Source organism: Pantoea sp. SJZ147 (genome assembly GCF_007828605.1).
In the GTDB taxonomy this organism is placed as follows: domain Bacteria; phylum Pseudomonadota; class Gammaproteobacteria; order Enterobacterales; family Enterobacteriaceae; genus Pantoea; species Pantoea allii.
Map to the genome: position 1 here is coordinate 173,015 of NZ_VIVB01000011.1, position 57,671 is coordinate 230,685.

Consider the following 57,671-nt stretch of genomic DNA (forward strand, 5'->3'; position numbering starts at 1 on the left):
GTGGACCAGAAGGCGCTGAAGCTCACAGAGAGCAGCCCCTGAGCCAGCGCGGCACGTCGCAGGGTTTGATGTTCACGCCACAGCTGCACCAGCGATAAAAGCAGACGCGGATAGCTCACTGATGTGCCGGGCGTAAAGCGTGGCAGCACGCGCCACAAGGTCAGGCTGATCAGCAATACGGCCATGGCCGCTATCATGTACATCGTGCGCCAGCCAAAATACTCCGCCACCACGCCGCTCACGACCCGGGATAATAAAATCCCCACCAGTAACCCCGTCATTACCGTGCCAACGATTTTACCCCGACGTTGTGCCGGAGCCAGCGCGGCCGAGGCCGGAACAATGTCCTGCGCCACGGTCGCCGTCAGCCCGGTCACAAAGCTGGCGATGAGCAGCGCGCTGATGCCGCCGGAGAACCCACATAACAGCAGCGCCATCACCAGCAGCAATCCCTTAACTAAAATGATGGTGCGCCGATCGTGGCGATCGCCAAGCGGGGCCAGCAACAGAATGCCTAAGGCATAACCGGCCTGCGTTAACATCGGCACCATGCCAACAGTACCAACGCTGATCTGGAACTGCTTACTGATGATATCCAGCATCGGCTGGCTGTAGTAAATCGAGGCGACGCTCAGGCCCGCGCCGGCAGCCAGCGTAAAGACCAGGGGCGCGGGCAGACGTTCGGTGGCAGGTGGAGTGATATTGTTTACCGCTGACATGGTGGCATCCTCAAAAAATAGTGTGACAAGTAAAGCCTGTTTTTGACATACGCGGTAGACTCATAAAAGACAAAACGGTTATACGTGGGACGCATGAGCAATTTCAATAACAGCGATCGTATCGAATTGATGCACACTTTTATTCGCATTGTCGAGAGCGGCAGTTTGACCGCAGCCGCGTTACAACTGGGCATTACGCAACCGACAATCAGCCGCCGCTTGCAGTCTCTTGAGCAGGGGCTTGGGCTGAAGCTGATACTGCGCACCACGCATGCGCTGAAGCTCACCGATGATGGGGAACGTTGCTATGCTCAGGCCCGGCAGCTCATGGCGACCTGGCACGCGCTGGAGGATGAACTGACCGGCGCGGGCAGTGATCCGGTCGGGATATTGCGAGTGCGGGCGCCTCATGCATTCGGTCAGGATCAACTGGTCGCACCGCTGGTGACTTTTATGCGCCGCTATCCCCGTTTACGCATTGAATGGATGCTGAACGACAGGACGCCGGACTTCGTCGCCGAGAACGTGGACTGTGCGATTCAGGTTGGCGCACCGACCGATCCTTCTGTGGTGGCTGTGCTGCTGGCTGAAGTGCCACGCATTGTCGTTGCCGCGCCCGCGCTACTCTTGCAGCATCCGCCGGTCAGGCAGGTGGAACAGCTGGGGGATTTGCCCTGGCTGGCGTTGACCAGCTTCTACCGTAACGAGATAGCGTTACAGAATCAGGACAGGGATGAACCGGTGAATCTGCCCATCGTTCCCGTGCTCAGCAGCGACAGCCTGTATGCCGTGCGCAAGGCCGCCCTGGCGGGCCTGGGTGCGGCTATTATGTCGACATGGGTCATACAGGAGGATTTGGCGCAGGGCAATCTGGTTCAGTTGATGCCGGAATGGCAGGCTCCCCCGTTGCCGGTGTGGCTGACCTATCCCTGGGCGAGCTACTATCCTGCCAGGCTGACCGCGTTTTTTGCCATGATCAAAGCGGTATTTCCGCACCTGACGGGCGCGCGCCCCGCGTCAGGCTGAACCGGGCTTCCCCCACAAGGGAAGCCGTATAAGCGGACGGCGTTCGGCGATGTTGCGGTTGGTCAGACGTTTTTCTTTTCCGCTCGCGACATGTTGTCCAGCCAGCCCATCACGAAGGCCGACAGGACAAAGGTCAGATGGATGATGACGTACCACATCAGCTTGTCGTTTTCGACATTGCGCGCATCCATAAATACCCGCAGCAGGTGGATGGAGGAAATCGCCACAATCGAGGCCGCGACTTTATTTTTCAGCGAGCCGGAATCCATTTTACCCAGCCAGCTCAGCTTCTCTTTGCCCTCGTCAATGTCGAGTTTGGACACAAAGTTTTCATAGCCTGACAGCATGACCATCACCAGCAGCCCGCCCACCAGCGTCATATCCACCAGCGACAGCAGCAGCAAAATCAGATCGTTTTCTGCGATGCTAAAAATGTTGGGCAACAGGTGAAAAATTTCCTGGAAAAATTTGACGGTGAGCGCCAGCAATCCCAGCGAAAGTCCAATGTAAACCGGAGCCAACAACCAGCGCGATGCATACATCAGGTTTTCGGTAAAACGTTCCATAATTTCCCAATCATAATCAGTAAGGTCGCGCATTATAACCGATCATCTGTGAAGTTATTTCAAGCCTTCAGGAGAAATTTCAGGAACCGGTGGCAGCGGTAAAGAGAGACGGAAGCAGGCACCGCCTTCCGGGCGATTTTCCGCCCAGATCTGGCCGCCATGGCTCTCGATAATCGTTTTACAGATCGCCAGCCCCAGGCCGACGCCCGGTACCGCCGATTCTTTATCCCCGCGCGAAAATTTGTCGAAAATTCGCGTCAGGTCATTGTCGGCTATGCCTGGGCCACCATCCCAGATGGCGATTTCCAGCCGCGTATTTTCACACCAGGCCCGAATGCCACGAGGCGCGCAGTTGCCTGCGTACTTCAGGCTGTTTTCAATCAGGTTGGTAAATACCCGCTCCAGGAGCGTGCTGTCGCCTTTAATCAAAACGATATCCGTAGGCAGATCGAGCTCAACCTCCCGTCCCTTAAGCGACGGAGCCATGCTGCTGAGCGCGCCGCCAATCACCTCTTCCAGCGCCAGCCACTCTTCGCGCAAATTCAGACCACCCGACTGGATACGCGCCATATCCAGCATGTTACTGACCAGGCGAATGGTACTCAGGGTTTGTTCACGAATCTGACTGGCCTGCGGTACATACTTTGAGTCATCACTGGCCAGGTCCAGCATCAGCATTTCGGCCTGACCAAACAGCACCGTCAGCGGCGTGCGTAAATCATGGGACAGGGCTGACAACAAGGCATTGCGCAGCTGTTCCCGTTCCGCAGACAGTCGCGAAGCCGCCTCACTTTGCGACAGCGCCATCCGCTCCAGGGCGTTGGCAATCAGCACGGTGAAGGTTTCCAGCAGCCGCTGCTGTTCCGGCACCATCAGCTGACGCACATTTTGCGGTTCAACGACCAGCAATCCGCGACACAGATCGCCCACTTTCAACGGAAGAATTTGGTAGGGCACCGCCGGTAAGGTATCCGTGCCTGCACCAGCAGGCTGGCCCTTACTGAAGCTCCATTTCGCAATTGCCCGATCCGGTTCATTGCCCGGCAGCGCATTGCCCAGGGTTTGCAGTTCACCCTGTTCATCGGGCAACAGCAGCAGGCAGCGCGCCTGTAACGTCGCCTCCAGCACCCGCTGGCTGGTTGCGGCGATATCTTCGGGCGTCAGGCCGCTTCCCAGTGACTTAGCCATTTCGTACAGATGCCGCGTGCGCTGCTCACGGTAACGGGCAACCCGCGCCTGATAGCGGACACCGGCCGTCAGATTACCCACAATCACCCCCACCGCCAGCATGACGCCAAAGGTCACTAAATATTGCAGATCCGACACCGCGACCGTGCCGGTTGGCGCGACGAAAAACAGGTCAAAGGCAATGATGTTCATCACCGTGGCAATGACCGACGGCCAGCGCCCATAGCGCAACGCGACGATCACCACCGCCAGCAGGTAGATCATCACACAGTTGGCCGGATCGAAGCTGATCAGCACCGACTGCCCTGCGGCGGTGACCAGAATACACAGCACCAGCGCCATCAGAACGCCGCGCAGCTGCAGCCGCCATTTATCGCTGTTAACCCGATCCTCGGCTAACGGATGGAGTGCATCCTGAATCGGCTCATTCAGCGCCACCACCAGCAGATCCAGATCGGGCCCCAGTTGCCCCAGACGTTCAGCAAAGCTGTCACGCCGCCAGCGCCGCACCGGGCGTCGCCCCGTCACGATCTTACCGAGGTTGTGTTCACGTGCGTAACGCAGGACCGCCTGCGCCTCATCCGGGTCGGAGAGCGTCGCGGTTTCGGCCCCCATATCCTGCGCCAGCTTCAGCGTGCGTAAAATAGCCCGACGCCGCGCTTCCGGCAGCCGGTTGAGGCGAGGCGTTTCCACGTAAACCGCATGCCATTCACTGCCCAGTCTGGCGGCCAGCCGTGCCGCCGTCCGCACCAGTTTTTCACTGCCGGTGTCATCACCAATACACAGCAGAATGGCATCACGCGTATGCCAGACACGATCCCGTCCCTGGCTGTCGCGCCAGGCGCGCATCTGGTCATCCACCCGATCGGCCGTGCGGCGCAGCGCCAGCTCACGCAGGGCAAACAGATTGCCTTTACGAAAGAAATTTTCGATGGCCCGTTCGGCGCGATCGCCAATGTACACCTTGCCCTCTTTCAGGCGTTGGCGGAGGTCGTCGGGGGGAAGGTCGACCAGCACCACTTCGTCGGCACCGTCGAAAAAGGGATCGGGTACGGTTTCGCGTACCTGAATGCCGGTGACGCCACCGACAACATCATTCAGGCTTTCCAGATGCTGAACGTTCACTGTAGTCAGGACATCAATGCCGGCCTCCAGCAGTTCTTCAATGTCCTGCCAGCGTTTGGGATGACGTGATCCTTTCACGTTGGTGTGCGCCAGCTCATCCATCAGAATGACCGCCGGATGGCGTGCCAGCGCGGCATCAAGGTCGAACTCTGCGTGCCGCGAACGGCCAGTGGCGCGGCGCGGCAACAGCACCAGTCCATTAAGAAGCTGGGCCGTTTCCGGGCGGTCGTGCGTTTCCACCACGCCCACCAGCACATCCAGTCCCTGGGCACGCAGCCGCTGCGCTTCCTGCAACATGGCATAGGTTTTCCCTACGCCCGCACAGGCACCAAAATAGATTTTCAGTTTGCCGCGATGGCTGTCACTGCTGGCCTGCAGCAGGGCATCCGGATCGGGGCGCAGCGGTTCGTGGTTCATAGCTTCCTTAGACTTATTTGAGGTCATTCAGCGCCAGGTTAAGCTGCAGCACGTTCACAGTAGGTTCACCGATGAAGGGCAACAGCGGACGCTGCGTCATGCTGTCTACCAGTGCGTCAACTTTCGCCAGCGGTAACTGACGTGCTGCCGCAATGCGCGGGGCCTGCCACAGCGCGGCTTCAGGCGAAATCTCCGGGTCCAGCCCACTGGCGGATGTGGTAACCAGTTCCACGGGTACCGCGCCGTTGGCCTGCGGATTCGCCGCCCGTAACGCCGCTACGCGTTCTGCCACCGCTTTATCCAGCGCCGGATTGCTGGCGGCCAGATTACTGCCGCTGGATGCCAGCGGATTGTAAGGTTTATCACCGGTTGCAGAAGGCCGCCCCCAGAAATTACCGGGTTGGCTAAAATTCTGACCAATCAGCGCAGAACCCCGTTCTTCGCCATCCACTTTTAACAACGACCCGTTGGCCTGCCAGGGAAACAGCCACTGCGACAGGCCAGTGGTGAGCAAAGGATAAACCACGCCGCACACAATCGTTAGCAACAAAAGCAGGAAAACCGCCGGACGTAACTGACTCATTTTATTCTCCTCAGGCCATACCAGACAGCACGAGCAACATATCAATCGCCTTGATGCCCACAAACGGCACCAGCAGCCCACCTAATCCATAAATCAGTAAATTACGGCGCAACAGCGACGCGGCACTCAAGGGGCGATAGCTGACACCTTTAAGCGCTAAAGGGATCAGGAACACAATCACCAGGGCGTTAAAGATAACGGCCGACAGGATGGCTGATGCGGGTGAGTGCAGATGCATCACATTGAGCATATTTAACTGTGGATAGGTCGCCGCAAACGCCGCCGGGATGATGGCGAAATATTTGGCGACGTCATTGGCGATACTGAAGGTGGTCAGAGAACCGCGCGTCATCAGCATCTGTTTACCAATGTGTACCACTTCCAGCAGTTTGGTGGGGTTCGAGTCCAGATCGACCATGTTCCCCGCTTCTTTTGCTGCCTGAGTACCGGAGTTCATGGCAACCGCCACATCCGCCTGTGCCAGTGCCGGGGCATCATTGGTGCCGTCGCCGGTCATCGCGACCAGGCGCCCTTCCGCCTGATACTGACGAATCAGCGCCAGCTTGGCTTCCGGCGTCGCTTCTGACAAAAAGTCATCCACGCCCGCCTCTGCCGCAATCGCGGCCGCCGTTAGTGGGTTATCACCGGTGATCATCACGGTTTTAATGCCCATCTTGCGCAGTTCTGCGAAACGCTCTTTGATACCGCCTTTCACAATGTCTTTCAGCGCAACCACGCCCAGCACTTTTGCGCCCTCGGCCACCACCAGCGGTGTGCCACCGGCCCGCGCCACCTCTTCAACCCGGGCGTTTACTTCTGCCGGAAAGGCACCGTGGCTGGCTTCAATATGACGACGCACCGCATCGACCGCACCTTTACGGATCAGACGGTCCTGTACGTTGACGCCGCTCATGCGGGTTTGGGCAGAGAAGGGAATAAAGCTGGCGCCCATGCTGCTCAGATCGCGTTCACGCAGGTTAAACTTTTGCTTTGCCAGTACCACAATACTGCGCCCTTCCGGGGTTTCATCCGCCAGTGACGCCAGTTGCGCAGCATCTGCCAGCTGCTCTTCCGTTACGCCGGGTGCCGGTAAAAACTGCGTTGCCTGACGGTTACCCAGGGTGATGGTGCCGGTTTTATCCAGCATCAGCACATCTACGTCCCCTGCGGCTTCGACTGCCCGGCCACTGGTGGCAATCACGTTAGCGCCCAGCATACGGCTCATCCCGGCCACACCGATGGCGGACAGCAGGCCGCCAATGGTGGTTGGGATCAGGCACACCAGCAACGCCACCAGCACCGTGATGGTAACCGGCGTGCCGCCCCAGGCTGAAAAAGGCCACAGCGTGACAGTGGCTAACAGAAACACGATGGTGAGCGACACCAGCAGAATAGTCAGGGCAATCTCGTTCGGGGTTTTACGGCGCTGCGCGCCTTCAACCATGGCGATCATCCGGTCCAGGAAGGTTTCCCCTGGGTTGGCGCTACAGGTGATGACCAGCCAGTCTGACAGAATGCGTGTCCCGCCAGTCACAGAGGCAAAATCCCCCCCCGACTCACGGATCACCGGTGCCGATTCGCCGGTGATCGCGCTTTCGTCCACCGATGCGCCCCCTTCAACGACCTCGCCATCACAGGGGATGACATCACCGGCTTCCACCAGCACCGCGTCACCTTTGCGCAGTTGGTCAGCCGCAACCTGCTGCCATTTTGCGCCGTAGTGCGCAGCCGACAGTTTTTTGGCGAAGCTGGTTTTTTTAACCCCTTTCAGGCTGTTTGCCTGGGCTTTACTGCGCCCTTCCGCCAGCGCTTCTGCCATGTTGGCAAACAGTACGGTGAACCATAACCACAGGGCAATGGCACCGGTAAAACTGGCGCTGCCGCTCTGGTGTCCGGTAAACATCAGTAAGGCCAGAATCGTAGTCAGGATGCTGCCCAGGTAAACCACAAACATGACCGGATTGCGAAACTGCACGCGGGGATCGAGTTTTTTTACAGCATCGATCGCTGAGGCACGTAACAGCGCTGCGTCAAACACCTGTTGTTGACGACTCATGATGATTGTCCCTGAATAAGTTGCAGATGCTCGGCCACCGGACCCAGCGCCAGAGCAGGAATAAAGGTCAGCGCGCCGACCAGCAAGACGGTACCGATTAACAGGGCGATAAACAGAGGACCGTGCGTAGGCAGCGTACCGTTACCGACCGGTTGCACTTTTTTCACCGCCATGGCACCGGCAATTGCCATGACCGGAATGATGATGCCGAAGCGTCCCAGCAGCATGCACACCGCCAGCAGCAGGTTCCAGAACGGCGTATTGGCGCTCAGGCCCGCAAAGGCGCTACCGTTGTTATTGGCAGCCGACGAGACGGCGTACAGCACTTCACTAAAGCCATGCGTTCCCGGGTTTGCCATGCCGGCGCGTCCCGCATCGGTCATCATAGCGATCGCCGTGCCAATCAGCACCAGCGCGGGGGTGACCAGAATCGCCAGGGCGGTCATTTTCATTTCCCACACGTCGATTTTCTTGCCGAGAAACTCTGGCGTGCGGCCAATCATCAACCCGGCAATAAACACCGCCAGCAAGACAAACAGCAGCATGCCGTACAGACCGGCACCGACTCCGCCAAACACCACTTCGCCCAGTTGCATCAGCAACATGGGCACCATGCCGCCCAGTGCGGTAAACGAGTCGTGCATGGCGTTCACTGCGCCACAGGAAGCCGCCGTCGTAATCACCGCATACAGGCTGGAGTTAAGGATGCCGAAGCGCGTCTCTTTGCCTTCCATATTGATAGCGCTGTCAGCGCCGAGCGTCAGGAAGTGCGGATTACCATGCAGTTCGGCCCACATCACCAGCGCCGCGGCCACCACGAACATCAGCGTCATTGACCACAGCAACATATTTCCCTGACGACGGTCTTTGACGCTTTCGCCAAAGGCAAAGCAGAGAGCCGCCGGAATCAGGAAGATACTTAACATCTGGACAAAATTGGTGAGTGCGGTGGGATTCTCAAACGGATGGGCGGAGTTGACGTTGAAGAAACCGCCGCCGTTGGTCCCCAGCATTTTGATTGCTTCCTGAGAGGCAACAGGCCCCATTGCCAGCGTTTGCTGTGCCCCTTCCAGACTGGTGAGGTTGTGATAAGGCAGGAAGTTCTGGATGCTGCCCTGGCTGACAAAAAACAGCGCCATCAGCAGGCTAATCGGCAGCAGAACGTAGAGCGTCACGCGCGTCAAATCACGCCAGGCGTTGCCCAGCGTGGCGATAGATCGATTCGCAAAACCGCGAATCAATGCAAACGCGATGGCAATACCGGTGGCAGCGGACACGAAGTTCTGCACCGTCAGTCCGACCATCTGACTGAAATAGCTTAAGGTGCTTTCGCCCGCATAAGACTGCCAGTTGGTGTTGGTGACAAAACTGATGGACGTATTCAGCGCCAGATCCCAGCTCAGTCCGGGCAGATGCTGCGGATTAAGGGGCAACTGTCCCTGAAACATCAGCATGGCCAACAGCACAGCCATACCCAGCAGATTGAACACCAGGATCGCCAGCAAGTATTGCTGCCAGCGCATATCGCCTTGTTGGGTTCCTGATATGCGCCACAGAAAGGCTTCTGCACGCGTAAACAGAGGCTTGTCCGCGACTAACGCGGCCAGCCCGCGCCCCAGCGGCTGCGCCATCACCATCAGTAACAGCAGATAAACCGCTATCAGTAAAAACGCATTGGCCGCCATCAGAAGGCCTCCGCATTTAACAGGGCATAAATCAGATAGCCCAGTAACAACACCACCAGCACAATGCCGGTTATTACGCCTGCGCTCACAGCAACCTCCAGAGGTTTGGATTTGCTGAGTAGCTTGCGCCTGGGCACATAAAGAAAGGGTTAAAAAGCGGGTCGGGGATATAAAAAATGTATAAAAATAGCCGTAATATCAGGCGGCTTCCAACTGCCAGATGCGGCTCAGATCCACGCCGTCCCAGCCACCGTTATCTTCGGCACAGACAATACTGTCAGTACAGAAACTGTCGCCCAGATCCAGTACCTCAGGTTTAATTTCCCGCTGCGCATGCAGTGACCAGAAAACATGCACCTTGGGTCGCTGTAATGACTTATCGCCGCCCTTCACCACCAACGCGATGCGGCCTGATGCCAGGCGGACCAGCGAACCGACAGGATACAGACCGATGGTACTGACAAAAGCGTGCAGTAAGGTGGTGTCAAAATGCCCCTGCCAGCTCAACATCATCTGCAGCGTTTTGGCGGGCGTCCAGCCTTTACGGTAGGGCCGCGTTGAGGTCAGCGCATCGTAAACGTCGCAGATGGTCGTCATGCGGGAATACACGCTAATCTCATGGCCCTTCAGGCCATAGGGATAGCCAGTGCCGTCATATTTTTCATGATGATGCAGCGCTATATCGACCAGATCGTCGCCCGCATGGGCATCCATCAGCATCTGCGCACCGGCAATCGGATGTTCACACATCACCTGAAACTCATCGTCGCTGAGCTTATCGGGTTTATTGAGAATAGAGAGCGGCACCGCCGCCTTACCCAAATCATGCAGTAATCCGCCCATGCCGACCCGTTGCAGTTGCTGAGCATCCAGCCCCAGCTTTTTACCCAAGGCGATCATGAGCCCACATACCGCCATAGAGTGCAGATAGGTGTAATTGTCATGATCTTTAAGCTGCGCCACACGTAACAGCGCCGAAGGCTCACGTTCGATGGAACCGGCAATCTGATCGACAATCGCAATCATATCGCTGAGATTCAGGCCATAGCCCAGGCGTGCCTCGTTGAACATGGCCAGCACCTTTGGCTTGCCCTGTTCAAAGATATGCTGTGCCTGCTCCATTTCCTGAGAGAACGGCGCGCGGATGCCTGAATCGACTTTTTTCGGCGCAGATGGCGTCAATGAAATCGATTTCTCCATATCGATCCATAAACGCGTTATGCCTTCATGACGAAACATCAAAACCTGACGTTGATCGGTGATCAACATCTGGTTGCGAATGCGTTTGTCTTTAAACCACCAGACTTCGAGTTTGTGGACGAACATACCCGGTTTCAGTTCGTCGATTGTTATGAGTTTAATCACAATCTCCCTCCAGAGTATCAGCGGGTGATATCGTGATATCGGCAGGCACTCGGTTTTATGCAGGTCATTTTGTGCGAACTGTGGTGCAGCACAAATTTTAGACGCCAGAGGGAGAGTTTTCCCGTTCACCGGTAAAAGAAAACGGGCGTGGTTACGCTTTCTCAGTGAGCAATATTGCCATCATCACCACATCGTGAAGTTTACCTTCACGCAGCGATGCCTGACGACGGACGCCCTCACGCTCAAAGCCCAGTCGTTCATAGAGCGCTAACGCCCGATGATTATCGTGGAACACTTCCAGCTCCATGCGGGTGATGCCCAGCCAGTTACGGGCATAATCCATGGCGTTACGAATTAAATGCGCGCCGACGCCGCGACCGGAAAAGGCAGGATTGACGCCAATACCGAAACTGATGCAGTGCCGGGTACGCGGATTATGATGAGTGAACAGCGTGAGTTCGCCCACCATTTCACCGTCAACTTCGGCGATAAAATTGATAAAGCCTTCCGCATCCATCTTTGCAAACTTCTTCTCCCAGGTGGCTACGCTGGGAAAAGGCAACTGTAGCGTCCAGGGATAAACGTCCGGATGACCGTAAAGACGTTGATAAGCCGCCGCATCGTGCGGCTCACGGCCGCGCAGAGTGATATCCATATTTAATCCTTTTTAATCGGGCCTACACATGCACTAAGCTGTAACTCTTATCGAACGGAAAGAGTGACTCTATGTTGTATCGTCGTTTCGAACGTTTTATCAATATTTTTCAGGATGCACCGACCGACATGCCGCCCTCGCGGGTTTGGCCGTTTTATTTTTACTATCTGCGCCAGGTATGGCCGAGCTTTGCCGCGTTGCTGGTGGTGGGATTAATCGGCGCGCTGATTGAGGTAGCGCTGTTCAGTTATCTGAGCCGCATTATTGATTTGGTGAACCACTCTACGCCGGCCACGTTGTTCCGGGATAACTGGCAAACATTGTTGTGGATGGGCTGTGTTGCGCTGATACTGCGGCCGGTTTTTATTGCGCTGCACGATATGCTGGTTCATCAGAGCATCAACCCCGGCATGACCAGTATGATCCGCTGGCAGCATCATAATTATGTCCTGCGGCAGAGCATGAACTTTTTTCAAAACGACTTTGCCGGGCGGATTGCGCAACGTATTTTGCAAACCGGTAACTCGCTGCGCGACTCTGCGGTGCAACTTGTGGATGCGATCTGGCATGTGCTGATCTATGCCGCAACGGCGCTGGTACTGTTTGCAGAAGCCGACTGGCGCCTGATGATTCCATTGATTATCTGGATTGTGGCCTACGTTGCCGCGCTGCGCTATTTCGTGCCACGGGTTAAATCCCGTTCGGTGGTGTCGTCAGAGGCCCGCTCGAAGCTGATGGGCACCATTGTTGACGGCTATACCAACATCGCCACCATTAAGCTGTTCGCGCACAGCGATCTGGAACGTCAGTATGCCCGCGAAGCGATTCAGGAGCAGACAGATAAGACGCAGCAGGCTAACCGGATGGTGACCAGCATGGATCTGACGCTGTCGACGCTGAACGGGATGTTGATTGTCTCAACCTCTGGCCTGGCACTGTGGCTGTGGAGCGAATCGCTGATTAGCGTAGGGGCGATTGCCCTGGCAACCGGCCTGGTGATCCGCCTGGTCAACATGTCCGGCTGGGTGATGTGGGTCGTCAACGGTATTTTTGAAAACATCGGCATGGTGCAGGACGGACTCAACACCATTTCACAGCCGCTCAGCGTGCAGGACGCTCCCAAAGCAACCCAGCTAAAGGTGGCGCAAGGTGAGATTCGTTTTCAAGACATCCGTTTTGACTACGGTGGGGGCCGTCCGGTCATTGATGGCCTGAATCTGACCATCAAACCCGGTGAAAAGATTGGCCTGATTGGGCCTTCCGGTGCGGGTAAATCCACCCTGGTGAACCTGTTGCTGCGCCTGTACGACCTCAACGGCGGTCGTATCCTGATTGACGGTCAGAATATTGCTGAGGTGACGCAGGAGAGCCTGCGCCGCCAGATCGGGATGATCACCCAGGATACCTCACTGCTGCACCGTTCCATCCGCGAAAACCTGCTGTACGGACGACCAAATGCCAGTGAAGAGGCGCTTCAGTTAGCCATCCAGCGCGCCCGCGCCGATGAGTTTATCCCGTTGCTGTCCGATTCACAGGGCCGTTTTGGCCTGGATGCCCATGTGGGCGAACGCGGCGTGAAACTGTCAGGCGGTCAGCGCCAGCGCGTGGCCATCGCCCGTGTGCTGCTGAAAGATGCGCCGATCCTGATTATGGATGAAGCGACGTCCGCGCTCGACTCGGAAGTGGAAGCCGCGATTCAGGAAAGCCTGGAATCCTTGATGAAGGGTAAAACCGTGATTGCCATTGCTCACCGTCTGTCCACCATCGCCAAAATGGATCGTCTGGTGGTGCTGGAAAAAGGCCAGATTGTGGAAATCGGTAGCCATCATGCGCTACTGGCACAAAACGGCCTTTATGCCCGTCTGTGGCAGCACCAGACGGGGGGATTTGTGGGCGCAGATTAGTCGCCGCGTCGATAGGGCAAGGCGTCACGGGCTTCATCGGCCCACAGGTGGACGCCTTGCCGCTCCTGCTGCAAAAAATCCTCTACGGCGGCGCGCAGGCCGGGATGGCACAGATAGTGCCAGGAGTGGGTAATCTGGGGTTCAAAACCCCGCACCAGCTTGTGCTCGCCCTGCGCGCCAGCATCAAAGCGTTGCAGCCCTTCCGCTATGGCGAAATCCATCCCCTGATAAAAGCAGGTTTCAAAGTGGAGCCGGTCAAATTCCGCCAGGCATCCCCAGTAGCGGCCATACAGGCTTTCGCCATCTTTAAGATAGAAGGCCATCGCCGCAGGTTGCTGCTGTAAACGGGCGATCACGACGCGAATATTGTCCGGCATCCTCTCAGCCAGCAGGCTGAAGAAGGCACGGGTCAGATAGGGGCGCTGACCGCGCACCGCATACGTATTGGCATAGCAGGTATAGACAAAATCCCACTGATCCTCACGCAGTTGATCGCCGCGATACCAGTCAAATGCAAAACCGCTCTGTACGACCTGCTCGCGCTCTTTACGCAACTGTTTGCGTTTACGCGACATCAGCGTATCCAGAAAGTCCTGAAAGTCGCGATAGCCCCGATTGTGCCAGTGATACTGGCAGCCCAGTCGTGCCAGCCAGTCAGGTTGCGCCGCCAGCAAGGCGTTCGCTTGCGGATCGGTGAAGTTGATATGCGCACCACTTAACCCCTGCTCCGCCAGCGCGTCCGGTAACGCAGCAAGAAGCCGGGCGGCGGCATCCGGTGCGCCGAGCACGCGAGCACCAGTGACCGGGCTAAAAGGAATCGCGCCCAGCCATTTTGGGTAGTAAGGAATACCGGCACGCTGGCAGGCATCGGCCCAGGCGTGATCGAACACGTATTCACCCTGAGAATGGAATTTTTGATAGCCGGGAAGGACGGCGCGAAGCTCGCCTGCCTCACGCCAGAGGAGATGATCGGACTGCCAGCCCCTTTCTGGCCTGACGCTGCCGCTTTCCTCCAGGCTCAGTAAAAATGCGTGACGTAAAAAGGGCTGTTGATCGGTCAACAGGGCATCCCATTCAGCGGCAGGAATGTCTGAAAGCGAATTCAGGTGAAACAACGACATGCATAACTCCAGACGGCAACCGGTGACACAGTAGTCAAGCAGGTTTTAGGTTTCAGGGAAAGAAGGAGGGCACGGAATGCTTCATGCAGACCCCGCTCAGGCGCACGCGCTACCTGAAGCGTAGTTTGGTTTTGACGTTAATCCCGTCACCTGTTCAAATGCCTGCAGAATCTGACAAAAAACAGCGAAGGAACGGGCATGGCTAAAGCATTGGTGATCTTTCTACACGGCGTGGGCAGTAACGGAGACGATCTGGCCCCGATTGGCGACTACTGGACCACCCTGCTCCCGGATGTCGCCTTTGCGTCACCGGATGCGCCTTACGCCTTTGAACATGGCGCGGGCTATCAGTGGTTCAGCCTGGCCGATATTACGCCAGAAAATCGTCCGGGTCGGGTGCGTGACGCCCGCGAGGCCTTTGACAGCGTTATCCGTAATCTGATGTCTCAGAACGGGATGGCAGACCGCTGGGAAAACGTCATCCTGGTGGGCTTTTCCCAGGGGTCAATTATGGCGCTGGACCTGCTGGCTTCCGGGCGTTATCCCCTGGCGGGCGTGGTGGCGTTTTCGGGGCGACTGGCCTTTGACGGCCCGATCACGCCACAGGCTCACACGCCAGCCCTGTTGATTCACGGCCGGGCTGATACGGTGATACCGGCCAGTGAAAGTGAGTCGGCGGCGACTCGCCTGAAAGCGGTGGGCGTCCCGGTCGAAGCGGTGTTTGAACCTCAGACCGGCCACACCATCTCAGCCCAGGGCGCAATGCATGCCGCCGGGTTTATTGCCCAGTGCTTACAGGACTAAACACGCTTTCGCCACCGCAGGCACGCCGGTTTCGCCGCTGCGTTAGCTCAACAGGTTAACGAGCGCAAAACCGGCAAAGCACATCAGCAATGAGCCAATGACATGAATCAGCGCACTGCTCATTGCCCACAGATATTTGCCAGACTGCAACAATGTCATTAACTCCGCCGAAAACGTCGAGAACGTGGTGAGCCCGCCACATAAGCCGGTGGTAATTAATAATTTCCAGGCTGGGTCGAGCTGGGGATGCCTGACGAACCAGGCCATGGCACCGCCAATCACAAATCCACCAATCAGGTTCACTAACAGCGTGCCCGGCGGCAGATTGGGAAATAACGCGTTAAACCGCATGGCGAACCACCAGCGCAACACACAGCCAATACTGCCGCCCAGAATCACAGCGAATAGCGGTTTTAACATCACAGACTCCATTTCAGGATTGGCGCAGAAGACGGTGGAGGGCAAGAAAAAAGCATACACCTGACACACCGACTCCCGCGAAAGGATTAAGGATAATGTCAGGCGTCATCAGCCGCAGGTTACGCCTGCAGGCGGTTGGGAAAGGTGGAACGCCATCACCTTATGCGGGCCATCATACGATGCCTTTTTCTGGCTGGCAACCGTGGTTGAGCGGAGAGAATCGTTACGTGAACTGACGTCAGCGCAGCACCTTGTGCCGCCGCAAAGCAGAAGGTCCAGGCGGGCATGATTCAGGTTTCCCCGGTTGCCGTTTTGCGCTTAAATGTTTATCCGGCAGCGGCGTTGTAGAGCCGTTAAATGCCTTTCGCCAGCGGCGAAGGGGTAAAACTCTCTTCTGGAGCGGCCTGTGCGAACTGTCATTTTTGATACTGATATCGGCGTAGACGATGCCTTTGCCCTGGCTTATGCCGCCCGCACCCAACATTTGCTGGGCATAACCACCGTATTTGGCAACGTTGCCGTCGGACAGGCCGTGAGAAACGCCAGGCTGTTTTGCCAGAAAATGGCGATTGATGTGCCGGTTTACCGTGGCTGTTCCCGTCCGCTGGCCGAGGCACCCAGTGCGCCCGCCCGACTGCACGGCGAAGATGGCCTGGGCGATGCCTTTGATAATCCCTTCAGCGACAAGGCACCCGGTGCGGTGCAGTTTATTATCGACAGCGTGCGGGCCAACCCAGGTGCGGTCACCCTTGTCGCCATTGGTCCGCTGACCAATATCGCCAGCGCAATCAATCAGGCACCCGATATCATTCCGTTGGTAAAAGAGTTAGTCGTGATGGGCGGCGCATTTGGCACGGACGGGCACTGCGGAAATGTGACGCCCTTTAGCGAATTTAATATCTGGAAAGATCCGCACGCCGCCGATCAGGTTTTTTCCTCCGCCTTACCGATCGTGCTGATCCCGCTTGATGTGACCCATAAAGTATTGATCCACAGTGAAGAGGTGGATCGGCTTAATCAGCCGGTGCTGCGTGCCATCTGTCGCCCTTATCTGGCCTACAGTCTTGAGAAAGAAGGATTTTCTGGCATGGCGCTGCATGACACGCTGACCCTCTCCTGGCTCTGCCTGCCAGAGGCGTTCACGCTGGTGGAAAGCCCGCTTCGGGTTATTACGGAAGGCATTGCCCGCGGTCAGACGGTGCGTCAACAGAGTACGCTGGCTTCCCGGCATAATCCCTTCCGCGATCTTCCCCGGCAGCGCATCGCATTAGGCGTCGACGCGGAGGCGGTGCGACAACACTTTTTTCAGGTACTCAGTCGATAAACCTGGCGGCCACCGTTAGCGATCAAAATCGATAACGCCTTTAATCAACTCACGATTGTTAATGACCGCTTCCTCAAACTGCTCTGCCAGCGTCGAGAAGGCGAAACGCTGGTTGAGCATCATTTCTGCACGCAGTTTCCCTGCGGCCATGAGTTCACGCACCCGGTCAAAATCTTCGCGCGTGGCATTCCGGCTGCCCATTAGCGTGCTCTCTTTTTTGTGGAATTCGCTGTCGGGGATGACCAAATCGCCTTTATGCAGGCCCACATAAACCACCGTGCCGCCGTGGCGAATCAGGCTAACCGCCGCGTTCATCGCCGCCGGATTTCCCGTGGCATCGATCACGGTTAACGCCAGTTGCCCGTTAAACCCGGCACGCAGTGCAGCAATAAAATCAGCTTCCGCCGGATTCAGCGCAAGGAGGCCGAGTTGCTGACTGACGTGCTGGCGACGGTAATCACTGGTGTCGGCCACGATCACCTGCGCGCCATCGGCTGCGGCGATAGCCGCCGCACCCAAGCCAATGGGACCGGCACCCACCACCAGCACCTGATCGCCCTGTGCCACCGCCGCACGCCGTACCGCATGGGCGCTGATCGCAAAGGGTTCGATCAATGCCGCCGCCTCGGGTGCCAACTCATCCACCGCCAGCAGGTTTGCGGCGGGCACGCTGAGATAGTCGCAAAAGCCGCCATCCTGATGCACGCCAATCACCGAAATGTTTTCACAGCAGTTGGTTTTACCGCTTTGGCAGGCATCGCACTCATAGCAGGAGAGGTAAGGAATCAGCGCCACCCGCTGACCGACGGCAAAACCCTGCACGGCGCTGCCCGTTTCAACAATGTCTGCACAGAGTTCATGCCCGAGTACGCGTGGATAGCTAAAAAAAGGTTGGTTTCCTGCCCAGGCGTGGATATCGGTGCCGCAGATGCCGGCACTGACGAGTTTAATCAGCGCCTCCGCAGGCGCAGGACGGGGGACGTCGCGCGTGGTCCAGACCATGTTGCGTGGTTCGGTGATGACTAGTGCTTTCATTGTTGTCATGGTAATTCTCCCGTTAGCGTTAGCGCAGTTATGGCGAATCTTGCCGCAATAACGGTTTTCCTTTGCTCAATCTGTGAAGCGTGACGGTTTTTTTGGGACTTCAATGGTTTTTAATGCTTAAAAAACCGGAGCCGCTCATGAGCCGTAGCCAGAATTTACGCCATAACGTGATTAACCATATGCTGGAGAGCATTGCCCAGGGCCACATCCAGTCGCCACTTCCGCCCCAGGCCGCGCTGGCTGAGATGTTCAACATCAGCCGTACCACGGTGCGCCATGCTTTGCGCTATCTGCATGAACGTGGCGTTCTGGAAACAGTGAATGAGAGCTGGGTTATCGTACGCGAGCCTGAAGCAGAAGACGGCCTCAGCGCCGTTGCCCCCGCCATTGAGCAGCAGGCCAGCCAGGTGGAAAAACGCTTTTTTGATATGATCAATCAGCGACTGCTGCAGCCCGGCGATACCTTCAGTGAATTACAGCTGGCCAGGCAGGCCAACGTCAGCCCGGTGGCGGTTCGCGAATTCCTGCTGCATTTTATGCGCTATAACCTGCTGGAGCCGGTAAAACGCGGTCACTGGCAGATGAAAAAGTTTTCGCAAGAGTACGCTGAAAAGTTATTTGAACTGCGTGAAATGCTGGAAACCCATGCGCTTACCCGCTTCCTGAATTTGCCCAGGGAGGATGAGCGCTGGATTCAGGCGCGAGATCTGCTGGATCGGCACCGATCGATGCGCGAAACCATCGCCAGCAACTATCGCCATTTTGCTGCACTGGATAAAGAGCTGCACTGGCTGATTCTGTCGGCCGCCAATAACCCCTTCTTTAATCAGTCGCTGGAGATTATTTCGGTGATTTTCCATTCGCATTATCAGTGGGATGAAAGCGATCTTAAGCAGCGAAATATCGTCGCGCTGGAAGAGCATATGGCGATTCTGTCTGCTTTGATTGGCCGCCGGGATGTGGATGCGCTGTGCGCGTTGCATAACCATCTGGCGACCGCCAAGCGTTCAATGGTGCGGAGCATTAATCAGTACAATTAAAACCCGATTAAAAACCACAAAGCATTAGCTCCCGCACGATTTTGAAACAACTTTACAACATCTCGCTTTTATTCCCCTTACTCTCAGCGCAACGCACCGACGGCCCTGTGCCGTTGGGCGACATTGCTACTCATCATAATGATAAATCGCCTGTCCAGGGAGATTGCCATGGAACACAGATCGGTTGTTGATCACGCGAATCCGCCCGACACCTCGCCCGGCGAGGCGTTTGTGCCGTTGCGCAGTGATATCGTGCGCTCGCCGCGCATTCGTAAAGTCCAGATTACCGCCATGCTGCTACTGCTGTTTGCTGCCATCATTAACTACCTGGATCGCAGCTCACTGTCTGTGGCCAACATGACCATTCGGGGTGAAATGGGACTCAACGCCACCGAGATCGGCGTGCTGCTGTCGGCGTTCTCGCTGGCTTATGGACTGGCGCAGTTGCCCGCAGGTGCCCTGCTGGATCGTAAAGGGCCGCGCATTATGCTGGCCCTGGGAATGTTTATCTGGTCCCTGTTCCAGGCCGCGTCCGGTCTGGTGCATAACTTTACCCAGTTTGTGCTGGTGCGTATTGGGCTGGGCATTGGTGAAGCCCCCATGAATCCTTGTGGGGTAAAGGTCATCAACGACTGGTTTAACATTAAAGATCGCGGTATGCCGATGGGGATGTTTAACGCCGCCTCCATGATTGGCTTGTCCATCGCGCCGCCCATTCTGGCTGCCATGATGCTGGTTCTGGGCTGGCGCGGCATGTTTGTCACCATCGGTATTCTGGGTGTGTTTCTTGCCCTCGGCTGGTACCTGGTTTACCGCGATCGCGATAACAAACAGCTAAGCGCTGAAGAGATCCACTACCTGCAGGCAGGCAGCGTGGCATCGCGTAAAGAGCCGATCAGTTTTCGTGAATGGCGCGGACTGTTTAAACAGCGCACCATGTGGGGCATGATGATTGGCTTCAGCGGTATTAACTATACCGCCTGGCTGTACATTGCCTGGCTGCCGGGCTATCTGCAATCGACGTATCATCTTGATTTGAAAAGCACCGGTTTACTGGCGGCGATTCCTTTCCTGTTTGGTGCTGCAGGCATGTTGCTAAACGGCTATGTGGTTGATGCGCTGGTCAGACGCGGTTGGGATGCGGTAAAAACCCGTAAAGCCTGCATTGTGAGCGGCATGATCCTGTCGGCAGGTTTTACCGCCATCGTGACGCGCGCCACCGACACCACCAGCGCTGTGACGCTGATCGGTATGGCGCTGTTTTGTATCCACTTTGCCGGCACCTCCTGCTGGGGCTTGATCCATGCCAACGTCACCGCCCGCATGACGGCGTCCGTGGGCAGCATTCAAAACTTTGCCAGCTTTATCTTTGCCTCTTTTGCGCCAGTTATCACCGGTTGGGTGCTGGATACCACTAAATCATTCAGCCTGGCGCTGATGATTTGTGCCTGTGTCACCCTGGTCGGTGCGCTGGCGTACCTGCTGCTGGTGCGCAATCCCATTACCGACGGCACCTGATTCAGGTCAGCGCCTGGAGGGTGACGCCGTGGCGCGCACCGTAACGCTGAATCCCCGCAATCACGTTATCGACACTGAGTGGCGGCGGGACAGGCAGCAGCGGTGCGCGTTCCCGGAGCGCCGAATCGAACCGTGAAAAGGTGGAAAAATCGTGAGGGAAGCGCGTTTCATCTACCCCGACGAATGCCCCCTCTTCCCTGGCAAAGGCTAACAGCTGTTTCCAGCGATCGATGTCCGCCAGGCCGATGCTGTCAGTGCCATGGGAATAGAGCATCATGTCGATATGGTTAAAAGGCGGCTGCTTCTCAAGAAAGCGTTGCAGTGCATCCGCCGACGGCACGGACGGAAACATCAGCCAGAAGGGAATCGCGTGCTGCTGCATGCTGCACCAGGGGTCCATCAGTAAAAAGCTGTCTACCGTCAGCCGGGCTGGCAGTATGCCCGCCGCCAGATACCAGTCACGGTAAATTTCGGCGACCACAAAACTCAGCGCCTCCGGGTCATCGTAACGAATCTCCATCAGCGTCCAGCGCTGGGCTTCTGCCAGTTTTTTCAGCGGAGGAATCAGGTAGCCGTCCAGCCCCCACTCCGCCTCAGGGACATGATCGGTGATGGCAGGTGGCTCCCAGCGCGCGCGATCCACGCCTGCCCGCGCCAGGTATTCGGCGACTCTCGGCCCGCCGCGCAAATACTCGTTTTCGGTTGCACCGCCGGGTGCGCCAAACTGGAAGAAAGAGCGATCACTGGTGCGCGTTACCGGCCACTGTCGCGTGCAGTGATTAATGAACAGCGTTGCTCCCGCCGGTAATCCGCCCAGCAGAAACTCATTGAAGGCCAGCGGCATGTCGCGCAACTTAAGGCGGAAGTCGTGCATTTTCTCCAGCAGGAGGCGATCCTGACTCGGATCTTGCATGTGATGTACCGCCAGCTTCGGCCAGGTCGCCAGCAGTGCCGCCGCCACGGCCTTACCTTCCTCGAATCCTGACTGGGCATCATCCGCGTCGTTCTGCTGCATGCGTATCGGGCACAGAAAGGTTTGCGGCAGCCACGGCGTTCCCATCGCCGCGGCCAGGTGCACCAGGGCACCATTGGTGGCCCCCACAAACGCAGCCGGATAGTCGCGTTGAGGATAGGTGCTGACCATCCATTCGGCGATACCTTCTATATCCAGCTCGCTGGCCTGTTTATGACTGATGCCCTCGGCCAGACCGCTGACCGCATAGCCCCACTCACGCAACCGGGTCGGTAAGCGATCAAACGAAGGCAATAAGCGGTCTAACATCGGCGACTGGGTCGGGCTGGCAAAAGGCCGATCGTGAAGTGCATTCGCTAAGGTCAGCAACATTGTGGCGGCTGAATCAAACCGGGCGATGCCCTTGGGCGGTTTACTCATGCTGGCTCTCCTGCTGAATACGCGCTAAAAAAGGCCGGATGGCGTGGCAGAAACTCCACGGATAAACGTAGTGCAGCCTGTGCGTCCCGCCGCGTAAGGTGATTTTTTCGCTGTGCGGTAACAGCCCCGCCAGCTCATCCAGCCAGCGCGCCGGGCAGACCGGATCGCGTGAGCCTCTCAGCAGTAAGGTTGGTGCAGTGACATAGGTAAGATGGTGTTCGATGGGATCGTTCAGCATGGCTCGCATCGTGCCAACGGCGCGCGGCAGGCCGGCTTTGGCCCAGTCGATCCGGGCCAGCGCGCCCGGCGAGCGATGCGCTTCCATCCGGCTGTTACGCCAGCCTCGCCACATCTGACGTACCAGGCTGCGCGCATGGCGATCGGCAGTGGGTCCCTGTAGCACCAGTCCCGCCACCGCTTCAGGGTATTTATCCGCCAGCGCCGCCAGTACCTGACAGCCAAAAGCGCTGCCCACCCAGATTGCTCGCTGAAAACCGTTGTGCTGCAACCACTGCCACAGGATATCGGCCAGTTCATTAACCGACAGAACAGGGGCCGATGCGGGCAATGCGCTGCCGCCGAAGCCCGGCAGGTCGGGAACCAGGACGTGATAATCCCGTCCCAGCGCCAGTGCGAGCGGCTCCATTGAGCGCCCCGACATCACCAGGCCGTGGATCAGTACAACAGGCAAGCCGTGGGGTTCCTCAGGCGTCACGCGGGTAAACATGCGCCAGTCGCCAATCTGTTGATAGTAACCCGCTAATCCCGCGTGATGGCTGCGTGGCGAAACGGGTGGCGTTTGCTTCATTTGCTGCCAGCGTTTCGTGCCCCATACGACCGCCGCGACACCTAAACCAATCCCGGCGGCTAGCGCCATGCCCTGCCGCTTTTTACACTGGATGGTACGCCTCATCAGCTGCTCCTGTTCCTGGGTATCCATTGAGTGTAGGACGGGAATCGCAGAGACAGGCGGTTAATGCATGCTGTCAGGCAATGGTGTTACGCAGGCGACCGATTTTTCCGATCTCCACTTCAATCACATCACCACTAAACATGAACAGCGGCGGCGTACGTTTTTTGCCCACGCCGCCCGGTGAACCGGTAATAATGACATCCCCTGGCGACAGCGGACTAAAGGCGGAAATGTATTCAATAATTTTGGCGACCGGATGCACCATGCTGGCGGTGGTATCGTTTTGCACTTCCCGACCATTCAGCACCGTTTTAATGGTTAACTGCTGTGGGTCAGGAATGTCGTCGGCGGTGGTCATCCAGGGCCCGAAGCCCCCGGTCTGCGGCCAGTTCTTGCCAGCGGTAAACCAGGTAAACTGCATAGCTGCATTGCTGCCTCGTCATGGCTACGGGTGATAACCCTATGTTTTAAAATAAATCGGTGCGCAGCGTAGCAAAAAACGCGATAAAAATCGTACATCGACTGGCACAGTGGATGTCCAGATGCATCACGTTATGTCAGTAGGAAGTGTGTGGATAAACGAAAGCTGAAAAAGTCGCCATTACGGCGCTATGCAATCAAAGCGGGGAAGCGAAAACGGGGGTGATAATCACCGGTCTGTCCCTGACCGCGACTATCGAGGGTATTCGGTGGGCGCTTAGTTAAGCGCGCCGGGTGGTACGTGTTTAAAGGTTTCAACATAAGCGTGGAACACGTACTTAAAAAAACGTTTCATACATCATCCGGTTAAAATTTTGTTGAATAACTACAGGAAAAGTATAGCGCCTGCTGTTTTAATCAGCAATAAATTTTGAACCAGATCACAAAATTCACATTTACACCCGTTACTGAAACAGGGCCAAATGCTCAATAAGAATGGTTGAACCGATAGCGATCAGGACCAGCCCGCCCAGGACTTCAGCCCATTTGCCTAAAACCGGCCCGATGAAACGGCCAATCAGCACGCCCGTGGTCGCCATTACGGTGGTGGCGGCCCCGATAGTCAGCGCCGTGGTGACGATATTGACCTGCAGAAACGCCAGTCCGACCCCTACTGCCAGAGCATCAAGGCTGGTCGCGACTGCGGTGGTGGCCAGTACCATAAAGCCATGACTTTGCGGCGCTTCGCACGGCTCGGCGGCGGTTTTGCGGAAGCCTTCCATCATCATACGCGCGCCCAGGAAGGCCAGGAGGAAAAAGGCGATCCAGTGATCCCATGCGGCAACATACTGGCTGGCAGCCAGACCCAGCGCCCAGCCGATAAGGGGCGTCAGAGCTTCAATACAACCGAAAATCAGACCGGTCCGCACGGCTTCTTTCAGGCCAGGGCGATGCAAGGCCGCACCTTTGCCCAGCGCGGCGGCAAATGCGTCCATTGACATTCCAAGAGCAAGAATAAGGGTGGCAATAAAGGTCATGATTTGTTCACTTGGGATGAAAAAGCACGACTTCATGCTAAATCCATCACACAAATTGCTCGGTAATTTAAAAAGTGCGCGCAGTCTACCACGCGATTATCGTTATAAAAAGACAATAAAATCAGGGATTTAAGTATAGCCAAGGCTATAACTCATAACATCCGCTATGAATGCAGCTAAGTTAATGTCATTTAAGCCTTTTCTGCGGCGTTTCGACATAACCATGACAGGCACAGACATCCCGTGATTGAACCCTGGCACGGAATACCGGAAAATATCTGGCTGATAAACAGGGAACACTGCTCATGAATAACCCTTTCGAATCCTTAATCCTTCCCGGTGGCATTTTGCTGCTGGGCTTTCTGTCTGCCCTGCTGCTGCCCGCACCGGCTTTTAGCCTGACGGTAGCGCAGCATTTGCAGCAGATGTTCCATTTGCAGGATCTCAGCCAGCTGTACACCCTGGTATTTTGCCTGTGGTTCTTGTTACTGGGCGCGCTTGAGTTCTTTGTGATCCGCTTTGTCTGGCGGCGCTGGTTCCGCGTGTGAAGCTGACGCATCCCGGCACATCGGCCAGCTGAACCTGCGTTCTGGGGTTTAAGGCCCTGCGCTGTTTTCTCTTCTGAAGAAAATCTGAAAGTGGGACGAAAACCGCATGTCGTTCACCTCGGGGCGTAACGGTATCGCGGCGTCAAGGCCGCATCCATAGGTCACAAAAATGTAACATTTGTTTTACACAAACGGGCCCATTCTGCCTGCGAGTATAAATTCATCGACAGGAATAAAATTAAATAAAGTCTATTTTTCATTAATTTAAATTATTCCTTCCGCCTGGTGACATTTTCAGCCTGCACCATTACAAAGCAATCCCGCAACATCTCATTTTATTTAACCTGCTAATCTACAAGGAAAAATCACTTATGGCGGACTTGCCATTATGATTATTTCTTATGCTGAATCATTTCTGCATTTAAAAAATAAACAAATGTTTAAATCGGATGCGAGAATGTTATATTTGAGCAACAAAGCATAACGTTCAGTTAACTCGTTATCGTCGCTTTAACCCATACCTGAGTCTTAACCCGGAAGTAGCGCAACGCGCTCATCAGAAGCGTGACTATTTCGCCTGCAACACTGTTGAGCTTCAGGTCAACAGAAGAGGAGATGTCGCCTCATGTGCAAATCAGCTGTAAATCTTGCGCTCACAATGAGTGTTAGCGGAAAGGACACCACCAGGGCGCAGGAGCGTAAAGACGTTGATGTACTGCTTATTGGCGCAGGCGTCATGAGTGCTACGTTAGGAACCTGGCTTCAGGATCTTGAACCAGACTGGTCCATTGAAATGGTGGAGCGGTTGGGGCATGTGGCTGAAGAGTCCTCAAATGGCTGGAACAATGCAGGTACAGGCCATGCGGCGCTGGCCGAGTTGAACTATACGCCGCAGAAAGCCGATGGCAGTATCGATATCGCGAAAGCGGTGGCGATCAATGAGTCATTTCAAATCTCTCGTCAGTTCTGGGCTTACCACGTTCAGAAAGGCAATCTGCACACACCAAAAAGCTTTATTCACAGCACGCCACATATGAGCTTTGTCTGGGGCGATGACAATGTGGCGTTTCTGCGTAAGCGCTTTAATGCCTTACAGAAAAGCACGCTATTCCGTGGCATGGCTTACTCTGAAGATCCGCAGCAAATCGCGCAGTGGATTCCACTGGTGATGAAAGGCCGGGCCGACAGTCAAAAAGTGGCGGCGACCTGGACAGACATGGGCACCGACGTGGATTTTGGTGAAGTGACGCGGCAGCTGATTAGCTCACTGGAGAAAAAAGCCAACTTCCGTTTGCGCATGAATCAGGAAGTCCGCGAAATCACTCGTCTTAACGATGGTCGTTGGCAGGTGACGCTTGTCTGCCTGACGGACGGGACACGCCGCACGTTGACGGCCGGTAAGATTTTTATTGGCGCAGGCGGGGCGGCGCTGCCGCTGCTGCAGAAGGCCGGTATTCCGGAGGCCAACGGTTACGCGGGCTTCCCGGTCGGCGGTTCCTTCCTGGTCACCGAGAATCCTGAGGTCGTGAAACAGCACATGGCGAAGGTGTACGGCAAAGCGAGCGTGGGCGCACCACCGATGTCTGTGCCCCACGTCGACACGCGCGTGCTGAACGGCAAGCAGGTTCTGCTGTTTGGTCCTTTTGCGACCTTCTCGACCAAATTCCTGAAGCAGGGCTCGCTGCTGGATATGTTTGCCTCGCTCAACAGCACCAACGTGATGCCGATGATTAAAGTCGGGCTGAAAAGCTTTGACCTGGTGAAATATCTGATGGATCAGGTACTGCAAAGTGACCGTGATCGTATGGATGCGCTACGTGCTTATGTGCCGCAGGCGAAACAGGAAGACTGGCGCCTGGTGACGGCCGGACAGCGCGTACAGATCATCAAGAAAGATGAGAAAGAAGGCGCGGTGCTGCGTTTAGGTACGGAAGTGGTGTCGTCCGAAGACGGCTCAGTCTCTGCGTTGCTGGGTGCTTCGCCGGGTGCCTCCACTGCGGCACCTATTATGCTGGAGCTGCTGCATAAGGTGTATCCAGAGCAGATGGCTTCGCCGGAGTGGCAAAATAAAATTCGTGCCGTGGTGCCGTCCTGGGGACGCAGGCTGAATGGTGATGTGGCCCTGACCGAAAAAGTGCTGGCAGAAACCAGCCGCATCCTGCAGCTCGAGTACACGCCGGTTACGCCAGTGGCCGCGAACGATGAGGGCCGTGAAACCGCCTTTGTTATCGGCAAATAAGCCGCCCTTGATACAGAAGGCCTCGCACTGCGAGGCCTTTTTGTTTACCGCTTGCCTGGTTGACTGCCACATTCTCTATTAGGGTTAAATCTGCCTTAATGCAGGAGGACATGTCATGGCCCAACCGAACACTGAACACGAACTCGCCTTGCTTGACCGCTACTGGCGCGCCGCTAACTATTTGTCTGTCGGGCAGATTTATTTAATGGATAATCCATTATTACGCGAGCCGTTAACACCACAGCATATTAAACCGCGTTTACTGGGGCACTGGGGCACAACGCCCGGGCTTAATTTTATCTATGCCCATTTAAACCGCATCATTCGTCAGCGCGATCTGAACCTGATCTATATCTGTGGCCCCGGTCATGGCGGTCCGGGCATGGTGGCGAATACCTGGCTCGAAGGCAGCTACAGCGAAATCTATCCGCATATCAGTCAGGATGCCGCGGGCATGCAGAAACTGTTTAAACAGTTTTCCTTTCCGGGTGGCATCCCCAGCCATGCCGCGCCGGAAACCCCGGGCTCGATTAATGAAGGGGGTGAACTGGGCTACTCCCTGTCACATGCGTTTGGTGCAGTCTTTGATCATCCCGATCTGATCGCGCCCTGCGTGATTGGCGACGGCGAAGCAGAGACCGGTCCGCTGGCTTCCAGCTGGCACGGTATTAAATTTCTGAACCCGCAACGGGACGGCGCCGTGCTGCCAATCTTACACCTGAATGGCTATAAGATTGCCAACCCGACCATTCTGGGCCGCGCCAGTGACGACGACCTACGCCAGCTGTTTCGGGGCTACGGCTATGAGCCCCTGTTTGTCTGCGGTCATGAACCCGAGACGATGCACAAGCTGATGGCCGACACGCTGGATCGCGCATTTTCTGAGATTGCGGCGTTTCAACAGGCGGCACGCAGCGGTTCGCCGACGCAGGCGATTCCCCACTGGCCGATGATTATTCTGCGCAGTCCCAAAGGCTGGACCGGCCCCAAAACGGTCGACGGCAAGAAGGTGGAAGATTTCTGGCGGGCACATCAGGTGCCGGTTGCCGCCTGTCGGGAAGATGACGGTCATCGGGACATCCTGGAAAACTGGATGCGCAGCTATCACCCGGAAGACCTGTTTGACGAACAGGGACGCCTGATGCCGGAACTGCAGGCGCTGGCCCCTCAGGGTGAAAAACGCATGGGCGCGTCCCCGTTCGCTAACGGCGGCTTACTGCGCCGTGAGCTTGCCACGCCCGACATTCGCGAATTTGCCTTCGACACGCAGCAGCCCGGCTCACAGGCAGGACAGGCGACAGAACAGTTTGGCCGCTACCTTAACGTCATATTCCAGCGCAACCAGGATAATTTTCGGCTGTTTGGCCCGGATGAAACGGCCTCTAACCGGCTGACACCGGTCTTTGAGACCACCAGCCGCACCTGGCTCGAAGCCATGGAGCCTTACGACGAGCAGTTAGCTGCTGATGGGCGAGTGATGGAGATTCTGAGTGAGCATCAGTGCCAGGGCTGGTTGGAAGGGTATCTGCTTACGGGCAGGCACGGTTTATTTAACTGCTACGAGGCCTTTATCCACATCATTGACTCCATGTTCAACCAGCATGCCAAATGGTTGAAGGTGACGCGCAAACTGGGCTGGCGTAAGCCCATTTCTTCCCTTAACTATCTGCTCTCTTCCCATGTCTGGCGTCAGGATCACAATGGTTACAGCCATCAGGACCCGGGGTTTATTGACCACGTTGCCAATAAAAAAGCCGATATTGTGCGTATCTACCTGCCACCCGATGCCAACACCTTGCTGTGGGTGGGCGATCACTGCCTGCGCACCTGGGACCGCATCAACGTGATTGTGGCAGGCAAGCAGCCTTCGCCTCAGTGGCTGGATATGGACAGCGCCATCACCCATTGTGAGGCCGGGATGGGTGAATGGCGCTGGGCCGGAACAACCCCCGAGAACGCAGAGCCGGATGTGGTCATGGCCTGTGCGGGCGATGTTCCCACCATGGAAACCCTGGCGGCGGTAGATTTACTGCGCACCTTCCTGCCTGACCTGCGCATTCGGGTGGTAAACGTGGTGGACCTGCTGGCACTGCAAACCCAGAAACAGCATCCGCACGGTAAGTCAGAAGAGGACTTTGACGCACTGTTTACCGCCGACAAGCCCGTGATTTTTGCCTTTCACGGTTACCCCAGCTTGATTCATCGCCTGACCTGTCAGCGCAATAACCATCGTAATTTCCATGTGCATGGCTTTAATGAAGAGGGCACGACGACCACGCCTTTCGATATGACGGTGCTTAACGAGCTGGATCGCTATCATCTTGCCCAGGCCGCTATTCGTCACGTCCCGGGGCTTGCCGAACGTCACCCTGAGCTGCTCGACGACCTGGAGCAGCGACTCGCCGGGCATCATCGCTACGTGCGGATTCATGGCGAAGATGTCCCGGAAGTACAGAACTGGAAGTGGCCCTCAGCGACCGCGTCGGGCGCACCGGATTAAAAGGTCCGGAAGGCATCAACCAACATCCAGATCGTGGTTGCCACCAGCGACAGCGCCATCAGGCTGTTAAACAACTGACGTTTCCAGTGAATTTGCAGGTGACCGCGCAGGCGGTCACCCAGTGCGGCCCATAATAAAATGCACGGCAGATTCAGCAGCATGAAAGCGCCCATCACGGTCAGCACGCCACTGCTGGCGCTGTACAGCAGTGCCACGTTGCTGGCCATTAACCAGGCTTTGGGATTGATAGCCTGAAAACAGGCACCGCCCACTAAGGTCATGGGCTGCGGCTTTACCCGGGCTTCGGGTGCATTCGCCCGGAATATTTTCCAGGAGAGCCATAGCAGATAACCACATCCCACCAGCGTCAGCGGCAAACGCACAGAGGCCATCCAGTGCAGCAGAAGTTCCAGCGCCAGCCCTGCAATCGCGGTTTGCAGCGCACAGCCGATCAGAATGCCAAACACCATCGGTAGCGTGCGGCGCATACCAAAATTGACACCCGACGTGGCAAGCAACAGGTTATTCGGCCCCGGTGTAATCGACATCACGGTGACATAACTGAAGAATGAGGGATCGAGCATAGTGGCGTTCCTGATAATCGAGAGAACCCTCATGCTACGATGAGAAAAGTTATGGTAACAGAGACAAGAAATCGCTATTTTGATGGGTACAATCACAACTGATTTCAACTGTACCTGTCGCGCCCGGAGGCAATTGTGTCCCCTGAAACCCCATCCGATCAAACGCTCTACCAGCAGTTGGCCGACAGCTTTGCCGAGGCGATTCATAAAGGCACATTGAAACCGGGAAAGCGTTTGCCCGCCATCCGGCGCGTCGCGCAGTCACATCAGGTGAGCGTGAATACCGTACTGAACGCCTGGCAACTGCTGGAAAACCGTGGGCTGATTGAGGCGCGCCCGCAATCGGGTTACTACGTGCGCGGCGTGCTGCCGATGGTGACGCGAAATGCACAGCACTCTGCCCGGGTGGTCCGCGATCCCAGTAATGAAAAGCTGGATTTGATTGATAAGGTGTTCGCCGCGCAAAATCACCCTGATTACACCAATATATCGCTGGCCTGCCCGCAGGACAGCGATCTGTTTCCGTCAGCCAGACTGGCGCGCATTACGGCATCTTTACTGCGGCGTGATCCACACCTTATTGGACGCTACGCGCTTCCGCCCGGTAGTGAGCGCTTACGGGAGGAGATTGCGCGTCGTGCATTGCATGCCGGGCAATCGCTTACCGCCGACGATATCACCCTCACCCATGGCTGTATGGAAGCGCTACAACTGGCACTCAGGGCGGTAACGAAGCCAGGCGATTGCGTCGGACTGGAATCCCCTACCTATTTCTTTCTGTTTCCCCTGCTGGCGTCCCTGGGCCTGAAGGCGCTGGAAATTCCTACCGATCCCCAGCGCGGTCTGTCACTGGACGCGCTTGAGATGCTGCTTCAGGAAAACCGTCTTCAGGCGCTGGTCGCCATGCCTTCGGCGCAAAATCCGCTGGGATTTTGTATGTCATTGCCTGACAAGAAAAGGCTCGCGAAGTTAGTGAATACTTACCAAGTACCACTGATTGAAGACGGTCTTTATGATGAGTTGCAGTTTGACTGGCCGCTCTCTCCTGCAGTTAAGTCGTTCGATCAGCATGGCTGGGTGCTCTACTGCACCAGCTTTACCAAAACCGTTGCGCCCGATTTTCGCGTCGGCTGGATTGCAGCCGGACGCTTTCACGATGCCATTGCACGCCTGAAAGCCGTGTCATCAATGGCTGAATCGGCGCTGCTGTCGGAAACGCTGGCGGAGTTCCTTGCCAACGGGGGCTATGACCATCATCTGCGCAGCCTGCGCCGCAGCTATGCCAGCAATCTGGATGAGGCGCGCGGTTTGATTGCGCAGCATTTCCCTCAGGGCACCCAGGCCACATTACCGCGCGGTGGCTTTGTATTTTGGGTCGAACTGCCCGGCAAGGTGGATACGACGGAGATGTTTTCCCGTCTGTTGAAAGAGCAGATTTGCGTTACGCCCGGCGCGCTGTATTCGCTGAGCGAGCGCTATAACCATGCATTGCGCCTTTCATGCTGCTATCCGTTTGATCAGCGCTACGTTCGCGCCATCATCCGGGCCGGGAAGGTGGCCTGCGAACTCGCGGGCCTGCCGCCGGGTCAGGATCAGGGCGTGCCGTTACGTCCCCAGATGGTATAGCCATGGCGCTCGGTCAGGCGTTCGTAGTAGGTGCGCACGGCAGGCAGGTCTGGATGATCAAGCGGCGTTTCGAACCAGCGGTTGACGGCAAGACCAATCGGTATATCCGCCAGACTGAAGTTCCGTCCGGCAACATAGCGACCGGTATGTTCGAGCTGCTGATTGAGAATACCCATGGTGTGGGACCAGCCTTTGCAGGCAGCGGCCAACAGCCTTGGGTCCTGATGGGCCGGTGAATTGCGCACCAGCGACATGAACGCATAGCGCCATGAGGTGTTAAGTTCTGTCGATTGCCAGTCCATCCACTGATCCACTGGCGCACGTGAACGCGGATTATCGGGATAGAGCCAGTCGCCACCGTAGGCGGTCGCCAGATAGCGCAGGATGGCATTGGATTCCCACATAATCAGGTCTTGATCAATCAATACCGGGATCATGGCATTGGGATTCAGCGCGATAAATTCGGGAGAGTGCGTGGATTTGTACCCTTCCCCCCACTCTTCACGTTCGTAGAGCAGGTCCAGTTCGTCACACAGCCAGAGTACTTTGCGCACGTTGATTGAGGAGGCGCGTCCAAGAATTTTTAACATAGCAGGCTCCATCCAGTTGCTTAACTTATTCATAGCCCTGTTAACTGACATAAGCAATTGCCCGGGCAAGAAAAAACATCTTTACCTTATTCAAAAGGAGTGACAATGAACGTTGCGTTTAAACAAGTGGATGTGTTTACCTCGACCGCGTTTAACGGTAATCCACTGGCGGTCATTATGGACGCACAAGGTCTGGACGACAGCCAGATGGCGGCCATCGCACGCTGGACCAACTTATCGGAAACTACCTTTGTCCTGCCGCCGCAGGATAATCAGGCTGATTACCGCGTGCGTATCTTCACCGTTGAGGGCGAGCTGCCTTTTGCCGGTCATCCCACGCTCGGTACCGCTCATGCTTTACTGGAAGCGGGCTTCCAGACAAAAACGCCGGGGGTGATTATTCAGGAATGCGGCGTGGGCAACGTGAAGATAAAAATTGCCGACGATAAAACCCTGGCCTTTGCCGCCCCGACGGCCACCTTAACGCCTTTCCATGATGCACTCATTAGTGCGGCACTCAACAGTAACGCCGTCGATACAGCCCAGGAGGCCGTCGTGGTTGATATGGGCATTCGCTGGCTGCTGATCCCCATGGTCAGTGCAGAGGCAGTCCTGTCGATTACGCCTGATATTGCCGATTTGCAGCGACTCATCCATCACGCTAACGTGAGCGGCATCATGCCATTTGGTCCGCTGCCTGCAGGGGAAGCTGAGCACTATGAGGTTCGTGGTTTGCTGATTGAGCACGGAAGCCTGACCGAAGACCCGATCACCGGCAGCGCCAATGCCTGCCTGGCACGCTACTTCGCTGCTCAGGGCAAGACGCAAGATTACCGCGTCCGTCAGGGCACCCGGGTAAACCGAGAGGGACGCGTGACGGTGGAATATCAGGGCGATACGATCTGGATCGGTGGCAAAACCGTGACGGTGATAGAAGGCACGATTAAAGGCTAGTCGAGCGCTGAAATAAGGGCGACGGCGTCGCCCTGAATAGCTACAGCGCCTGACCGCCCGATGCTTCGATACGCTGCGCGGTGATCCAGCCGGTTTCATCACTGAGAATGGCACAAACGGCATCGCCGATATCGTCAGGCAGACCAACCCGACCCAGGGCGGTAAAGGCCGCGATGGTGTCATTAACGGCTTTATCATCGCGCACGCGCCCACCGCCAAAATCGGTCTCAATGGCGCCCGGAGCCAGAATATTCACGCGAATGCGTCGCTCGCCCAACTCTTTGGCCTGATAGCGAGTGAGCACTTCCATCGCACCTTTCATCGACGCATAGGTTCCTGAGCCGGGGTAAGTCAGGCGCGTTAATCCGCTGGAGATATTCAGAATGCGCCCGCCGTCCGCGATCGCTGGCAACAGTTTCTGGGTCAGGAAGTAAGGCCCCTTGAAATGCACATTCATCAGCGCATCAAATTCAGCCTCGGTGGTTTCACTATAAGGTTTATAGTGACCCTGTCCGGCATTGTTCACTAAATAATCAAACGTCTCACGCTGCCAGTGCTGCTGCAGTGCATTTTTCACCTCAGAAATGAAACGATCAAACTGGCTCAGGTCGCCCACATCCAGCTGTAGCGCCAGCGCGCGGCCGCCTGCGCGTTCAATTTCCCTGATCACGTCCTGCGCTTCATGTTGATGAGTGCGGTAAGTAAAAATAATATCCCGGCCTTTAGCTGCCAGTTTTACTGCTGCATTCCGGCCTAAACCGCGATTAGCCCCCGTAATCAAGACGATTTTACGACTCATGTTGGTTTCCTGTTGCAAAATTGAACACAGGTTGAGGATATTCGTTAATAATTGTTCTATAAACGCCTGAGAACGTGTAGCACTGTTCCACTTACAACAACAATCGGCAGGCCATATGGATAAAATTCACGCAATGCAGGTTTTCGTCAGAGTTGCAGAGATGGGCAGTTTTACTGCAGCAGCAGAAAGTCTTGGGCTCCCGAAGGGAAGCGTATCGCGGCAAATTCAGGCGCTGGAAAATCAGATGGGCACGCGCCTGCTTCACCGAACCACCCGGCGGGTGCAGCTGACTCAGGATGGTTTAGTGTATTACGACCGCTGTCTTGATTTGCTGGCGATGATTGGTGATATGGACAGCCTGTTCCAGCACGATCCCGCCACCTTAAGCGGCAAGCTGCGGGTGGATATGTCCACAGCGATGGCGACCGACCTTATCCTGCCCCGCCTGCCGGAATTTCTTCAGCACTATCCCGGCGTTGAAATTGAACTCAGCAGCAACGATCGCCAGGTGGACGTTATTCGCGAAGGGTTTGACTGTGTGATTCGCGTTGGCGAGCTGAAAGATTCGGGGCTTATCGCCCGCCGAATCGGTACACATACCTTGATTAACTGCGCCAGCCCTGGCTACCTTTCGCGTTTTGGCCGGCCGATTCGGCTTGAAGAGCTGTCGCAGCATGCCATGGTGCATTACAGCCAGCAGCTTGGTCAGCCTGCCCAGGGTTTTGAATACTTCGATGGGAAGCAGTGCCACTACGTGCACACCGGCGGTGTCGTCACCGTTAACAGCACCGAAACCTATCGCGCGGCCTGCCTCGCAGGGCTGGGTATTATTCAGGTGCCGACCGTGGGGATTCATAAATATCTGGAAAGCGGTGAGTTGGTGGAGATGCTTCATGCCTTCCCGGCCAGGCCGATGCCGATTCATTTACTTTATCCCCATCGTCGTAATGTGGCACGGCGCGTTCGGGTATTTATGGAGTGGTTAAGTCAGGTGCTTCAAGAGTATGTCACCTGACAGGCTATAATGTGTTTTTTACGTTTAACAGGAAGTGAATGTCTATGACAGACGAGCAGGATAACGCAAAAGACGCAAAGTCCCCCAAACCCCTGATCGACATCAAAACGGGCAACAAGTCCGTCGATCGTTCCATCGTGCGCGTTTCACGTTTTGCCACCTGGTTTCAGGCGATACCCGCTGTGGCCCATTTTATCCGCGCGCTTGAACGGTTTAACGATCGTCTCGGCAGCCAGTTTGGCGCTGCCATTACCTATTTTTCTTTTTTATCGTTAATCCCGATTTTAATGGTGTCTTTTGCAGCCGTGGGTTTTGTGCTGGCATCGAATCAGGATCTGCTGACCGATATCATCAACAAAATCGTCAGCAGCATCAGCGATCCTGCCCTGGCAACAACGCTGAAAAATACGGTGAATACGGCTATCCAGCAGCGTGCTATCGTCGGTATCACCGGTCTGCTGTTGGCGCTTTATTCGGGACTGAACTGGATGGGCAATTTGCGAGAGGCCATTCGCGCCCAGTCGCGTGATGTCTGGGAGCGACAGCCCGACGATCAAGAAAAGTTCTGGAAACGCTACATTCGCGACTTCTTATCCCTGACCGGCCTGATGCTGGCGCTGGTGATTACCTTGTCACTGACCTCTGTCGCGGGCTCCGCCCAGGCCATGATAGTGAGTGCGTTAGGGCTGGATGGCATTGAGTGGTTACGTCCTGCGCTCACCATTATTGCGACCTCCATTTCTGTCATGGCGAACTATCTGTTGTTCCTGTGGATTTTCTGGATTCTGCCTCGCCATAAACCCCGTAAGAAGGCGCTGCTACGCGGCACCCTGCTGGCGGCAGTGGGTTTTGAAGTGATTAAATTTGTGATGACGCTGACCTTGCCAAAACTGGCCAGTTCGCCGTCGGGCGCTGCGTTTGGATCGGTGCTGGGGTTAATGGCTTTCTTTTATTTCTTTGCGCGCCTGACGCTGTTTTGCGCTGCGTGGATCGCCACCGCGAAGTACAAAGACGATCCGCGCATGTCGGAAAAAGGTTCTCTGACCACCAGCAAATAAAATCACGGCGCTAAACCAGCGAAAAACACCGCCCTCCGGTTATTTATTCGTCAACTTACAGGATGAATAACTGGGGGGTCACTTTTCTTCAGCGCTTTCTCAGAGTATCTCGCCATTTTTGCGTCACTTCACGCTGCCATTCCCCAACATTTAACACATGACAAAAATTTTCCACTTTTGACGGCGCAACACCACTGACCACGCGGTTTTCAGCCATTGAATGCCGTTATACAGGTGCGTAAGATTCCCTATCTGTCATTAAAAATAAGAAACATTTATGCAAGCCTCCATCTCTGAACCGCTTGATCAGCAAAACGATCCCACGCCAGTCAACTCACGAAGTAAAGTGGTGGTCGCCTCGCTGGTCGGCACCGCTATCGAATTCTTCGATTTCTATATTTATGCCACGGCTGCCGTGATCGTTTTTCCTCATATCTTCTTTCCTCAGGGTGATGCCACCGTTGCCACACTGCAGTCGCTGGCCACCTTTGCTATCGCGTTCATCGCACGCCCAATCGGCTCTGCCCTGTTTGGTCACTTTGGCGATCGCGTAGGCCGCAAAGCTACGTTAGTTGCCTCACTGCTGACCATGGGGATCTCAACCGTGGTCATCGGTTTGTTGCCCAGCTACCAGAGCATTGGCGTACTGGCGCCGCTGCTGCTGGCGCTGGCGCGCTTTGGTCAGGGTTTAGGTCTGGGCGGTGAATGGGGCGGCGCAGCCCTGCTGGCCACCGAGAATGCCCCCGCCAAAAAGCGTGCGCTATATGGCTCCTTCCCGCAGCTCGGTGCGCCCATCGGCTTCTTCTTTGCCAATGGCACCTTTCTGTTGCTCTCATGGCTGCTGACCGACGAGCAGTTTATGCAGTGGGGCTGGCGCGTGCCGTTTGTCCTGTCTGCCGTGCTGGTGTTGATTGGTCTGTATGTGCGCGTATCGCTGCATGAAAGCCCGGTGTTTGCCAAAGTGCAGAAAGAGAAGAAGCAGGTGCGTGTCCCGATTGCTTCGCTCCTGAGTAAACATCTGACGGCAACGATACTTGGCACCTTCATCATGCTTGCCACCTATACGCTGTTTTACATCATGACCGTGTACTCCATGAGTTACGGTACCGCCGCCGCGCCTGCCGGCCTGGGGATCTCACGTAACAGTATGCTGTGGATGCTGATGATGGCGGTCATTGGGTTTGGCGTGATGGTGCCGATTGCGGGCTTGCTGGCCGATCGCTTTGGTCGTCGTAAGACCATGATCGTCATTACGCTGATGATTATTGGCTTTTCGTTTCTGTTCCCGGTGATGTTGGGATCGGGCTCACAGGCGCTGGTGATGGCTTTCCTGCTGCTGGGCTTGAGCATTATGGGACTGACCTTTGGCCCAATGGGGGCGCTGCTGCCTGAGCTGTTCCCGACAGAAGTGCGTTATACCGGTGCATCCTTCTCTTATAACCTGTCGTCGATTCTGGGCGCCTCGGTTGCGCCCTATATCGCCACCTGGCTGAATGCGCATTACGGCTTGTATGCGGTCGGTTTGTATCTGGCCTCGATGGCGTTTCTGACGCTGCTGGCGCTGATTGCCTGCAAAGAAACGCGGCATCAAACGCTGTATGAAGTGTAAATTTAGCCAGCATTGATTAAACCCGGCGCAGGCCGGGTTTTTTTATGGGTTTCAGGTCACGCTATTTCGCTTTCAGCCAGGCCATAAAATCGTCAATAAACACACGGGTTTTTAGCGGCAGCAGACGGTTAGGTAAGGTGATGGCGTAGGTGGTCATCGAGAGCGTATTTTCAATCCGCCAGTCCGGTAACACGCGACGTAACTGCCCATTGAGCAAATAGCCATTCGCGATAAAGGTGGGGATTAACGCAATGCCCACGCCCTGCAATATCGCATCGATCATGGCATCGCTGTTGTTTATCATCAGCCGGGGCGTAAGCATGACGCTCTCCAGCGTGTCGTTTAACCAGAAACGCCATTCCCCGCGAAACTGTGCGTCGTCTGGGAAGAAAATATTATGCTGTTTGAGCTCGCCCGGCATATCCGGCAGTTTCTGATCATAGTGCTCGGCACACACTAAAACATAATCAACAGGCATTAATGCACGCGCCACCATATTAACAGGTGGTGTGTCCGTTACGCGCAGTGCCAGGTCGTACGACTCGTGTGTCAGGTTAACCAGATGGTCAGTCAGATTTAATTCAATATTGATTTCAGCATAGCGCCGCAGAAAGCCGGGCAGAAAAGGAGTCAGTAAAATTTTCCCAAGCGTTGTGGGCGCAGTAATACGCAGCAATCCTTTAGGCGCGTCACTGTAGCTGTCTGCCTGGGAAAACAGGGATTTAGTTGCGGCGATAACTGATAAAGCCTGGTGATATATTTCTTGTCCCGCCTCGGTCACAGCGAGCGCGCGCGTCGAGCGGGTAAAAAGTAAGACATTTAACCTTTTTTCCAGCCTGTCTATCATACGACTCACTGAAGATGGCGTCATGGACAGCGCTCTTGCAGCCGAAGAAAAACTACCACTTTCAACAACCTGAACAAATAAAACCAACCCAGGCAAGACTTCCGTTAATTCATTTATGTTCTTCACGCACAGCTCTTTTGCATCTCAACTATCTAGCCAAGCTAGCACCGAACAGTATGATGTTCAACAGAGGTTTGCTGACATGAAACCTTATTATTCTTAATACTTTATTCACAGGCTAGCTATGTTTGAACACTCGGTAATCAAACGCATTGAACAGCATGATGTATTAAATGTTGGTGTTAGTTTAGGTTTCAAGGGCCTTTCGCAGCGAGATCCCCTCCATAATCAATGGAATGGGTTTGATATCGATCTGGCACGCGCTGTGGCTATCGCCGTGCTAGGCGACGCCGGCAAAATTCACTTCGTGCCCTTGCAGTCTGCCGATCGCTTTCAGGCGCTACGCGATGGTGTGATCGACCTTGGCACCTTTAACGCTAGCGTGACCTTTCAACGCGAAGCGGAATTCGGTATCCACTTTCTGCATCCTATGTTGTTTGATGGGGAAGTACTCATGACATCGCTCAGTAACCTGACAGAAGAAGCACCACAAGCCAGGTTTACTCGTCAACGTCGTATTGCCGCTATGCGTGGCTCAACAACCGAAGAAAATCTTACCCGTTATTTTGATGCACTCGAATTGCCCTGTGAGATTCTGCTCTTCAATTCCCCGCAGCAGGCTAGACAGGCCTATGAATCAGGAGAATGTGATATCTACTGTCTGGATGGCTATCTGCTAGCCGGTGAGCATCAGCAGTTAACAGACAGCACTCAACATCTTATCCTGGACGATCGCATTTCTCTGGAGGCAATGGCCCCCGCAGTCAGCGCCGCTGACCCACAGTGGTATATTGCGACAAAATGGATTATGCGTGCGCTCATTGAAGCCGAGAACCTGGGCATTACGCAAAATAACATTATTGAAAAGAGTAATAACGCTGAGGGTTATTTAAAAACCTTTCTTTATCCTGATGTGAATTTATGTTCACAATTAGGCCTACAGCCTGACTTTATTCGACAAATCATTCGTAAAGTTGGCAATTATAGCGAAATATTTGAGCGTAACCTGGGGAACAAGTCGGAATTAAAACAACACCGACGCGATAATAAACCCTGGGCTGAAGGTGGAATGCTCTGGTCACCGCTTTTTATTTAAATTTTATCCAAATGGCATGGAAACAGAAATACTATGACTGATTTACTGGCCTTAGAGCCGACGCAAACCACATTGACCGGATCGCAAAAAAGTAATTTTGGCTACTTAGAATCGTCGGACGGTGTGATTAATTTCTCTGTAGTTAAAAACATCATTCTTAATGGCCATCATCACGGTAATGTTTTATATATTATCCGTAATTATGCATCCAAAGCCGTATGTGGAAAACTGGCGACAAGTTTTGACGACAGCGTTACGCAAAGTGGCGGCAATCGCGCTGACGATGGTTTTGTTTTAACTAACCAGATTGGCGCAACGCAATTTTCACGTAATGGTGAACAATATATCAGTGAGGTCAATCGTGTAAATCAAAGCGTCACTGACCTGATGGGAACAACGACTGAAGAAGACAGCGAATCACTTTTTCTGAACCGAACACTGGAAAACGGGTTTCTTGAGCGAGGCATTCATTTTGGCCCGGCTCGCTTTAAGAACGGCTATGCCTGTTTTGCCACATTTCGTCGCTGGCTTGATAACGGTGTTATGTCACTTATGCCACATGAAGATATGGCTCAGGTTGATTTCGCGAAGGAAGATGGTTTTGAGATTGCCCATACCCAAACCGTAACAGCCTATAATGTATGTCTGGAAGCCGCACAGGGCGGAGGACAACTTAAAATCTGGAATCTGATCCCCGATCAACGCTGCCGTGAAAAACTGGGTGTAACCCGTACAGGCTATCCTTATCCGCCGCATCTTCTAAATGATATAGACTCACTTTCTGTTCAGTTGAATGCTGGCGACCTTTACTTTATGAATGCCTGCCACTTACATGGCGTGAGCAGCGTCAGTGAAGGAAGCCGACTCACTGCAGGGCGCTTTATTGGTAAATTGAACGATCGTAAAGTTGTTTACTGGACATAGTCCACGGACTGAATTTAAAAAAACAACCCTGTTTTCATTCAGAGATAATATAAATAATGGAATATGCAACGCATCTCTCCAGGCAAGGCTATGCCTTCATCCCTGGTGATTATTATCATTCAATTGACGCCATGCAGTTTTCAAATAAAGAAGCCTTCTTAGATGCGCTGGAGGGATTTAAAAAAGGTTATGAGAATTTACTTCTTGATCCTTACTCTGCAGGCAATCGCTGGCGCGGCTATGCTCAATGCAAAAGAAATGAAAAGGGAGAGTTAACGTTCGGAAAATTCAACCCTTATAAACAAACCAAAGCCTATAATCCCGATACTGGCGATATTATTCGTGATTATCCGCTGCTGCCTGAAGAGATTACTGGCAATCGTCTGTTTCAAACGCTGTTACATGATGATTTTTTGTTGGTAGACGCTTATGAACGCATCGGACCTGCTGACAGCCTGACCGTAGGCATTCACCTGTTTCGTTATCAGGCTACGGAAGATGCACCGGCGTACAGTTCACCCGTGTGGCTGCATAAAGACGATGAAGACGTGGTGTTTGTGCATATGATTAATGCCTCACCAAATATGCTGGGCGGAGACAGTCTGATTGCCAGCCATCCACGTAGCATTGACCGTGTGCTGCGGTTAGAACAGCTCTTCGACACATTAGTGGTTAATCACGACAAACTTCATGCCGTCACTCCCGTTGGCGCACGTGAAAACAGTGGCCCTGCTCAACGCGACATCATTCTGATCACGTTTCAGAAAAACGAGGAGAAGACAGCATGTCCGGTCTGAAGCTTAAAGCCATCATCACGGGTGCATCCAGTGGAATTGGCCGCGCGCTGGTCAAGGCTTTCCTGGACAAAGGTTATCAGGTTGAGGGTATCGATCGTTCATCATCGGACTTTAACGATACGTCAGCCTATCGCCATCATCAGTTAGACGTGACTGACTCGGTCCGTTTGGCCGCCCTGTTCGAAACCCTGGAATACGGCGAGGCTAATAACGTTCTGGTTAACTGTGCAGGTACCCGTGAAATCTGCAGTATCGCCGATTTAACGCTGGCACAGTGGGACGCCGTTTTTGCCCTCAATGTTACAGCCAGCTTTATTGCAGGGCGTGCTTTTTGCCAACAATTGGTAAACCAGAATCGCCCTGGAAATATGGTCAATCTGGCCTCGGTTTCAGGATTGATGGGTGAGCCTGATCGAACCGCTTATGTCTCATCAAAACACGCCGTCATTGGCCTGACGAAACAACTGGCACTCGAATACGGCAAACACTGTATTCGTGTCAATGCGATTGCGCCCGGCGTTATTCGTACGCCACTGACGGAGTCTTATTACCACAATGACTCGCAGCTTGAAAAAATTAAGCGTGGCCAGTTTTTACCGGTACTGGGTGAGACAGGTGACGTTGCCGAAGCGGCACTTTATCTGACCGCTCCGGAGAATCGTTTTGTCACAGGTTCAACACTGGTCATAGATGGTGGCTGGACGCTGGGAAAAGATCTTTAACTTTCTTGGGTCAGATAAACGGCCCAACCTCTTTGCAGGAGAAGCAACATGGATAAGCGTTATATATTAATTTTAGGCGGCGAGTTTTCCCTTCGTGAACGTGTATTAGCCGGTGCACTGCGCGCAGCAGGCGGAATGCAGGTGCTCACCATGGCAAAAAATCGTACCAATGCCGCAATCAAATTTTTTGACGGCTATTTGTCAGGTGATGTCGCCGATGAAAACGCCGTATTGGATGCGGTAAAAGCCCATGAAGCTTCAACCGGATTCAAACCCGCCGCCGCCATTCCTATGAATGATTTCACTGTCCGCGCCGCCAGTCTGGTGGCTGAACATTATCAGTTGCATGGTAATAGTCGTCAGACTATTCACAATTGCCGTGACAAGTTTGTCATGAAGCAACTGCTGGAGAAGGCCGGATTACCGGTGCCACGTTTTGCCGCATTCAGTACGCTGGAAGAACTCAGACACCATATTCGTGATATTGGGCTGCCTGTCGTTATTAAGCCCCGTGAAATGGCCGGCAGCCTTGGTGTCTTAAAGATTACCCGAGAAGAGGAGATTGAACCGAGCTTTGCCCGAAGCGTGGCTGATGTGATCTCACTCAACGGCGAATCTTATGCCCCAGAGGATCTCTTCCAGGTAGAAGAGTATATTCCCTCCCTTCAGGAAGTCAGCGTCGAGGTGATAAACCAAGGTGACTACCATCGCGCTATTGCCGTAACCGACAAATACCTGGGTGAGGAACCCCATTTTGTCGAAGTGGGGCACAGTGTCCCTTCCGTTCATGCCAGTAACGCACAGTTGCGGGATATCGCGGAGCGCGCCTGTCATGCCCTGGGTATTCATTATGGCGTGGCGCATTTTGAAGCACGAATCACGCCTGCAGGAGAGATCAAAATCATTGAAGTGGGTGCCCGCACCGGCGGCGACACGATTATGGATCTGGTTGAACGGAGCTATGGCATTAATCCTTATGAGCTTCATGTCTTGAGCCATTTGAACGCCCTTAAACCACTGGCAGAGCCTTTGTTGCCGAAAGGGCTGAGTGCAGTGGCCTTTATCAAAGCGCCTGTCGGAACAATTGAAAAAGTCACGCTTCCTTCCAGCCTCCCCGATCACATTGTGAATATGCAGATCACCGCAAAACCGCTGGATACATCGAAGAAGCTCGAATCCTGGAAAAACCGCGAGGGATCGGTGGAGTTTTTCTGGCCCAGCCGGAAGCCGGAAGCCGGTTTCAATGAGCATCTACGTACCGCTGATGACCTGGCTAATACGCTCTTTACCTTACGCCAGGCGTGATCATCCTTGAGCCGCTGCAAAGCGGCTCTCAAGCAGGAGTACCGTTATGTCTGCCGAAAACTTCGGTTTAAAGCGCTTCGTCTTTTCCCGTTTTGTCGGTGCGTTGTGCGATCAGTTTTTACTGTTTGCCGTTCCTCTGGCCATTCTCAAGGCCACCGGATCGCTTACGCTTTCATCCCTGGCCTTTGTGATTGAATGGCTGCCCCGCATTATTTTTTTTCCGTTATCGGGATTTATGGCTGACCGCATCAAGCCGCGTTTCATCTTTTTCAACGTAGATGCGCTTCGTGCCGTGCTAATGGTGGCTGTTTTTACCCTTCTCTACTGGTATCCGGGGTCAACTTTTCCCGCGCTGGCCGCGATGATGGCTTTGTTGTCTGTCGCCTATGTGCTCAACTTTGTGGCCACTGACGCCCTGCTTCCTCGTCATTTGTCCAGTCAGGCGTTGCCAAAAGCTCACTCCATGCTGCAGGGCGTCGATCAAATCACTATGGTGCTGGGGCCTGCTATCGCAGTGGCGATTTCGTCATGGGGCGGCATCAATAGCATTTTGGTCGTCGCAGCGGTGCTGTTTGCCATATCGGCTATTAATTATCTTTTCCTGGAAACACATGACCTGGAGGTCACGGAAAAGCTTGGGTTTCATACTTTACTCGCGTCTAACCGAACGGCATTGCAAGTACTCAAGAAAAACAAAATTCTGCTGCACCTGTGTGCGCTGACCTGGGTCGTGAATCTGGTTTACGGCGCGGCGCTGGTCGTGAGCGCAGCGGTCATTTTGAAAGAGTTCAACCTGTCAGATCGCTATTTTGGTGCTTTGCAGACAACGGCTGCCCTCGTCACTATTGTGACATTCTTCTTTGTTCCACGGTTTGCCAGCCGCTTTGGTCTGTCAACGCTGGGCACCTTTTCGTTTTGCGCCATGATTCTTGCGGGCGCGGTGATGTCGTTTTCCATGGATTATGCGATGTACCTGGTGGGCTATGCAGTCTTAATGGCTTTTGATGGTGCTTTCAGCGTCTACCTGCGTACGCTACGGAGCCAGGTGATTCCTAAAGAACATTTAGGTAAAACCATGGGGATAATTGGCTTAATGAACATGTGTTCCGTACCGGCAAGCGGTGCTGTGGTATCTCTCCTGTCCGGCCATTTTATGCCGCTACAAATCATTAGCATTATTCTGGTCGCCGCACTGGTGTTTGGCCTGGTTTTGATTTTCTTTGGCCGCCGCGTCTTCGGTTACAAAAGCCTGCTGCCGCCTGTGATTGCGGCAGAATCTTCCTGCTAAATGAAAAAGGGCGCAGCCAGATGGCTGCGCCCTTTTCACGTCTAACGTTTTGCTGAAAACGGTGTCGCTCTGATTTAGCCCGCAACCGCGATACGTTTCATATCGGTCATGTAGCCACGCAGTTTGCGGCCAACCTGCTCGATAGGATGCTGACGAACGGCTTCGTTAACATCGCGCAGTTGGGCGTTATCAACCTGAGTGCCTTCAATCGCTTTGCCCAGATCGCCTGGCTGCAGCGTGGTCATGAACTCTTTCAGCAATGGCACCGCCGCGAAGGAGAACAGGTAGTTGCCGTATTCAGCGGTGTCTGAGATTACCACGTTCATTTCGTACAGACGCTTACGCGCAATAGTGTTCGCAATCAGCGGCAGCTCGTGTAGTGATTCGTAGTACGCGGACTCTTCGATGATGCCTGCATCAACCATGGTTTCAAACGCCAGCTCAACGCCCGCTTTTACCATCGCGACCATAACAACACCTTTGTCATAGTACTCCTGCTCTTCGATTTTGCCGTCGAACTGTGGTGCGGTTTCAAACGCGGTTTTGCCGGTCTCTTCGCGCCAGGTCAGCAGTTTCTTATCGTCGTTAGCCCAGTCAGCCATCATGCCGGAAGAGAACTCGCCAGAAATGATGTCATCCATATGTTTCTGGAACAGCGGTGCCATGATGGTTTTCAGCTGTTCAGACAGCGCGTAAGCACGCAGTTTTGCCGGGTTAGACAGACGATCCATCATCAGTGTGATACCACCAAACTTCAGGGATTCGGTGATGGTTTCCCAGCCAAACTGAATCAGTTTTTCGGTGTACGCCGCATCGTGACCTTCTGCCACCAGCTTGTCGAAGCACAGCAGAGAACCGGCCTGCAGCATGCCACACAGGATGGTCTGCTCGCCCATCAGGTCAGATTTAACTTCGGCAACAAAGGACGACTCCAGCACGCCAGCACGATCGCCGCCAGTTGCAGAAGCCCAGGCTTTAGCGATGGCCATACCCTCGCCTTTAGGATCGTTTTCCGGGTGAACCGCGATCAGCGTAGGGACACCAAAACCGCGTTTGTATTCTTCACGTACTTCGGTGCCCGGACACTTCGGTGCAACCATCACGACGGTGATGTCTTTACGAATCGTTTCGCCCACTTCCACGATGTTGAAACCGTGTGAATAGCCCAGTGCTGCGCCATCTTTCATCAGCGGCTGAACAGCCTGCACGACCGCAGAGTGCTGTTTGTCCGGCGTCAGGTTAACCACCAAATCGGCCTGTGGAATCAGTTCTTCGTAAGTACCAACTTTAAAACCATTTTCTGTTGCTTTACGGAATGAGGCACGTTTTTCAGCAATGGCTTCTGCACGCAGCGTATAGGACACATCCAGACCCGAATCGCGCATGTTCAGGCCCTGGTTCAGGCCCTGAGCACCGCAGCCAACGATGACAATCTTCTTGCCTTTCAGGAAGCTGGCACCGTCCGCGAATTCGTCACGTCCCATAAAACGACACTTGCCCAGTTGCGCCAACTGGTTGCGCAGATTCAATGTGTTGAAGTAATTAGCCATGCGAACTCCGGTTAAATGTTGTGTTTGCTTTTGTTTGATGACGGCATCAGGTTCAGCGCCGCGAATGACCCCATCATATGACAGGATTTCTGTTGCTTAAATTGATATATTAACAACGTTACATTGCAATAATTGCAATGTCGTCCTGAGGTGAGACTCACATGGATCTACGCGATCTCAAATTGTTTCTTCATTTGGCAGAAAGCTGCCATTTTGGCCGCACCGCACGCGCTATGCATGTCAGTCCTTCCACGCTGTCGCGTCAGATCCAACGGCTGGAAGAAGATGTCGGCCACGCCTTGTTTCTGCGCGATAACCGCACCGTGGCGCTCACCGAAGCGGGCGAAAGACTCAAACTGTTTGCACAACAAACCTTACTGCAGTATCAGCAATTGCGCCATGCCATGGATCTCAACGGCCCCTCACTCAGTGGTGAACTACGGCTGTTTTGCTCGGTGACTGCTGCATACAGCCATCTTCCGCCTATTCTGGACCGCTTTCGCGCCGAACATCCGCAGGTTGAAATCAAACTGACCACCGGGGATGCGGCGGATGCGATTGAAACGGTGCAGTCTGGCAATGCGGATCTGGCTATCGCCGGCCGCCCTGAATCGCTGCCTGCCAGCATAGACTTCACCACGCTGGGGCTGCTTCCGCTGGGCCTGATTGCGCCTGCACTGCCGTGCCCGGTGCGCACTCAGGCAACAGAAGCCGCACCTGACTGGTCACAGATTCCGTTTATTCTGCCCGAGCAGGGGCCCGTTCGTCGGGCTATTGATCTGTGGTTCCGTCGTCACCGCATCGTCAACCCGCTGATTTACGCTACGGTAGCGGGCCATGAAGCGATCGTTTCGATGGTGGCGCTGGGCTGTGGCATTGCCTTGCTGCCGGATGTGGTGCTGGAGAACAGCCCTGAGCCGGTACGAAACCGGGTGCTGCCCCTGGAAAATGTGGAGTCGGTCGCGCCGCTGGAACTGGGCGTTTGTGTACAAAAAAAGCGGCTCGGTGAGCCGCTGATTAATGCGTTCTGGCATCTGCTGTAATTACTGACCCGCCAGAAAAAAACGAAAAGCCGGGTTATGGGTTTCGTCATGGAAATCATAACCCAGGTCGGTAAGATGCTCTTCAAAACGCGGCTCATCGTTACCCAGCTCAAATGCCGTGAGCACCCGGCCATAATCGGTGCCGTGGCTACGGTAATGAAACAACGAGATATTCCAGTGCGTACCCAGCGTTTGCAGAAATTTGAGTAACGCGCCAGGCGCTTCCGGGAATTCAAAGCTGAACAAACGCTCACGCAGCGGCTTGGAAGGACGCCCACCGACCATGTAACGCACATGCAGCTTTGCCATTTCATCATCAGAGAGATCAACCACCTGATAACCGTTTTCCGTTAACTGGCTGATGATCTCAGCGCGTTCTTCCATTCCACGAGTCAGGCGCACGCCAACGAAAATGCAGGCCTTATCGGTGTCGGCATAGCGGTAGTTGAACTCAGTAATAGAGCGACCGCCCAGCGTCTGACAGAACTTCAGGAAACTGCCCTGTTGTTCCGGGATGGTGACGGCCAGAAGCGCTTCGCGTTGTTCTCCCAGTTCGCAGCGTTCAGATACGTAGCGCAAGCCGTGGAAGTTGACGTTAGCACCTGACAAGACGTGCGCCAGACGCTCGCCTTTGATGTCATGCTGCTGAACATATTTCTTCATGCCCGCCAGCGCCAGCGCGCCTGAAGGCTCTGCCACGGCGCGCACATCTTCAAACAGGTCTTTCATTGCCGCGCAGATAGCATCGCTGTCCACGGTGACGATATCGTCAAGGTATTCCTGGCACAGACGGAAGGTTTCATCACCGATGCGTTTTACCGCCACGCCTTCGGCAAATAATCCCACGCGCGGTAAGTCTACCGGCTCACCGGCATCCAGCGCCGCCTTCAGGCAGGCTGAATCTTCGGACTCTACGGCAATCACTTTAATTTGCGGCATCAGCTGCTTGATGAGGACCGCCACGCCGGCCGCCAGACCGCCACCGCCCACCGGGACAAAGACCCGATCAAGATGAGCGTCCTGCTGCAGCAGCTCCATCGCCAGCGTGCCCTGCCCGGCGATAACCGCCGGATGATCAAAGGGTGGTACAAAGGTGTAACCCTGTTGCGACGCTAATTCGATGGCTTTGGCTTTTGCTTCGTCAAAGTTGGCACCAAACAGGAAGGCTTCTCCACCAAATGCGCGTACGGCATCCACCTTAATGTCGGCGGTAGCCAGCGGCATCACGATCAGTGACTTAATCCCTAGCTTCGTGGCAGATAACGCTACGCCCTGAGCATGGTTACCGGCAGACGCGGTGACGACACCGCGGGCTTTCTGCTCTTCATTAAGTCCGGCGATCATCGCGTAAGCACCGCGCACTTTAAAACTGTGCACCGGCTGGCGATCTTCTCGCTTTACCAGAATGGTGTTGCCCAGGCGCGCAGAGATTTTTTCCATCTTCTGCAGCGGCGTAACCAGAGCCACTTCGTAGACCGGTGAACGCAATACAGCGCGCAAATACTCGGCGCCGCAGGGCGCCTCGGGTAGCGGTTGAGCCTCAGCCATTTTAGCCTCCCAGCTTACTCTTATCGCGCACTGCACCTTTGTCGGCACTGGTGGCGAGCGATGCATAGGCACGCAGTGCAAACGACACTTCACGCTGACGATTCACCGGCGTGTAAGCGTCGTCGCCACGAGCCTGCTGTTCTTCACGGCGCGCGTGCAGTTCATTATCCGGCACGGCCAATTTGATACCGCGGTTCGGGATATCGATTTCAATCGTATCGCCATCTTTGACCAGAGCGATGGTGCCGCCGTTCGCGGCCTCCGGTGAGGCGTGGCCAATTGACAGGCCGGACGTACCGCCTGAGAAGCGACCGTCGGTGATCAGCGCACAGCTTTTACCCAGCCCCATTGATTTCAGGTAGGTCGTGGGATACAACATTTCCTGCATGCCCGGTCCGCCTTTAGGCCCTTCGTAGCGAATCACCACAACGTCACCCGCAACCACTTTGCCGCCGAGAATAGCTTCGACTGCATCATCCTGGCTCTCATACACTTTGGCCGGGCCGCTGAAGGTCAGAATCTCTTTGTCTACGCCCGCTGTTTTCACGATACAGCCATCTTCGGCGATGTTGCCGTACAGCACAGCCAGACCGCCGTCCTGCGAGTACGCGTTTTCGCGCGTACGGATACAGCCTTCAGCACGGTCATCATCCAGCGTGTCCCAACGGCAATTCTGTGAGAACGCCTGTGTGGTGCGAATACCGGCCGGGCCCGCGCGGAACATGTCCTTCACTGCCTGATCCTGGGTCAACATGATGTCGTACTGATCGATCGTTTCACGCATGCTTTGCTGCAGGATGTTGCGTGCGCTGGTGTCGATAAGTCCGGCACGATCCAACTCGCCGAGAATACCGATCACGCCACCGGCACGGTGCACATCTTCCATGTGATATTTCGGGGTACTGGGTGCGACTTTGCACAGCTGAGGCACTTTGCGCGACAGGCGATCGATATCAGAGATATTGAAGTCGATCTCGCCTTCCTGCGCGGCAGCCAGCAAGTGCAACACGGTGTTGGTGGAGCCGCCCATGGCGATATCCAGCGTCATGGCGTTTTCAAACGCGGCCTTGTTAGCGATGTTACGCGGCAGCATGTTGGCATCGTCCTGCTCGTAATAGCGTTTAGTCAGGCTAACGATGCGCTTACCGGCGTTGATAAACAGCGTTTTACGGTCGGCGTGGGTGGCCAGCAGAGAACCGTTACCCGGTTGAGACAGGCCCAGCGCTTCAGTCAGGCAGTTCATGGAGTTCGCAGTGAACATGCCCGAACAGGAACCGCAGGTCGGACAGGCGGAACGTTCGATCTGCTCGCTGTCGGCATCGCTGACGTTCGGGTTGGCGCCCTGAATCATCGCATCAACCAGATCTAACTTGATGATCTGATCGGACAGCTTGGTCTTACCGGCTTCCATCGGGCCGCCGGACACAAAGATAACCGGAATGTTCAGGCGCAGTGACGCCATCAACATGCCTGGGGTGATTTTGTCGCAGTTTGAGATGCAGACCATGGCATCGGCACAGTGAGCATTCACCATGTACTCGACGGAGTCAGCAATCAGTTCCCGGGAAGGCAGAGAATACAGCATGCCGCCATGGCCCATGGCAATACCGTCATCCACCGCGATCGTATTGAACTCTTTGGCCACGCCACCAGCCGCTTCGATTTGCTCGGCAACCAGCTTACCCAGATCACGCAGGTGAACGTGGCCCGGTACAAACTGGGTGAAGGAGTTCACGACGGCGATAATCGGTTTGCCGAAATCATCGTCGGTCATTCCTGTTGCGCGCCAGAGGGCACGGGCACCGGCCATGTTGCGGCCGTGGGTGGTGGTAGCGGAACGGTACTTAGGCATGCTCTTTACTCCAGTGAAAATAAGTTCGCGGACATCCAGCGACATCCGCGCAGGTCTGGTTATGCGTTAACCGGGTCCAGCCAGCCCCATTTGTCTTCAGTCTCGCCGGTGAACAGGCCAAAGAAGGCCTGCTGAACGCGTTTGGTCACCGGTCCACATTTGCCTGCACCGACCTGAATACGATCCACGCTGCGTACTGGGGTGATTTCTGCTGCGGTGCCGGACATAAAGACTTCGTCGGCCAGGTAGAGCGATTCACGAGACAGTGCCTGTTCACGCACTTCGATGCCCATATCCCGCGCCAGCGTAATGATGGCATCGCGGGTGATGCCCGGCAGTGCAGATGAGGTAAACGGCGGGGTGAACAGCACACCGTCTTTCACTTCGAACAGGTTTTCGCCTGCCCCTTCTGAGATCAGGCCATTGGTATCCAGCGCGATCCCTTCCTGGTAGCCATGGCGACGAGCTTCGCTGCCCACTAACAGTGAGGAAAGGTAGTTGCCGCCTGCTTTCGCTGCGGTTGGCAGCGTATTTGGCGCAACACGGTTCCATGAGGAAACCATGGCGTCGATGCCGTTTTCCAGCGCTTCAGCACCCAGATAAGCGCCCCACGGGAAGGCCGCAATGATCACGTCGGTCGTAAAGCCATCCGGCGGGTTCACGCCCAGTCCCACATCACCGACGAAAGCCAGCGGACGGATATAGGCGCTTTTCAGGTTGTTGACGCGAATGACTTCACGGCAGGCTTCCATCAGTTCATCAACGCTGTGTTTAATTGGGAAACGGTAGATTTTGGCGGAATCGTGCAGGCGCTGCATGTGCTCGCGGTGACGGAATACAACCGGCCCTTTATGGGAGTCATAGCAGCGAACGCCTTCAAATACCGATGTGCCGTAGTGCAACGCGTGAGACATCACGCTGACTTTTGCCTCTTCCCACTTAACCATTTCGCCGTTGAACCAAATAAAGTCTGCTTTCTTCGTGCTCATTATTATTTCCTATAGCGACTACGCGCGTATTTGTTGTGATGTCTGTTGTTGAATCTGGACGCAGGCGACATCCATCAGTTTTCTTAGCTGGGAAGACAGTAAATCGACAGAGCGCTGGCTGGCAACGGTCATTTCGATATTAATGTTTTCAGTGTTAGCGACAGTGGCCATGTTCATGGAACACACCTGAAAGCCACGATGGCGTACAACACGTAAAATACGTTCCAATATTTCAGGTCGAAAGCGCGCTTCGATAGACAATTGATGCTGGTTCATACGGTTTTCTCCATCATGTTGGCGTTGCTGGCACCAGGCGGTACCAATGGCCAGACGTTTTCATGCTCATCGATTGAAACATGCAGGAAGTAAGGGCCTTCACTGCTCAGCAGAGCATCGAGCGCGGCGTCGACCTGATCTTTACGGGTGATGCGCTGGCCGGGGATATCAAACGCGCTGGCCAGGGTAAGAAAGTCGGGGTTATCGGTCAGGATGGTTTCGCTGTAGCGGCCATCAAAAAACAGCTGCTGCCACTGGCGGACCATACCCAGGCGTTGGTTATCCAGCAGCAAGATTTTTACCGGCAGCTTACCGCGTTTGATCGTGCCCAGCTCCTGGATGTTCATCATGATTGAGCCATCGCCCGAGACGCAGATCACCGTATCGTTGGGACGCGCAACCTGCGCACCGATCGCCGCGGGCAGGCCAAAGCCCATGGTGCCTAATCCGCTGGAGGTGATGAAATCTTCAGGCGCGTCACAGGAGATATGCTGGGCCGCCCACATCTGGTGCTGACCGACGTCGGTCGTGATCACGGTGTTGGCAGGCTTGCGGTCGGACAGTTGTTTCAATAACAACGGCGCATAGATCGCTTCGCCGGGATGATCGTAGCGCCATGCATGCTGTGCCTTCAGTGCGGTCACTTCGTCACGCCATGCCTGAATCTCTAAAGGCTGGCTCAGGGCGGGCAGAACGTGGTTAAGATCGCCTTGCAGCGAGACATGCGCACGGCGCAGCTTGTTCAGTTCTGCCGGGTCGACATCAAGGTGAATCACGCTTGCCAGCGGTGCAAAGGTGTCCAGCTTGCCTGTTACACGGTCATCAAAACGTGCGCCAACCGCAATTAACAGATCACAAGATTGTACGGCCAGATTCGCAGCCTTGGTGCCGTGCATGCCCAGCATACCCAGATATAAATCGCTGTCTGCATCAATACTTCCCAGCCCTTTCAGCGTGGCGACCGCGGGTATGCCGGTTTCCTGCGCCAGGGCGCGCAGTGCCGGTACCGCCTGCGCCATTCCCACGCCGCCGCCCACGTATAACATCGGCTTTTTGGCCTGAGCCATCATCGCCCGTGCTTCCACTATCGCCTGATGCGGCATCGACATAACTTCCTCGACCGGCATCAACTGTGGTGAAGGCTCGCCTTTTGCCATCTGGATATCTTTTGGAATATCCACTAAAACCGGGCCGGGGCGACCGGACTGAGCGATAGCAAAGGCTTCAGCCATGACGGAAGGCAACTCGTCCAGCGACTCAACCATAAAACTGTGTTTCGTACAGGCTAATGACAGGCCAAGAACATCGATTTCCTGAAAGGCATCTGTACCGATAAACGCGGAAGAGACCTGACCGGTTAGCGCGACAACCGGAACGGAGTCCATCATAGCGTCGGCAAGTCCGGTGATCAGATTCGTCGCACCGGGGCCGGATGTTGCAATGCAAACGCCCGTTTTGCCGGTTGAACGGGCATAGCCGATAGCGGCCATGACGGCGCCCTGCTCATGACGGCACAACAGGTGTTCCACGCCGCCGTCGTATAGCGCATCGTATACTGGCATGATTGCACCGCCAGGATAGCCAAATACGATATCAACGCCCTGTGCGCGTAAAGCCTGAACTACCCATTGTGCACCTGTCATCGCTATTCTCCTGTGTCCTTAGGGGAACAACAGAATTTTATGCTACTGTTCATTGTTTGTTCCTTGCAGATTTACTAAGTTTTTGCCAGGCCAAAAAAAAACCCCCGGACCTTTCGGTGCGGGGGGTTTTTTAGAGTTCTGGCTTGATTTTTAAGCCTTTCTTGCTCCAAGCGTTGCCCCGCACAGTGGGTTAATAATCACCACCACGCTAATCACGACAAGGCTAATCACTAGTAGAAGGGCTTTCATAACGTATTCGATTCTTTCACTCGTTCGAAGTAATGCCTACAGAGTTATCATAGTTAGCAGGCTAAATACAACATTTTTTATCAGGTTTTTTATTCCATCAGACTGCACTCTTTCGTTATCAATTTGTTATTAAAAGAGTATTTCATCAGGTGCTGCTGCTGACAAAAAATGACGCTGATCGCATCCTCGTCGTTTCACAGCACGCTTCTGCAAAATAAGAAATCCAATGTATGACGAAGGAAAAGTTTGCGGGGCAAGATACATTTCGCTGTTTTACCCTTCGCTGCACCTGAATCCCGCGGGCAGAATTGCCGTATTTGGGAGCGGCGATGTCATTATCAAAGGTGCTGACGCGGGCAGCCATCGGTGTTGAAGCACCGCTGGTTACGATTGAAGTGCATATCAGTAACGGGTTGCCTGCACTGACACTGGTGGGTTTACCTGAAACCACCGTTAAAGAAGCGCGTGAGCGCGTCCGTAGCGCCATCATAAATAGCGGTTTTGACTTCCCTGCCCGGCGCATCACCATCAACTTAGGCCCGGCAGATTTACCTAAAGAAGGCGGTCGTTATGATTTGCCCATGGCTATCGCCATTCTGGTGGCCTCTGAACAGCTTCCTGCGGACAAGCTCGACCAGCACGAGTTTCTGGGTGAACTGGCCCTTAACGGTGCCCTGTGCGGCGTTCAGGGTGCCATTCCGGCGGCGTTGGCGGCGATTGAGGGCAACCGACAACTCATCCTTTCGGCAGAAAACCAGGCTGACGCGGGTTTGATCCGCAAAGGTGCGACCTTAGTCGCTGCGCACTTGATCGAAGTCTGTGCCTTTTTACACGGTAAGTGTGAGTTAGCTGTTGCAGCCGCCCATACGGAACACGATGAAATCATCACAGACGATCTCCGCGATATTGTGGGTCAGGAACAGGGGCGGCGCGCCCTGGAAATTACCGCCGCAGGGGGACATAACCTGATGCTGATTGGGCCGCCAGGAACAGGCAAAACCATGCTCGCCACGCGCTTACCCGGCATCATGCCGCCGTTAAGCGATCAGGAAGCCTTAGAGTGCGCAGCCATTGCCAGCCTGAGCAATGCCGGACCGTGGCATCAGCAATGGCGTAAGCGGCCTTTCAGAGCGCCACATCATAGTGCTTCACTGTATGCTCTCATCGGTGGCGGTGCGTTACCCCGTCCAGGGGAGATCTCGCTGGCCCATAACGGCGTGCTGTTTCTGGATGAATTGCCTGAATTCCAGCGCAGCGTTCTGGATGCATTACGTGAACCCATTGAATCCGGTGAGGTGGCGATTTCACGGGCCAGGGCAAAAGTTGTTTATCCCGCACGCTTTCAGTTAATCGCCGCGATGAATCCCAGCCCAACCGGGCACTATCAAGGCCAGCATAACCGTACGTCGCCGCAGCAGATTCTGCGCTATCTCGGCAAGCTTTCTGGTCCTTTCCTCGACCGCTTTGATCTGTCCCTGGAAGTGCCCTTACTTCCTGCCGGAATGTTGAGTCAGCAACGTCATGCCGGGGAAAGCTCTGCGGAGGTGCGTGAACGGGTACTCGCCGCACGTCAGATACAAATGGCGCGCTCAGGAAAGATCAATGCCCAGTTGGCGAATTCGGATGTACTACAGTGGTGTGAGATTACGCCGCCGGATGCCAAATGGCTTGAGTCGGTTTTAAATCAGTTGGGCTTATCGGTACGGGCGTGGCAACGTATTCTGAAAGTGGCTCGAACCGTGGCCGATTTAGCGGGTGAAGAGACGATTACGCGTCACCATCTTCAGGAAGCCGTCAGTTATCGTAGCATTGACCGGCTGATGATCTATCTTCATAAAAGCATGCAGTAAAAAGGGGCTTTCGCCCCTACTCATCAATCGTCGCTTTCGGTGTAGTCTTCAACGGTGTCCATCTGTGGCTTACCGCCTGACAGCGTGTGAAAACGCTTAGGACGCTTGATACGTGTCATGTATTTGGACCATACACGTTCTGCTTCCGTTTGCGGCTCACGCACGCCACGACAAACCTCAATGAACAAACGTTCTTCTTCTGTCGTCGGCTCGCGTTTAGCAAGATCCAACTCATTAAAAGCAACACCGTGGCGTTCAAGTAGCTGTGCTTCTTTAATCGTAAAGTCCCCATGACGCGAAAAACCGCGTGGGTAATGTTTGTTATCAAAGAAACGATTTTCCGTTGAGAAGCTTTCCGCCATGTTACACGCTCCTGTTTCTCTTATGGCCGTGCGATTTATGGCGCGGAGTATTAGATAGGCTTGACAGAGTGTAAAACAAAACATTTAAATCTATACGACAAACAAATTTTGGGAGAACGATGTGGATACGGAATTACTGAAAACTTTCCTGGAAGTGAGCAGAACTCGCCATTTCGGGCGCGCTGCAGAAGCACTTTACTTAACGCAGTCTGCTGTCAGTTTTCGCATCCGCCAGTTAGAAAACCAGCTAGGGGTTAATCTTTTTACCCGACATCGCAACAATATACGTCTGACTTCTGCAGGAGAGCGCCTGCTGCCCTATGCCGAAAGTCTGATGAATACATGGCTGATGGCCAAGAAAGAAGTGTCACATACGCAGCAGCACCATGAGCTGTCTATCGGTGCCAGTGCCTCGCTATGGGAGGCCTACTTAACACCCTGGCTTAAGACGCTCTATGAGAACCGTGAGAGCCTGCATCTGGAAGCGCGTGTGGCACAGCGTCATTTGTTGGTTAAGCAGCTACACGAGCGTCAGCTGGACTTATTGATTACGACTGAAGCACCGAAGATGGATGAATTAACCAGCCAGCAGATCGGTCATATTTCACTGGCGCTTTTTCGCTCACGGCAGACAGAAAAGCGTGAGAAATATGACTACATTAAAGTGGAATGGGGAGCCGACTTTCATCAGCATCAAAGCTATCTCTCCGGCGGAGATGATGTACCGGTGTTAACAACGACATCAGCGCAGGTTACGCGGGAATTGTTGCATACCACGGGAGCCTGCGCGTTCCTGCCCGATTTCTGGCAAAGCCTGTACAGCGATCTGATAGTGATGCCTGATACTTCTGTCGCAGTGCGACCCCTTTATGCGGTGTGGCTACAAAATAGCGATCAGCAAACGTACATTCGTCAGTTGCTAAAGTTTCCTGTCGTGCCGAACTAAGGGGATGAGGGAAAGAGGATTAAGCCAGTTTCTGCTGGCTGATTTTCTTTTTTAGTTTTCTTCAGGCAAAAAAAAAATCCTTTGCCGAAGCAAAGGATTTTTCTCTTTCTGGCAGGGGCGGAGGGACTCGAACCCCCAACACCCGGTTTTGGAGACCGGTGCTCTACCAATTGAACTACGCCCCTAAAAAGGGTGGCGGAACGGACGGGGCTCGAACCCGCGACCCCCTGCGTGACAGGCAGGTATTCTAACCAACTGAACTACCGCTCCACCGATTCTGTACTGACATCAGAAAAACGTTCTGATATCAGGTGTTTCGCCCTTCCGCGTCACCGGTAAGGTCACGACCAGCGTACTGGTCTTAATTTGATGCCTGGCAGTTGATGAATCACGCGATGATTCACCCTTCGGGCCGCTGC

General features: G+C 54.7%; 51 protein-coding genes, 2 tRNA genes, 1 pseudogene and 1 riboswitch (1 of these 55 cut by a window edge). Of the genes and pseudogenes, 23 read left to right on the forward strand and 31 right to left on the reverse strand.

Annotation, left to right across the window (positions count from 1 at the left end; genetic code table 11):
- A protein-coding gene (locus tag FBY13_RS16870) for an MFS transporter (RefSeq protein WP_145394661.1) crosses the window boundary here: on the reverse strand, positions 1–719 show its 5' portion. The gene continues 490 nt to the left of window position 1, outside the view; only the first 719 of its 1,209 coding nucleotides appear in the window; the start codon lies at positions 717–719; its stop codon lies off the left edge, out of view.
- 93 nt (positions 720–812) lie between these two features.
- On the opposite strand from FBY13_RS16870, the gene FBY13_RS16875 reads away from it, so the two are divergent.
- A complete protein-coding gene (locus FBY13_RS16875) occupies positions 813–1,745 on the forward strand; it encodes a LysR family transcriptional regulator (protein WP_063877615.1) in 933 nt (310 codons plus the stop codon).
- Between the two features lie 62 nt (positions 1,746–1,807).
- On the opposite strand, the gene FBY13_RS16880 is transcribed toward FBY13_RS16875, so the two are convergent.
- The 8 genes from FBY13_RS16880 to FBY13_RS16915 all read right to left on the reverse strand — a co-directional run bounded on the left by FBY13_RS16880 (position 1,808) and on the right by FBY13_RS16915 (position 11,385).
- Positions 1,808–2,311: a TIGR00645 family protein gene (locus tag FBY13_RS16880; RefSeq protein ID WP_014604798.1), complete on the reverse strand. Its 504-nt coding sequence runs from the start codon at positions 2,309–2,311 to the stop codon at positions 1,808–1,810.
- Between the two features lie 54 nt (positions 2,312–2,365).
- Complete coding sequence (kdpD, locus tag FBY13_RS16885; RefSeq protein WP_145394662.1) at positions 2,366–5,041, reverse strand: two-component system sensor histidine kinase KdpD; 2,676 nt, start codon at positions 5,039–5,041, stop codon at positions 2,366–2,368.
- A 13-nt stretch (positions 5,042–5,054) separates the two neighbouring features.
- Positions 5,055–5,624, reverse strand: coding sequence for a potassium-transporting ATPase subunit KdpC (gene kdpC / locus FBY13_RS16890; RefSeq protein WP_063877617.1), 570 nt, complete (start codon positions 5,622–5,624; stop codon positions 5,055–5,057).
- A gap of 10 nt (positions 5,625–5,634) precedes the next feature.
- Complete coding sequence (kdpB, locus tag FBY13_RS16895; RefSeq protein WP_096012710.1) at positions 5,635–7,680, reverse strand: potassium-transporting ATPase subunit KdpB; 2,046 nt, start codon at positions 7,678–7,680, stop codon at positions 5,635–5,637.
- Entirely contained in the window at positions 7,677–9,365 is a 1,689-nt protein-coding gene (kdpA, locus tag FBY13_RS16900) for a potassium-transporting ATPase subunit KdpA (protein ID WP_063877619.1), read from the reverse strand. The genes kdpB and kdpA overlap by 4 nt, the downstream gene beginning before the upstream one ends.
- Positions 9,365–9,454, reverse strand: a complete 90-nt coding sequence (gene kdpF / locus FBY13_RS16905) for a K(+)-transporting ATPase subunit F (RefSeq protein ID WP_015699348.1) — start codon at positions 9,452–9,454, stop codon at positions 9,365–9,367. Before kdpF ends, kdpA begins: the two co-directional genes overlap by 1 nt.
- A gap of 109 nt (positions 9,455–9,563) precedes the next feature.
- Positions 9,564–10,730: an HD-GYP domain-containing protein gene (locus tag FBY13_RS16910; protein WP_145394663.1), complete on the reverse strand. Its 1,167-nt coding sequence runs from the start codon at positions 10,728–10,730 to the stop codon at positions 9,564–9,566.
- 151 nt (positions 10,731–10,881) lie between these two features.
- Entirely contained in the window at positions 10,882–11,385 is a 504-nt protein-coding gene (locus tag FBY13_RS16915) for a GNAT family N-acetyltransferase (RefSeq protein ID WP_145394664.1), read from the reverse strand.
- A gap of 71 nt (positions 11,386–11,456) precedes the next feature.
- Here FBY13_RS16915 and FBY13_RS16920 point away from each other — a divergent pair, with 71 nt between their 5' ends.
- Complete coding sequence (locus tag FBY13_RS16920) at positions 11,457–13,289, forward strand: ABC transporter ATP-binding protein (RefSeq protein WP_145394665.1); 1,833 nt, start codon at positions 11,457–11,459, stop codon at positions 13,287–13,289.
- Here the strand turns inward: FBY13_RS16920 and FBY13_RS16925 are convergent.
- Positions 13,286–14,410 (reverse strand): GNAT family N-acetyltransferase, encoded by a 1,125-nt coding sequence (locus tag FBY13_RS16925; RefSeq protein ID WP_145394666.1) that lies wholly within the window; start codon positions 14,408–14,410, stop codon positions 13,286–13,288. The two genes, FBY13_RS16920 and FBY13_RS16925, sit on opposite strands and share 4 nt — an antisense overlap.
- A 198-nt stretch (positions 14,411–14,608) precedes the next feature.
- On the opposite strand from FBY13_RS16925, the gene FBY13_RS16930 reads away from it, so the two are divergent.
- The gene (locus FBY13_RS16930) at positions 14,609–15,214 is read left to right on the forward strand and encodes an alpha/beta hydrolase (protein WP_145394667.1); all 606 of its coding nucleotides are present in this window, start codon (positions 14,609–14,611) and stop codon (positions 15,212–15,214) included.
- Positions 15,215–15,256: 42 nt separating this feature from the next.
- Here the strand turns inward: FBY13_RS16930 and crcB are convergent, their stop codons facing one another.
- On the reverse strand, positions 15,257–15,634 hold the full coding sequence (gene crcB, locus FBY13_RS16935) for a fluoride efflux transporter CrcB (protein ID WP_145394668.1): 378 nt from the start codon (positions 15,632–15,634) through the stop codon (positions 15,257–15,259).
- A 92-nt stretch (positions 15,635–15,726) separates the two neighbouring features.
- Positions 15,727–15,803: riboswitch (Fluoride riboswitch) on the reverse strand.
- Positions 15,804–16,040: 237 nt separating this feature from the next.
- Between crcB and FBY13_RS16945 the strand changes: the two genes are divergently transcribed.
- Positions 16,041–16,958: a nucleoside hydrolase gene (locus FBY13_RS16945; protein WP_145394669.1), complete on the forward strand. Its 918-nt coding sequence runs from the start codon at positions 16,041–16,043 to the stop codon at positions 16,956–16,958.
- Positions 16,959–16,973: 15 nt separating this feature from the next.
- Here FBY13_RS16945 and FBY13_RS16950 read toward each other — a convergent pair whose 3' ends face one another.
- The gene (locus FBY13_RS16950) at positions 16,974–18,002 is read right to left on the reverse strand and encodes a zinc-binding alcohol dehydrogenase family protein (RefSeq protein ID WP_145394670.1); all 1,029 of its coding nucleotides are present in this window, start codon (positions 18,000–18,002) and stop codon (positions 16,974–16,976) included.
- Positions 18,003–18,139: 137 nt separating this feature from the next.
- Between FBY13_RS16950 and FBY13_RS16955 the strand changes: the two genes are divergently transcribed.
- Both FBY13_RS16955 and FBY13_RS16960 read left to right on the forward strand, forming a co-directional pair.
- Entirely contained in the window at positions 18,140–19,042 is a 903-nt protein-coding gene (locus tag FBY13_RS16955; protein ID WP_063877627.1) for a GntR family transcriptional regulator, read from the forward strand.
- Between the two features lie 168 nt (positions 19,043–19,210).
- A complete protein-coding gene (locus tag FBY13_RS16960; RefSeq protein WP_145394671.1) occupies positions 19,211–20,560 on the forward strand; it encodes an MFS transporter in 1,350 nt (449 codons plus the stop codon).
- A 1-nt stretch (position 20,561) separates the two neighbouring features.
- On the opposite strand, the gene FBY13_RS16965 is transcribed toward FBY13_RS16960, so the two are convergent.
- The 5 genes and pseudogenes from FBY13_RS16965 to mntP form a co-directional block, all read right to left on the reverse strand.
- Positions 20,562–21,953: a hypothetical protein gene (locus FBY13_RS16965; protein WP_145394672.1), complete on the reverse strand. Its 1,392-nt coding sequence runs from the start codon at positions 21,951–21,953 to the stop codon at positions 20,562–20,564.
- Positions 21,946–22,866, reverse strand: coding sequence for an alpha/beta fold hydrolase (locus FBY13_RS16970; RefSeq protein WP_241568215.1), 921 nt, complete (start codon positions 22,864–22,866; stop codon positions 21,946–21,948). The genes FBY13_RS16965 and FBY13_RS16970 overlap by 8 nt, the downstream gene beginning before the upstream one ends.
- Positions 22,867–22,939: 73 nt before the next feature.
- Positions 22,940–23,287, reverse strand: a pseudogene (locus FBY13_RS16975) (fumarylacetoacetate hydrolase family protein); the annotation flags it as partial.
- Positions 23,288–23,563: 276 nt separating this feature from the next.
- Complete coding sequence (azuC, locus tag FBY13_RS23925; protein WP_112900613.1) at positions 23,564–23,641, reverse strand: stress response protein AzuC; 78 nt, start codon at positions 23,639–23,641, stop codon at positions 23,564–23,566.
- Positions 23,642–23,750: 109 nt separating this feature from the next.
- Positions 23,751–24,323, reverse strand: a complete 573-nt coding sequence (gene mntP / locus FBY13_RS16985) for a manganese efflux pump MntP (protein WP_063881056.1) — start codon at positions 24,321–24,323, stop codon at positions 23,751–23,753.
- Positions 24,324–24,628: 305 nt separating this feature from the next.
- Between mntP and FBY13_RS16990 the strand changes: the two genes are divergently transcribed.
- The 3 genes from FBY13_RS16990 to FBY13_RS17000 all read left to right on the forward strand — a co-directional run bounded on the left by FBY13_RS16990 (position 24,629) and on the right by FBY13_RS17000 (position 29,610).
- Positions 24,629–24,871: a DUF1158 family protein gene (locus tag FBY13_RS16990; protein ID WP_063877631.1), complete on the forward strand. Its 243-nt coding sequence runs from the start codon at positions 24,629–24,631 to the stop codon at positions 24,869–24,871.
- A gap of 625 nt (positions 24,872–25,496) precedes the next feature.
- On the forward strand, positions 25,497–27,110 hold the full coding sequence (gene mqo, locus FBY13_RS16995; RefSeq protein WP_063877632.1) for a malate dehydrogenase (quinone): 1,614 nt from the start codon (positions 25,497–25,499) through the stop codon (positions 27,108–27,110).
- 115 nt (positions 27,111–27,225) lie between these two features.
- Positions 27,226–29,610 (forward strand): phosphoketolase, encoded by a 2,385-nt coding sequence (locus tag FBY13_RS17000; RefSeq protein WP_145394673.1) that lies wholly within the window; start codon positions 27,226–27,228, stop codon positions 29,608–29,610.
- Here FBY13_RS17000 and FBY13_RS17005 read toward each other — a convergent pair.
- Positions 29,607–30,194, reverse strand: a complete 588-nt coding sequence (locus FBY13_RS17005; protein WP_063877634.1) for a LysE family translocator — start codon at positions 30,192–30,194, stop codon at positions 29,607–29,609. The genes FBY13_RS17000 and FBY13_RS17005 overlap by 4 nt on opposite strands.
- A 135-nt stretch (positions 30,195–30,329) precedes the next feature.
- Between FBY13_RS17005 and FBY13_RS17010 the strand changes: the two genes are divergently transcribed.
- Positions 30,330–31,820, forward strand: coding sequence for a PLP-dependent aminotransferase family protein (locus tag FBY13_RS17010; RefSeq protein WP_096012721.1), 1,491 nt, complete (start codon positions 30,330–30,332; stop codon positions 31,818–31,820).
- Here the strand turns inward: FBY13_RS17010 and FBY13_RS17015 are convergent.
- Positions 31,787–32,410, reverse strand: a complete 624-nt coding sequence (locus FBY13_RS17015) for a glutathione S-transferase family protein (RefSeq protein WP_063877636.1) — start codon at positions 32,408–32,410, stop codon at positions 31,787–31,789. The genes FBY13_RS17010 and FBY13_RS17015 overlap by 34 nt on opposite strands.
- A gap of 105 nt (positions 32,411–32,515) precedes the next feature.
- On the opposite strand from FBY13_RS17015, the gene FBY13_RS17020 reads away from it, so the two are divergent.
- The gene (locus tag FBY13_RS17020) at positions 32,516–33,364 is read left to right on the forward strand and encodes a PhzF family phenazine biosynthesis protein (protein ID WP_145394674.1); all 849 of its coding nucleotides are present in this window, start codon (positions 32,516–32,518) and stop codon (positions 33,362–33,364) included.
- 40 nt (positions 33,365–33,404) lie between these two features.
- Here the strand turns inward: FBY13_RS17020 and FBY13_RS17025 are convergent, their stop codons facing one another.
- Positions 33,405–34,163, reverse strand: coding sequence for an SDR family NAD(P)-dependent oxidoreductase (locus FBY13_RS17025; protein WP_145394675.1), 759 nt, complete (start codon positions 34,161–34,163; stop codon positions 33,405–33,407).
- A 115-nt stretch (positions 34,164–34,278) separates the two neighbouring features.
- Between FBY13_RS17025 and FBY13_RS17030 the strand changes: the two genes are divergently transcribed.
- The 3 genes from FBY13_RS17030 to FBY13_RS17040 all read left to right on the forward strand — a co-directional run bounded on the left by FBY13_RS17030 (position 34,279) and on the right by FBY13_RS17040 (position 37,845).
- Complete coding sequence (locus FBY13_RS17030; protein WP_145394676.1) at positions 34,279–35,178, forward strand: LysR family transcriptional regulator; 900 nt, start codon at positions 34,279–34,281, stop codon at positions 35,176–35,178.
- A gap of 38 nt (positions 35,179–35,216) precedes the next feature.
- Positions 35,217–36,236, forward strand: a complete 1,020-nt coding sequence (gene yhjD, locus FBY13_RS17035; protein WP_186440826.1) for an inner membrane protein YhjD — start codon at positions 35,217–35,219, stop codon at positions 36,234–36,236.
- A 277-nt stretch (positions 36,237–36,513) separates the two neighbouring features.
- The gene (locus FBY13_RS17040; protein ID WP_145394677.1) at positions 36,514–37,845 is read left to right on the forward strand and encodes an MFS transporter; all 1,332 of its coding nucleotides are present in this window, start codon (positions 36,514–36,516) and stop codon (positions 37,843–37,845) included.
- 61 nt (positions 37,846–37,906) lie between these two features.
- Here the strand turns inward: FBY13_RS17040 and FBY13_RS17045 are convergent, their stop codons facing one another.
- On the reverse strand, positions 37,907–38,818 hold the full coding sequence (locus tag FBY13_RS17045) for a LysR family transcriptional regulator (protein ID WP_109717866.1): 912 nt from the start codon (positions 38,816–38,818) through the stop codon (positions 37,907–37,909).
- A gap of 118 nt (positions 38,819–38,936) precedes the next feature.
- Here FBY13_RS17045 and FBY13_RS17050 point away from each other — a divergent pair, with 118 nt between their 5' ends.
- From FBY13_RS17050 to FBY13_RS17075, 6 genes are read left to right on the forward strand one after another with little or no spacing between them, the layout of a single operon-like run.
- On the forward strand, positions 38,937–39,908 hold the full coding sequence (locus FBY13_RS17050) for an amino acid ABC transporter substrate-binding protein (RefSeq protein WP_109717867.1): 972 nt from the start codon (positions 38,937–38,939) through the stop codon (positions 39,906–39,908).
- 33 nt (positions 39,909–39,941) lie between these two features.
- Positions 39,942–40,832, forward strand: coding sequence for an L-isoleucine 3(1)-dioxygenase (gene hilA, locus FBY13_RS17055; protein WP_109717868.1), 891 nt, complete (start codon positions 39,942–39,944; stop codon positions 40,830–40,832).
- A gap of 53 nt (positions 40,833–40,885) precedes the next feature.
- Positions 40,886–41,629: a 3(1)-hydroxy-L-isoleucine 4-dioxygenase HilB gene (gene hilB / locus FBY13_RS17060; protein WP_145394678.1), complete on the forward strand. Its 744-nt coding sequence runs from the start codon at positions 40,886–40,888 to the stop codon at positions 41,627–41,629.
- Positions 41,617–42,351, forward strand: a complete 735-nt coding sequence (locus tag FBY13_RS17065) for an SDR family NAD(P)-dependent oxidoreductase (RefSeq protein WP_145394679.1) — start codon at positions 41,617–41,619, stop codon at positions 42,349–42,351. The genes hilB and FBY13_RS17065 overlap by 13 nt, the downstream gene beginning before the upstream one ends.
- A gap of 48 nt (positions 42,352–42,399) precedes the next feature.
- Positions 42,400–43,656, forward strand: a complete 1,257-nt coding sequence (locus FBY13_RS17070) for an acetyl-CoA carboxylase biotin carboxylase subunit family protein (RefSeq protein WP_145394680.1) — start codon at positions 42,400–42,402, stop codon at positions 43,654–43,656.
- A gap of 46 nt (positions 43,657–43,702) precedes the next feature.
- Complete coding sequence (locus tag FBY13_RS17075) at positions 43,703–44,944, forward strand: MFS transporter (RefSeq protein ID WP_109717872.1); 1,242 nt, start codon at positions 43,703–43,705, stop codon at positions 44,942–44,944.
- A 74-nt stretch (positions 44,945–45,018) separates the two neighbouring features.
- Here FBY13_RS17075 and ilvC read toward each other — a convergent pair whose 3' ends face one another.
- Positions 45,019–46,494 (reverse strand): ketol-acid reductoisomerase, encoded by a 1,476-nt coding sequence (ilvC, locus tag FBY13_RS17080; protein ID WP_063877644.1) that lies wholly within the window; start codon positions 46,492–46,494, stop codon positions 45,019–45,021.
- Between the two features lie 161 nt (positions 46,495–46,655).
- Here ilvC and ilvY point away from each other — a divergent pair, with 161 nt between their 5' ends.
- On the forward strand, positions 46,656–47,537 hold the full coding sequence (ilvY, locus tag FBY13_RS17085; protein ID WP_063877645.1) for an HTH-type transcriptional activator IlvY: 882 nt from the start codon (positions 46,656–46,658) through the stop codon (positions 47,535–47,537).
- Here the strand turns inward: ilvY and ilvA are convergent, their stop codons facing one another.
- From ilvA to ilvL, 6 genes are all read right to left on the reverse strand, one after another.
- Positions 47,538–49,085 carry a threonine ammonia-lyase, biosynthetic gene (ilvA, locus tag FBY13_RS17090; RefSeq protein WP_063877646.1) on the reverse strand — a complete coding sequence of 516 codons (1,548 nt, stop codon included), beginning with the start codon at positions 49,083–49,085 and terminating at the stop codon, positions 47,538–47,540. It abuts the gene before it with no gap.
- Position 49,086: 1 nt separating this feature from the next.
- Complete coding sequence (ilvD, locus tag FBY13_RS17095) at positions 49,087–50,937, reverse strand: dihydroxy-acid dehydratase (protein WP_063877647.1); 1,851 nt, start codon at positions 50,935–50,937, stop codon at positions 49,087–49,089.
- Positions 50,938–50,996: 59 nt separating this feature from the next.
- Entirely contained in the window at positions 50,997–51,926 is a 930-nt protein-coding gene (locus FBY13_RS17100) for a branched-chain amino acid transaminase (RefSeq protein WP_063877648.1), read from the reverse strand.
- Between the two features lie 18 nt (positions 51,927–51,944).
- Complete coding sequence (gene ilvM, locus FBY13_RS17105; protein WP_063877649.1) at positions 51,945–52,202, reverse strand: acetolactate synthase 2 small subunit; 258 nt, start codon at positions 52,200–52,202, stop codon at positions 51,945–51,947.
- Positions 52,199–53,845 (reverse strand): acetolactate synthase 2 catalytic subunit, encoded by a 1,647-nt coding sequence (ilvG, locus tag FBY13_RS17110; RefSeq protein ID WP_063877650.1) that lies wholly within the window; start codon positions 53,843–53,845, stop codon positions 52,199–52,201. Before ilvG ends, ilvM begins: the two co-directional genes overlap by 4 nt.
- A gap of 150 nt (positions 53,846–53,995) precedes the next feature.
- Positions 53,996–54,094: an ilv operon leader peptide gene (gene ilvL / locus FBY13_RS17115; protein ID WP_071785161.1), complete on the reverse strand. Its 99-nt coding sequence runs from the start codon at positions 54,092–54,094 to the stop codon at positions 53,996–53,998.
- A 329-nt stretch (positions 54,095–54,423) separates the two neighbouring features.
- Between ilvL and FBY13_RS17120 the strand changes: the two genes are divergently transcribed.
- Complete coding sequence (locus FBY13_RS17120) at positions 54,424–55,944, forward strand: YifB family Mg chelatase-like AAA ATPase (protein ID WP_096012728.1); 1,521 nt, start codon at positions 54,424–54,426, stop codon at positions 55,942–55,944.
- Between the two features lie 23 nt (positions 55,945–55,967).
- Here FBY13_RS17120 and FBY13_RS17125 read toward each other — a convergent pair whose 3' ends face one another.
- On the reverse strand, positions 55,968–56,306 hold the full coding sequence (locus tag FBY13_RS17125; RefSeq protein WP_063877652.1) for a DUF413 domain-containing protein: 339 nt from the start codon (positions 56,304–56,306) through the stop codon (positions 55,968–55,970).
- A gap of 121 nt (positions 56,307–56,427) precedes the next feature.
- Here FBY13_RS17125 and hdfR point away from each other — a divergent pair, with 121 nt between their 5' ends.
- Positions 56,428–57,252 carry an HTH-type transcriptional regulator HdfR gene (gene hdfR / locus FBY13_RS17130; protein WP_109717873.1) on the forward strand — a complete coding sequence of 275 codons (825 nt, stop codon included), beginning with the start codon at positions 56,428–56,430 and terminating at the stop codon, positions 57,250–57,252.
- A gap of 109 nt (positions 57,253–57,361) precedes the next feature.
- Here hdfR and FBY13_RS17135 read toward each other — a convergent pair.
- Positions 57,362–57,437: transfer RNA gene (locus tag FBY13_RS17135), tRNA-Trp, on the reverse strand.
- Positions 57,438–57,445: 8 nt separating this feature from the next.
- Positions 57,446–57,522: transfer RNA gene (locus tag FBY13_RS17140), tRNA-Asp, on the reverse strand.
- Between the last annotated feature and the right edge of the window lie 149 nt (positions 57,523–57,671).

Coding starts and splice junctions, on each gene's coding strand:
- FBY13_RS16875 (WP_063877615.1), top strand. CDS start 813: ATGAGCAATTTCAATAACAGCGATCGTATCGAATTGATGCACACTTTT.
- FBY13_RS16880 (WP_014604798.1), bottom strand. CDS start 2,311: ATGGAACGTTTTACCGAAAACCTGATGTATGCATCGCGCTGGTTGTTG.
- kdpD (WP_145394662.1), bottom strand. CDS start 5,041: ATGAACCACGAACCGCTGCGCCCCGATCCGGATGCCCTGCTGCAGGCC.
- kdpC (WP_063877617.1), bottom strand. CDS start 5,624: ATGAGTCAGTTACGTCCGGCGGTTTTCCTGCTTTTGTTGCTAACGATT.
- kdpB (WP_096012710.1), bottom strand. CDS start 7,680: ATGAGTCGTCAACAACAGGTGTTTGACGCAGCGCTGTTACGTGCCTCA.
- kdpA (WP_063877619.1), bottom strand. CDS start 9,365: ATGGCGGCCAATGCGTTTTTACTGATAGCGGTTTATCTGCTGTTACTG.
- FBY13_RS16915 (WP_145394664.1), bottom strand. CDS start 11,385: ATGGATATCACTCTGCGCGGCCGTGAGCCGCACGATGCGGCGGCTTAT.
- FBY13_RS16920 (WP_145394665.1), top strand. CDS start 11,457: ATGTTGTATCGTCGTTTCGAACGTTTTATCAATATTTTTCAGGATGCA.
- FBY13_RS16925 (WP_145394666.1), bottom strand. CDS start 14,410: ATGTCGTTGTTTCACCTGAATTCGCTTTCAGACATTCCTGCCGCTGAA.
- FBY13_RS16930 (WP_145394667.1), top strand. CDS start 14,609: ATGGCTAAAGCATTGGTGATCTTTCTACACGGCGTGGGCAGTAACGGA.
- crcB (WP_145394668.1), bottom strand. CDS start 15,634: ATGTTAAAACCGCTATTCGCTGTGATTCTGGGCGGCAGTATTGGCTGT.
- FBY13_RS16950 (WP_145394670.1), bottom strand. CDS start 18,002: ATGACAACAATGAAAGCACTAGTCATCACCGAACCACGCAACATGGTC.
- FBY13_RS16955 (WP_063877627.1), top strand. CDS start 18,140: ATGAGCCGTAGCCAGAATTTACGCCATAACGTGATTAACCATATGCTG.
- FBY13_RS16960 (WP_145394671.1), top strand. CDS start 19,211: ATGGAACACAGATCGGTTGTTGATCACGCGAATCCGCCCGACACCTCG.
- FBY13_RS16965 (WP_145394672.1), bottom strand. CDS start 21,953: ATGAGTAAACCGCCCAAGGGCATCGCCCGGTTTGATTCAGCCGCCACA.
- FBY13_RS16970 (WP_241568215.1), bottom strand. CDS start 22,866: ATGAGGCGTACCATCCAGTGTAAAAAGCGGCAGGGCATGGCGCTAGCC.
- azuC (WP_112900613.1), bottom strand. CDS start 23,641: ATGAAACGTTTTTTTAAGTACGTGTTCCACGCTTATGTTGAAACCTTT.
- mntP (WP_063881056.1), bottom strand. CDS start 24,323: ATGACCTTTATTGCCACCCTTATTCTTGCTCTTGGAATGTCAATGGAC.
- FBY13_RS16990 (WP_063877631.1), top strand. CDS start 24,629: ATGAATAACCCTTTCGAATCCTTAATCCTTCCCGGTGGCATTTTGCTG.
- mqo (WP_063877632.1), top strand. CDS start 25,497: ATGTGCAAATCAGCTGTAAATCTTGCGCTCACAATGAGTGTTAGCGGA.
- FBY13_RS17000 (WP_145394673.1), top strand. CDS start 27,226: ATGGCCCAACCGAACACTGAACACGAACTCGCCTTGCTTGACCGCTAC.
- FBY13_RS17005 (WP_063877634.1), bottom strand. CDS start 30,194: ATGCTCGATCCCTCATTCTTCAGTTATGTCACCGTGATGTCGATTACA.
- FBY13_RS17015 (WP_063877636.1), bottom strand. CDS start 32,410: ATGTTAAAAATTCTTGGACGCGCCTCCTCAATCAACGTGCGCAAAGTA.
- FBY13_RS17020 (WP_145394674.1), top strand. CDS start 32,516: ATGAACGTTGCGTTTAAACAAGTGGATGTGTTTACCTCGACCGCGTTT.
- FBY13_RS17025 (WP_145394675.1), bottom strand. CDS start 34,163: ATGAGTCGTAAAATCGTCTTGATTACGGGGGCTAATCGCGGTTTAGGC.
- FBY13_RS17030 (WP_145394676.1), top strand. CDS start 34,279: ATGGATAAAATTCACGCAATGCAGGTTTTCGTCAGAGTTGCAGAGATG.
- yhjD (WP_186440826.1), top strand. CDS start 35,217: ATGTCTATGACAGACGAGCAGGATAACGCAAAAGACGCAAAGTCCCCC.
- FBY13_RS17040 (WP_145394677.1), top strand. CDS start 36,514: ATGCAAGCCTCCATCTCTGAACCGCTTGATCAGCAAAACGATCCCACG.
- FBY13_RS17050 (WP_109717867.1), top strand. CDS start 38,937: ATGTTTGAACACTCGGTAATCAAACGCATTGAACAGCATGATGTATTA.
- hilA (WP_109717868.1), top strand. CDS start 39,942: ATGACTGATTTACTGGCCTTAGAGCCGACGCAAACCACATTGACCGGA.
- FBY13_RS17065 (WP_145394679.1), top strand. CDS start 41,617: ATGTCCGGTCTGAAGCTTAAAGCCATCATCACGGGTGCATCCAGTGGA.
- FBY13_RS17070 (WP_145394680.1), top strand. CDS start 42,400: ATGGATAAGCGTTATATATTAATTTTAGGCGGCGAGTTTTCCCTTCGT.
- FBY13_RS17075 (WP_109717872.1), top strand. CDS start 43,703: ATGTCTGCCGAAAACTTCGGTTTAAAGCGCTTCGTCTTTTCCCGTTTT.
- ilvC (WP_063877644.1), bottom strand. CDS start 46,494: ATGGCTAATTACTTCAACACATTGAATCTGCGCAACCAGTTGGCGCAA.
- ilvY (WP_063877645.1), top strand. CDS start 46,656: ATGGATCTACGCGATCTCAAATTGTTTCTTCATTTGGCAGAAAGCTGC.
- ilvA (WP_063877646.1), bottom strand. CDS start 49,085: ATGGCTGAGGCTCAACCGCTACCCGAGGCGCCCTGCGGCGCCGAGTAT.
- ilvD (WP_063877647.1), bottom strand. CDS start 50,937: ATGCCTAAGTACCGTTCCGCTACCACCACCCACGGCCGCAACATGGCC.
- FBY13_RS17100 (WP_063877648.1), bottom strand. CDS start 51,926: ATGAGCACGAAGAAAGCAGACTTTATTTGGTTCAACGGCGAAATGGTT.
- ilvM (WP_063877649.1), bottom strand. CDS start 52,202: ATGAACCAGCATCAATTGTCTATCGAAGCGCGCTTTCGACCTGAAATA.
- ilvG (WP_063877650.1), bottom strand. CDS start 53,845: ATGACAGGTGCACAATGGGTAGTTCAGGCTTTACGCGCACAGGGCGTT.
- ilvL (WP_071785161.1), bottom strand. CDS start 54,094: ATGAAAGCCCTTCTACTAGTGATTAGCCTTGTCGTGATTAGCGTGGTG.
- FBY13_RS17120 (WP_096012728.1), top strand. CDS start 54,424: ATGTCATTATCAAAGGTGCTGACGCGGGCAGCCATCGGTGTTGAAGCA.
- FBY13_RS17125 (WP_063877652.1), bottom strand. CDS start 56,306: ATGGCGGAAAGCTTCTCAACGGAAAATCGTTTCTTTGATAACAAACAT.